The sequence below is a fragment of the Selenomonas sputigena ATCC 35185 genome, assembly GCF_000208405.1.
GTDB lineage: Bacteria > Bacillota > Negativicutes > Selenomonadales > Selenomonadaceae > Selenomonas > Selenomonas sputigena.
Genome location: NC_015437.1, coordinates 974,307 through 1,031,977, shown reverse-complemented (window position 1 = coordinate 1,031,977; position 57,671 = coordinate 974,307). Strand labels below are relative to the sequence as shown.

Genomic DNA, 57,671 nt, shown 5'->3' with positions numbered 1-57,671 from the left:
TGGCAGCGCGTGCCGCCGGCAGGACAAAATCTGGATTGCCCGGTCCGATGCCTGCCACTACGATTCTATGTTCCAATGAAAATCCCTGCCTATCTCTCTTGCTGTATCATCCATGCCCAAGAGCTCCCCCTTGAGCGTCGTCATCGCCGTTCCCACGCGCAGATCTTGGAATACGTACCGCTCGGCGCGAGCCGAAGCACGCGCGCAAAGAATGCCATAGACCCGCTCCAAACCGTATTCGGCAAAAAGCGGCAAGGCCTCTTCCGTCGTCGTCGCCGCAAGGATGCGGCGCACCGCTTCCTGCGGCAGACCCTCCGCCGCTGCGTAGGCAGCGAGCGCTTCCAAGCGACCGTCCGCTATGCGGTTGTGCGTGTAGAATACACCTGCCGCAACCTTCGAGAGCTTGCCGATATGACCGAAGAGCAGCACGCGCTTGAGCTTTCTTTCCGCTGCACGCTCCAACATGAAACCGATGAAGTTGCTCGTCTGCACGACAGCCTCGCGCGGCAGGCCGAAGCGCACCGCCGCATTTTCGCCCATCTTGCCCGGCACGAAGATCTGCGTATCGAAGCCTGCTGCAAGAGCCACATCCATCTGCGGCACGAGAGAGTTTTTGAAGCCTTCCTCCGACATAGGGCGCAGGACGCCCGTCGTGCCGATGACGGAAATGCCGCCGACGATGCCAAGGATCGGATTCAGCGTGCGTTTTGCAAGTTCCTCACCTGCGGGAATCGAAATCGTGACGTCCGCACTGCCGTCCTTGCCGAGGATTTCCTCGATGACGTTGCGAATCAGCTGGCGAGGCCCCGGATTGATCGACGGCTCGCCCGGCGGCACGGAAAGCCCTGGCTTCGTGACCGTGCCGATGCCGCGCCCCGCATGGAAATGAACACCGCTCCCCTCAGGGCGAACGACGACTTCCGTAAAGACGGAAACGCCATTCGTGATGTCTGGATCATCTCCTGAGAACTTCACGACCTCGGCGCGCGCTCCCGACGACGTGCGGATGACTTCTTGAATCGGAATGTGAAGCGGCGTGCCGTCGAGAGCCATGATCGTCACTTTCTCGCAATACTCTCCGTCAAGAAAAAGAAGCGCCGCCTTCGTCCCAGCCGCCGCACAGGCTCCTGTCGTGTAGCCGCTTCGCATCTCCTTCGCCATCGCACTCACTCCTCCACACTACAATGCTTTTATTGTACAGGGAAACTTCGAGAAGTCAAGCCCAAAAGGCACAGACCGTCCCCATAAAATCTAAGCCCCGGCACACAAGAAGTGCAGCCGGGGCTTGAGGAAGCACAGATATTTCCCATACTTCTTTGATGCTTTTCCTATTGCAATATCCCCAGCTCGCGCAGCCGCTTGAAATCAATCGTTGTCTTGCGGTACGGATGACGAGCGAGATACTGCTGCCGCTCAGGCTCCGCTGGATGGAAGCTTACGAGAGGCGCAGCTTTTGCATAGCAGTGACGCGTCAACTTCTTGTTATGATTCGGGTCGTTGACCGTCACGTTCGCTTCCGTCGCGGCAGGAGGTCTGCCGCGATTCACGATGAAATTCATGTGATATTCGACGAGCGGCGCATCCTCTGCATCGACGTAGTATACGCCACTTTGGTACATCGGCCCTTTCGCCGCCCCCTGTCCATCCTTTTCATAGGGATTGACGACGGCGAAGAGGATGTCCAAAAGCTGCGATATATCTGTCTTCTTCGGGTTGTAGGCGATTTCCAGTCCCATGACAGCCTTGATCCAACCGCTTTTCACTGCATCATACGACGGCTCCTCACTCTGTGCATCAATATAGCCGGTACGCGTCGCGACGACGCCGGGCACATGATCGAAAACCGCCTGCAGCTCGTAGAAGCTGCCGCCAGAGACATATAGCCGTTTCGTATACAAGGATCATCCCTCCTCATGGGGATGCAGAAGATCGACATGGCGATCCGAAGCACGATGGATGTCGAAGACATGGATAAGCTCCGCCACACCCTGCGAGGGGGACACCGTCCCCTTGAGCACGGCATCGCGCACTTCCGGCATACGCCCCAGAATCACAGGATCATCAAAGAAGAGGTTGTGCAGGTGCTCGTCGATCATGCTGTTCATCCAATCGAGCAGCTGACTTTCACGACGCTTCCGGAAAGCGCCATTCTCCTTCGTCGTGCTCTCAAAGATGCGAATGACATCCCAAAGCTCTTTCAATCCCGTCTTTTCCAAGGCAGAAACGAGGTAGGCATGCGTCTGCCAGCCTGGCGTCGCGGGACGAATGTACTCGATCATACGCTCGTACTCGCCGCGTGCGACCTGAGCTTTCGTACGATTGTCTCCGTCTGCCTTGTTGATGACGATGGCGTCCGCCAGTTCCATGATGCCCTTCTTGATGCCTTGCAGCTCATCTCCTGCCCCCGTCAGAACGACGAGCAGGAAGAAGTCGACCATCGAGCGAACCGTCGTTTCCGACTGTCCGACGCCGACGGTTTCGATGAGGATGACATCATAGCCGGCCGCCTCGCAAAGAAGCATTGTCTCACGACTTTTCCTCGCGACACCGCCCAAAGTGCCTCCGGCAGGCGACGGGCGAATGAATGCCTCTTCCCTGCGCGAAAGCGTGCCCATGCGCGTTTTGTCTCCAAGAATCGAGCCTTTCGTCACCGAGCTTGTCGGATCGACCGTCAGGACTGCGACGCGATGCCCCATGTCGCAGAGCATGTTGCCAAAAGCCTCGATCATCGTGCTCTTTCCCGCTCCCGGGACGCCTGTGATGCCGATGCGCAGAGCCTTCCCCGTATGGGGAAGGAGATCCTGCAGCACCCTCTGCGCCTTCGGGAAATGACGCGGACTGTTGCTTTCAATGAGCGTGATGGCGCGCGAGAGGATCATGCGATCCCCCGCGGCCACGCCTTTCACATAGTCTTCCACATCAAGAATCATGCGATTCCTTCGGAAACCTGTCTTTCCAAGATCCGGGTTGATGTTGCCGACCGTCAGATCCTTGATGCCGTCAATGCCGCTCATGACGCTCGTGGCAAAATTCTTGTCCGCGTTCTCCGGCACCCAGTCCGGCTTCGTGTTCGTGTATTTCGCCATGGTCGTTACCCCGCAGCCATTTCTTCCTTTGCACGTCCAATCAAGAGTTTCAGGAGTTTGACGCCCGCCTCGGGGATGTTCGTTCCCGGAGCGAAGATAGCGACCGCGCCGCTCTTGTAGAGGTGGTCATAGTCCTGCACGGGGATGACGCCGCCGATGCAGACCATGATGTCCTCGCGCCCAAGCTTCTTGAGTTCTTCCACAAGAGCCGGCAGAAGCGTGTTGTGACCGGCAGCCAGCGAGCTGAAGCCGACCATGTGAACGTCGTTATCGACGGCATCCTGCGCCGTCTCATCCGGCGTCTGGAACAGAGGTCCGACATCGACGTCCCAACCCATGTCAGCGAAGGAGGAGGCGATGACCTTCTGTCCGCGATCGTGACCGTCCTGACCCATCTTGGCGACAAAGATACGCGGCCGGCGACCCGTGAGCTTTTCAAAATCATCGGCAAGCGCACGCGCCTTGTCCAGCTCCGTCTTATCCGTAAACTCCGAAGAGTAGACGCCCGAAATCGTATGAATGACGGCCTGATAGCGACCCGAAACCTTTTCCACGGCATCCGAAATCTCGCCGAGCGAGCAGCGCACGCGCGCCGCTTCGACCGCGCATTCCAAGAGATTGCCGTTGTCGCGCGTCTCGGCGGCCTTCGTGATGGCTTCCAAGGCGGCGCGCACGTCGTCCTCGTTGCGGTTTGCACGCAGTTTTTCGAGGCGCTCGACCTGAGCCTGACGCACAGCGGTGTTGTCGATCGCGAGGATTTCCAGCGGATCTTCCTTCTCCAAGCGGTACTTGTTCAAGCCGACAATCGTCTCGTTGCCCGAATCGATTCTCGCCTGACGACGTGCTGCAGCCTCCTCGATGCGCATCTTCGGCAGACCCGTCGGAATCGCCTTCGCCATGCCGCCGAGGGATTCGACTTCCTGAATATGGGCCCAAGAGCGGCGAATGATCTCGTTCGTGAGGGCTTCGACGTAGTAGGAGCCGCCCCACGGGTCGATGATCTTGCAGACGCTCGTCTCATCCTGAATGTAGAGCTGCGTATTGCGTGCGATGCGAGCCGAGAAGTCCGTCGGCAGAGCGATGGCCTCGTCGAGAGCGTTCGTGTGCAGCGACTGCGTGTGCCCGAGAGCCGCGCCCATCGCTTCCATCGCCGTGCGCGCGATGTTGTTGAACGGATCCTGCGCCGTAAGCGACCAGCCCGAAGTCTGCGAATGCGTGCGAAGCGCCATGGATTTGGGATTTTCCGCGCCGAACGACTTGACGATCTTCGCCCAGAGGACGCGCGCCGCACGCATCTTGGCGATTTCCATGAAGTAGTTCTTGCCGATTGCCCAGAAGAACGACAGGCGCTTTGCGAAGGCGTCGATCGGAAGTCCCGCCTTGATGCCCGTACGGATGTATTCGAGACCGTCGGCAAGCGTGTAGCCAAGCTCGATGTCTGCCGTCGCGCCAGCCTCCTGCATGTGGTAGCCCGAAATGGAAATGCTGTTGAACTTCGGCATATATTTCGTCGTGTACTCGAAGATATCGCCGATGATGCGCATCGACATATCCGGCGGATAGATGTACGTGTTGCGCACCATGAATTCCTTGAGGATGTCGTTCTGAATCGTACCCGCCATGATCTTCTTGTCAACGCCCTGCTCGACGCCCGACTGGATGAAGAAGGCGAGAATCGGCAAAACGGCGCCGTTCATCGTCATGGAAACCGACATCTGGTCGAGCGGAATGCCCGAGAAGAGGATGTTCATGTCGAGCATTGAGCAAACCGAGACGCCCGCCTTGCCGACGTCACCGATGACGCGCGGATTGTCGGCGTCGTAGCCGCGATGCGTCGGCAGATCGAAGGCGATGGAAAGACCCTTCTGACCGGCCGCAAGGTTTCTGCGGTAGAAGGCGTTCGATTCCTCCGCCGTCGAGAAACCTGCGTACTGACGCACCGTCCACGGACGGAAAACGTACATCGTCGAGTACGGTCCTCTGAGGCACGGCGGGATGCCGCTCGCAAACTCCAAGTGGTTCATATGATCGTATTCATCGTGATTGTAGAAAGGCTTGATGGGAATCTTCTCCATCGTGCTCTCCATCAGCGAGTCATAGCTCATGCCCGTCGAAGCTTCCAAGCGTTTGCGCCAATCCGCCTCTTTATGAGCAGGCGCACCCTCAAGGTTGATTTTCGTGAAATCAGGGTTCTGTGCCATCACTGAATCATTCCTTTCTTCTTCTGCAGCATCTGCAGTGTCTTGTAGCAGTTGGCACGCACGGAAATGAAGTCATCCACGCCCGCTTCGCGATAAATTGGCTCCAAATCCTTCGGCGCAGCGCCCGCGAGGAAGATCGTAGCCGCAGGCAATGCCGCGCGCAGTTTCGGCGCGAGCTCGGGCACAATTTCCGGATACGTCGGATCGGTCGAGCAGATGACGACAGCGTCAGCACCCGATTCCTTCGCAGCGGCAGCCGCCTCATCCGTCGTCTTGAAGCCGTCGTTCAACAGCACTTCAAAGGCACCGACCTGCAGGAAGCTCGTCGAGAAATCCGCGCGCGCCTTGTGCTGAGGAATGGGTCCCATGTTCGCAAGGAACACTTTGACATTATCACCGTTGTGGCTTGCGCGGTACTCCTCCGTGATGCGGCGCAGCGCTTCGTAGCGCTCACTCCAGCGGTGCGCTTCAATTGCCGTGATCTTCTCGGCTGCCTCGCCCGTCTGCAAGGCCTCGCGAAGCTCCGCAATCGTCGCACCGGCCTTCGCTGCCTTGACAGCCGCTTCCGCTTTCTCACCCTTGCCCGCATTCTTCAATGCTGCAAGGCATTCCTTCTTGAACGCTTCGTCCACATCAGCGAGATAGGCTTCGACATCCTTCTTGCGCTTTTCCAGAAGTTCCGCCACATCCTCTGTGCGCGGATCAAGAAGCTGCTCTGTCATATTCGGATACATGTTATTTCCGACGATGCGATCCTTGCGCAGTTCGAGACTCTTGAACCGCGCTTCGAGCGTCTTACCGACTTCCTCCTGCACGTAGCCCGCTTCGAGAGCCTTGACGATACCGCCCTTGCCCTCGATCGTCTGGAATTCTGCCCAAATCTTTTCCTGAATTTCTTTCGTCAGCGTCTCGACTGCCCAAGAGCCGCCCGCCGGATCGATCGGCTGCATGAGGCCGAATTCTTCCTGCAGCATGATCTGCACATTGCGCGCGATGCGGCGCGAGAACTCATCACCTTTGCGAATCGGCTCATCGAACGGAGCGTTCTCAAAGGAGTCAAGTCCGCCGACGACACCTGAGAAGATCTCCGTCGTGTTGCGCAACATGTTGACGTAAGGATCGTAAACCGTCTTGAAAAACAATGCGGGACGTGCATGTACGTGGATGCGCTGCGCCTCTTCTCCGCCGCCGAACGCCTTGACGATCTGCGCCCAAATCGGGCGAACCGCACGAAGCTTCGCAATCTGCAGGAAGAAGTTCGCGCCCATCGAGAAGCCGAACATCATCTGCCCTGCCGCCTCGTCGACCGTAAGCCCGCGTTCCATGAGGGCACGCAGGTAAGCGACACCGACGGCGAGCGTCGAGGCAACTTCCTGCACGTCGTTGGCGCCGCCGCGCGAAACGGCATCGCTGCGCACCATGATCGTCTTGAGATTCGGCGCATACTGCTTCGCCCAGAGAGCAGCCTCCGCCATTTCATCGTAGAGCTGGGGCAGCGAAGCGTAGTTCTCGCCGCGCTGAATCAACTCGCCCAAGGGATCTGCTCCCACGAAGCCGCCGAGCTTCGCGAGATCACCGCCGTCAGACTTGACGGACGCAGCGACGAGAGACAGCATCGGCAGGGACGACGCGCCCGCATAGATATAGAGCGGATGCTGGTCGAGCTTCAAACCGTTGAGCGTCGTGTGCATATCCTCGACCGTCGTAATATTGCAGCCTTCATCACCGATTTTTTCAGCGTCCTTGGCATCCTTGTTGAGGAGCGTCGCCGAATCGAGGCGGATGTTGTAGATCGTCGATCCCTTCTCCACTTCACGGTGCAAGAGTTCGTTGTTTTCCTCGGGCAGCGTCTCATCGCACGACTGCGCGATGCCCCAGGGCTGTTCGATATAGCCGTTCGGACGCACACCGCGCAGGAAGTTGTCCATGCCAGGGAAGTCCGTCCTCGGCAGGATCTCGTCCGTCATCTTGTGCGTATACATCGGCTCGAAGGTGATGCCCTCGTACGTTTTCGTGAACATCTTTTTCTCGAAGGGCGCCCCCTTCAAGAGTTCGACGCATGCCTCTTTCCACTCGTCATACGTCGGCGGTTCAAATTCGTCGAGCGGCACATCGGGGAAACTCGTTTGCTGTTCGGCCTTCTTCAAGATGGCCTGCAGGTCAAGATTCTCGTCCTGACCCTTTGTCTCATTGCTCATATTTCCACAGCCTCCCTTGAAATAATACGGAATACAACAAAAAGCCGCCCTGCAGTCGAGGGCGGCTTCGTCATTTTCGTGAACAGGCTTGCAGGAAATCTCTTCTGCACATCATGTCCGTGCAAAGTGCATTTTCCAATAAAAAATCCGGTGCAAATCTGCGCCGGAGAGCCTGCCGTGAAATGACAAAATCCCCTACCCATCGCTCGCAGGTACCAGCGCAAATCGCGCTGACGGTGATGTCAAAACAGGCAGTTCTCCTGGCTCAGATTCATCGTCCAATCATGCCTTCCCAGAGATTTCTCCAGTGGCCTTTTATGAAGGACTCCTCTTACAGTGGCGGGACCGCTCCGGCTTCTACCGAATTCCCTATTAAGTCTTGCGACACCTGTCTCCAACAATATGTTGTTTTCATCTTTATATTAACTCTGTTTATTGGGGATTGTCAATACTCCCGAAGTCTTTTACAATAAAAATATGGTTTGATTCTGCATAGATTTTCTACGATTCTTCAAAATTGCACAAGGAGACACCGCATGATCAAAGTTCATGGATCCGTCATCATCGAGCAGGGCGTGACCTTCGCCATCGTCGTCGTCAAACCCCACGTCACGCAGTACACGGCTCGCGCCGTATCGTTCCGCAATGAGATCGCCCCCTTCTTCCGCAACATGCCCATCATCCTGATGTCGCAGGACAAGGACGGCAATCCGCGCTACTATGGCAGAAAGGACATCGTCGATTTTCTAAAGACGGTCAAGGTCGAGCAGATTCCCTGGAAGACGTACCATATTTATTGAGAAACGTAATTGCCGCCAAAAAGCGCCCGCGAAAGCGCTTTTTGGCGGCAAGCCATCAGATCATATTCTTGATATAGGCATCATAAAGCGCCTTGAGTTCCTCGATCTTGTCATACATCTCCACCTGCAGACCCGATGCCACGGCGTAATCGCCTTCGTTCAAAGCCTTGATGAGAAGCGTGAACAGAGATTTTTCGTCGATGCTGTCCTTCGCGAGATACGAGCGAATGCCGTTGATCTTGTTCCAGTTGTAGGAGTCCTGATCCGTCACGAAGGTCGCCTGCACTTCCTTTGCCTTGCGCACGATGTCGCGATTCTCAGGAATGATGCGGCTGATGAGTTCCGTCTTCCAGCGCAGGAGAGCGCCCGCCTTGAATGCCTCGATGATCTGCGGACGCAGAGCGCCGCCCACCGTGATGGCGGCAACCTTCTCGGGATGATTCTCAAACCCCTGCATATTTTCCCAAACCGTCGCCGGCGGCGCGCCGAAGAGGCGGTTTCTTTCCTTTTCGGTGTAATCCTCGAAGACATCGACCTCGCTGCGATAAGCGCGATCCTTTTCAAGATAGAAGCCTTCCTGCCCCGCTTCCTTGGAAAGTTCTGCCAGAAGTTCCTCCGTCGTATGGTGAATCGAGGTCTTCACACCGTCAAGCACTGCAGAATAGACCGCAGCCAAAACAAGGTATATATTGGAATACGGATTGCAGGCGCGCAGTTCGAAGCGCGTCGCATAGGGATTCGCCAAATCGCGGATCAATCCTGCAAGTATGGTGCGGTTGCGCGACGGAATTTCCGGCGTATAGCCGAGCGACGTGACGATGCAGACGGGCGCTTCAAAGCCGGGCTTCAAGCGGTTGAGCGAATCGTTCGTCGCCGACACGAAGGGATTGATGACCTCATAATTCTTCAAGAGCCCCATGATCGCGCCATAACCGACGGCACTCAGGTAGTCCTTCGTCATATCCTGTGGCGTGAAGAGATTGTGCACCTTGCCGTCTTCCATGACGGCGGCGATGCAGAAATGCGTATGCTCGCCGTTGCCCGCAAGGCCGATCATCGGCTTCGCCTTGAAGTTCACCTCAAGGCCGTTCTCACGGAAGACCTCGCGCACCATCGTGCGCACGATCAGTTCATTGTCCGCCGCCTGCAGGGCGTCAGAAAAGCGCCAGTCGATCTCGATCTGCTCGCACACATGCGTCATCTTGCCCGACTCGTCAATCTGCGCCTTGAGACCGCCGACCTCCTTGTGCCCCATCTCAACCTGCAGTCCGTAGCGATCGAGCAGCATGACCGCCTGCTCCAACGCCGTGCGTACAGCGCCGTGCGTACGCTGCCAATACTGCTCCTGCATGACCTGAGAAGCCGAAAGTTCCTCCACATTCGTCTCTTCAAGAGGCGTCTTGACCCAGAACTCCAGCTCGGTCGCCGAAGTGAACTGGAAATCGACAATCTTCGAACCGTCGATGTGCTCAAGACCCGAAACGTGCGGATGCTCCTTGAACATCTGCAAGAGTTCCTTTTTCAAGTAGACCAGCGTATCCTTCAAGATGGCACGCGAATCGACGCGCTTGCCGTCATGGATGAGGAAGGACGGGATGCGCAGCGTGCCGATGGGCTTGCCCGTTTCCTCATCGAAATGCTCAAGATTGTAATCGATGAACCAGTTCGCTTCCGGATCGATCGGCATGTCGACCTTCGCGTTGTTCAAGATGGCAATGCCCGTCAGCACGACCGAAGAACCGTCCGTCTGTACTGCCGTACCATTGTAGAAATCATCCATATCCTTGAGGAAGATGCGCATCGGTATCTTTTCATCGGTATCATTGCCTGCGAGATCGATGCCGACGAGAGAAACAAACTTTATCTCCGGATGCGCCTCCAAGAGACGAACAATTTCTTTCTTCGAGGAATTTGCTGGAATCACATACAACAAGTCTTCCATTTCAACCATCCTTTTCCTTTCGTGGGCAGACATTTCATTCGCTGCAACGACAGCGGCACAAAAAAACCGCACAGCAAAGCTTTCCCGTACATGCGCGGAAAACAAAGCTATACGGCAACGCTGCCAACATACTTATCCATGCGACTATCATAGCACCTCCTTCTCTTTCTGTCCAGCAAAATTCTGCCAAAAGCAGGAACTTTTTCCGCCGGCGTGGTATAATCGCTGAAAGACACCTCTCAAGGAAAGGCAGTATCCGCATGGCAAAAAAAGTTTTGCAAACCAGTCGATTCAAAATCTTCGGCATCGTGCAGGGCGTCGGATTTCGCCCCTTCGTCAGCCGCACGGCAAAGGCGCTCGGCATCACGGGAGACGTCTGCAACAAGGGCTCCTATGTAGAAGTTCGCGCCCAAGGCACGAAGGACGCTCTGCAAGATTTTCGCAAGAAACTGGAAAAAGAGCCTCCCGAACGCGCAGTCATACTGAAAATCCTGCAAGACTCTACGGAAAAAGCCCCATTTTTTCACGATTTCCAGATCATCGAAAGCGCCCACGAGAGCGGCGACGTATTTGTTTCACCCGACATCGCCATCTGTCCCAAGTGTCAATCCGAGCTTTTCGATAAAAGCGACCGCCGCTACCTCCATCCGTTCATCAACTGCACATCTTGCGGTCCCAGGCTCACGATTCTCGACGCCATGCCCTACGACCGCGAGCGTACGAGCATGGGAGCGTTCCCCATGTGCCCGGCGTGCCGTTACGAATACACCCATGCCGAGACGCGCCGCTACGACGCGCAGCCCGTATGCTGCAACGACTGCGGACCGCACGTCTATCTCCTTGGCGGTGAAGAGCGCGACCATGCTGCAATCACACGCGCAAGGCATGTGCTGCAGGCGGGCGGCATTGTCGCCGTCAAGGGCATCGGCGGCTTTCACCTCGCTTGTGACGCAAGAAATGAGGCGGCCGTGCAGCGGCTGCGTGAGCACAAAAGCCGCCCGCAGAAGCCCTTCGCCGTCATGCTGCGCGGCCTCGACGCCGTGCGGCGCGAGTGCCGCCTCAGCGACGCACAGGAAGCGCACCTCGACAATCACCAAAAGCCCATCATCCTGCTGGAAAAAAGCGGCAGCGGGAAAATCGCTGCGAGCGTCGCACCCGCAATGCCCTCGCTCGGCGTCATGCTGCCCTACACGCCGCTGCACCTTCTGCTCTTTTCCTTGCCCGACGAACTCGCTGATTTCACAGATTGTCTCGTCATGACGAGCGGCAACCCTTCGGGAGCGCCGATCTGCCGTATGGACGAGGACGCACTCGACGCGCTTTCTTCCATCGCCGACCTCATCCTCTCGCACGACCGCGAGATCCGTCTGCGCGCCGATGACAGCGTTATGGATTTCTACGACGGTGCGCCTTATATGATTCGACGCAGCCGCGGCTACGCGCCGCTTCCCTTGATGCTCTCTGCCGATTTCCAAGACTCGGTTCTCGGCATTGGCGGCGAACTCAAGAACACTTTCTGCCTTGCCAAAAATTCACTCTTCTACCCCTCACCCTATCTCGGCGATATGAGCGATCTGCGCACCCTCCGAGCTCTGCGCCAAACTCTGCCGCGCATGGAGCGTCTGCTTGCCATCACTCCCGCCGCCGTTGCCGCCGACCTTCATCCGCGCTACGAAACGAGCCGCTTCGCCGAAACCTTGGGACTTCCCATCTTCAAGGTGCAGCACCACCACGCGCATGTGCTCTCCGTCATGGCGGAGAACGATCACCTCTCCCCCGTCATCGGCGTGAGTTTCGACGGCACAGGCTACGGTACGGACGGAACGATCTGGGGCGGCGAAATCATGCTCGCTACAACGCGTGATTTTCAAAGGCTCGCCTCCCTTGCGCCCTTCTTCCATGCAGGCGGCGACCTCGCCGCGCGAGAAGGCTGGCGTCTTGCCGTTTCCTTGCTCCATCTTTACTGCGGCAGGGAGGATGCCCTCCTCCACAGCAAAAAACTCGGCCTTGCGACAGAAAAAGAAGCTGCTTCCGTCATCTTCCAACTGGAGAATGGCTTGCATACGACGATTTCGACGAGTGCGGGGCGGCTCTTCGATGCCGTCAGCGCCTTGCTCGGCATCCGCCGCATCTCCACCTATGAGGGAGAAGCCGCCGTATACCTGCAATTCGCGGCTGAAGCCGCCGAAAAGGCTGGAAATTCTGCACAAGCGGACGCGCTGCTCGCACGCTGGAAAGCGGACGGCACGCTCCAAGCGACGCCGGCAGAAAGCGCCATTACGATTACGGACGGTCGCTTCCTGCTGACCTCAAACGATTTATTCTGCCATCTGCTGCAATATCGCCTGCAAAATGTGTCAAGCGACCTCCTAGCACTCGCTTTTCATCGCGGACTTGCCGCCGCCATCCGCGACGCTTGCAAAAACGCGCGTGAAATGACAGGCTGCAGCACAGCGGCACTGACAGGCGGCGTATTTCAAAACACCCTGTTGCTGCGCCTGACACAAAACGCATTGAAAAAAGACGGGTTTCATGTCCTGCATCACAGCATCATCCCACCGAATGACGGCGGCATCGCCGTCGGACAGGCGCTCTTCGCCATGCAGTGCCTGAAGGACAAATAGAGCAGTCACGAATAGAAAGGAACTTTTCATGGGACTTAACGACACACCCTCGGGCGAACGCCTGCACATCGGCTTTTTCGGCCGCCGCAATGCCGGGAAATCCAGCCTCATCAATGCCATCACGGGACAGGAAGTCGCCGTCGTCTCTCCCGAAAAGGGTACGACGACCGACCCTGTGGCGAAAGCGATGGAACTTCTTCCACTCGGCCCCGTCCTCCTCATTGACACGCCGGGCTTTGACGACACGGGCGACCTGGGCGAACTCAGAGTCAAGAGGACGCGCCGCATCCTGAACAAGACGGATATCGCCGTCCTCGTCCTCGACGCCGCTGAAGGCATGACAGCGGTCGACGAAGAGCTGATGCAGATTTTTCGCGAGAAGGACATCCCCCATCTCATCGTCTGCAACAAATGCGAGGACGAAAAGCCTCCTTCCTCTGCCGGCAATGAAAGAATCTTCCATGTCAGCGCCCTGAAAAAACTCGGCATAAACGAGCTGAAAGAACGCTTGAGCCAGATTATGCCGCAAGAAAAACCCCGCGCTTTCGTGCGCGACCTGCTTTCTCCGCACGCTCTCGTCTTGCTCATCACGCCCATGGACAAGGCGGCGCCGAAAGGCCGGCTCATCCTGCCGCAGCAGCAAGCGATTCGGGATATCTTGGAAGCAAGATCCCTTCCTCTCGTCTGTCAGGAGACGGAGATTTCCGCTGCACTTGACAGCCTAAAGAACGCGCCCGATCTCGTTATCTGCGACAGCCAGATCTTCAAAAAAGCGGCTTCTTTCATACCCGAGTCCATCCCTCTGACCTCCTTCTCCATCCTTATGGCGCGTTACAAAGGCTTTCTTTCTGAGGCCGTAAACGGCATCGCCGCTCTCCCTCGCCTCGCGGACGGCGATACCGTACTCATTTCCGAAGGCTGCACGCATCACCGTCAATGCAACGACATCGGCACGGTCAAGATTCCGCATTGGCTCACCGAGCACACAAAGAAGAAGCTGCTTTTTGAAACCTCAAGCGGCCAGACCTTCCCCGAGGATCTGCAGAAGTATCAGCTCATCATCCATTGCGGCGGCTGTATGCTCAATCAGCGCGAGATGCTCTACCGCATGAAATGCGCTAAAGATCAGGGCGTGCCCATGACGAACTACGGCACGCTCATCGCTCACCTGCACGGTATCCTGCAGCGCAGTTTGGGACTTTTCCCGCATCTTGCAAAAAGATTATAGGTTAGGACTTTTCTATTAACTTTTGAAAAAGATATGCTTTTTCTTTATTTCCCTTATAATTTACCTAATATTTTTGCAGGGATTTCTCTTTTTATCTAGAAAGAATAGCAGAAAAGCATTTTCAGGAGAAGGCTTATCCGTCCTTTGACCTAAGTACAACTACAAGGGGCAAAACAGAGTACGAAGCCATACCCCAACTTTGAGGAGGAATATTTCATGGCTCTGCCAGAAACCATCAAGACAAATGAAGACATCATCAACGCCTTCAAGGCCGTGCTCCCCTATCTGAACGAAGTGGTGGAAGCCGATATCGCCTCCGTTCTCTCGGACGGCACAACGTGCATTGCCTTTGTACCCGCCAAGAGTTTTTCCATCCCGCTGAACGTAGGCGACTCCATGCTCGAACATCTGGCAATTCAAGAAGCAATGCGTACCAAGCGTCCATCGATCGTCGAAATGCCCGCCTCCGTTGCCGGCGTCGCGCTTCGCACTGCCGGAGCGCCGATCTTCGGCATAAACGGCGAGGCGATCGGCGTCGTCGCTGCCGGCTTCCGTCCGAGCGCCACGGAAACCGTGCTTGAGAACATCGAGCGCATATCGTCCGCCGTACAGACGATTCACGCTTCCGTTCAGCAGGTCGCAGAAAGTGCCAACGAACTTGCAAAATCCGGACAGGAATCCGTTTCCCAAGCCGCCATCCTGCAGGAACGCAATGCGGAAACGATCAAGGTCATCGACTTTATCAACGGCATCGCCCAGCAGACGAACCTCCTCGGCCTCAATGCCGCCATCGAAGCGGCGCGTGCAGGCGAGCAGGGAAAAGGCTTCGCCGTCGTTGCTGAAGAGGTACGAAAGATGGCAGAGCAGTCGCGCACGGCCACGGAGAAGATTCAGGCGACTCTTTCCGAAATGAACAAGGCTGTCATGGAAATCTCCAAATCCATCGAATCGACCGGCGCCATCAGCGAGGAGCAGGCCGCCTCAACCGAAGAAATCACGGCGAGCCTTGCAGGAGCGCGCGACATCATCGAAGATCTCAAGCGCTTCGTCAACGAACTGAAATAAACTACACGCACAGACATCCGCCTCGTGGACATTGTGCGCCGCTTTTAATGAAAGAATCCCCGTTTCATGCAAGAAACGACTGATATGGAGGAGGAACATCCCTATGGCACTGCCGGAAAATATCCAGACGAACGAACAGCTTATCGACGCCTTCAAACTCGTACTGCCCTATCTGAATCCCATCCTGCCGGACGATACGCGGCTCGTCATATCGTCGCCCGAAGCCATCCTCGACGTCGCACCTGCAAAACACTTGCAGATCAAGAGCGCTCCTGGAGACTCGGTGCGCAACATCGCCGTCGTACAGCAGGCGTTCAACGAGCGCCGCACGACATCTTCGGCGCTTGATTCCAGCGTATACGGCGTACCGATTCATGTCACGGCAGCGCCCGTTACTGGGCCGAACGGCGATGTTCCCATCGTCATTTCTTCCAGCTACGAAATCAGTGATACGTTGAACAAGATTGCCGAAAACATCGACCGCATCGCCAATGCAACGGAAACCGTATATCAGTCCATCGAACAAGTCGCCAACAGCGCAAGCGAGCTTGCCCGCACGGGGCAGGAATCCGTTTCGCAGGCAGGCACGCTGCAGGAGCGAAACGCAGAGACCATCAAGGTCATCGACTTCATCAACGAAATCGCCCAGCAAACGAATCTCTTGGGCCTCAATGCCGCCATCGAGGCCGCGCGCGCCGGCGAGCAAGGCAGAGGCTTCGCCGTCGTCGCTGAAGAGGTCAGAAAACTTGCTGAGCAGTCCCGTACAGCCACAGAGAAAATTCAAGAAACCCTTTCCGAGATGAATAAATCCGTCGCAGAAATCTCCAAATCCATCGAATCAACGGGCGCGATCAGCGAAGAACAGGCTGCTTCCACGCAGGAAATCACAGCCAACCTCTCGCGCGTGCGTGACATCATCACAGAACTGCAGAACTTTGTCAACGGGCTGCAGAAATAAGTCAACAATAAAAGAGCCGCACAATGCCAAATACAAGAAGCATTGTGCGGCTCTTTTTTATTTAAGGAGAACAAGTTCAAACAGGAAAACGACAACACAGCAGGCAGCGGAAACTTGAAAAAGGCTCGCGCCCACCCAAGCGAGCGAAATGCCGGCCAAAAGAGCCGCCACGCCTGCTGCCGGCATCTGTGTAGCGTCGACAATGGCAGGAAAGGTCATGACGGCCAAGGTCACATAAGGCACATAATAGAGAAAAGAGCGCAGGAAACGGCTCTTGATCGGGCGGCGCAGAAGCGTCAGCGGCACGAGGCGGATGGCGAGTGTCACGGCAGTCATGACGAGGATGTAAAGGAAAACGTCATGCTTCATCCATCATTTCCCCTTCCTCCGTCTCCCGCAAAGGAAAGAGACATGCCGCTGCACTTGAAAGAAGCACCGTAAGAACGATCGTCCGCGACGATGCGGAAAGCTCCGAAACAAAAGGCAGGCTCGCCGCCAAGAAGCTCATGACGAAACTGATGAATACAAGCGCCAAAACAATCTTGTTCTCTTTCCCTGGTGGAATGATGATGGCGATGAACATGCCGTAGAGCGCCACGCTCAATGCGCTGAGCAAGGACGGCGGCAAGATGTCGCCCGCCACAATGCCGAGTGACGTCCCCAAAGCCCAAACGGGTACGGCGAGCGACATCGCACCGTAATTGTAAGCGGGCCGCAGGAAACCTTGACGCGAAATCGATATGCCGAAGATCTCATCCGTAATGCCGAAGCCTACTCCTAAGCGGTGATAAAAAGGCGTCGCAGGTGAAAACTTCTGGCTGAGTACGCAGCTCATAAGCATGTAGCGCGCATTCGCCACGAGCGTGATCGCCGCCATCTCCCAATACGGAGCGTCTGCAGCGATGACGGTGAATGCCGCATACTCTCCAGCCGAAGCCAGATTAAATAAGCTAACAACAAAGCCGTCAACAGCATCAAGACCTGCATTATGCGCCGTTATGCCGAGCGTAAAGCTCACGACGAGGTATCCGAGCGCAATCGGAGTGCCGTCGCGCATGCCTTCGCGGAAAAGCTGCCGATTCGTTTTCTCGCCGATAGGCGCTCCCATCATTTCGCCGACACTTTGCTCATGAACTTCTCGCGGTTCACGAGAACGCGTTCATGAAGCCCCTCACCGATCTCCCCCGCCTCGTCAAAGGCCTTGACGGCAAATGTAACCTGACGTCCATCAAAGTTCTTGACCTCCGCTTCGGCGTGCACACTGCGTCCCAGAGCCGTCGCCGCCTTATGACGGATATTGAGCGAAATGCCCACCGAAGTCCAATCGGACGGTACAAGTTCGTCGACGAGTTCCGCCGCCGCCTGCTCCATCAGAGCCGTCATCGCAGGTGTGGCGAATACGGGCAAAGATCCGCTCTTCATCTCGATGGCGGTGTTCTCCTCCGTCACTTTTGCTGCAGCTTCGCGCTTCATACCTACTTCAATCTTCGTTTCCACCATGGTGAATTCCCCCTATAAAAATTTCCACAACATCCTAAGAATCAGCTGACCCTCATAACTCATAGAGCATCTTTGCACGCTCGATATAGTTCGGATCGCTGCTGCTGCTCAGCCACTCAATCGCGCCTTTCTGCCCGCTTTCCCGCAGAGCATCGGCTTCCAACAGGCGACGCTTGAGTTCGCGAGCCGTACCCGCCGCACCGTCAAAAATCTGCACGGCCTGACCCACGACATCTTGAATCGCATCGCGCACAAAGGGAAAATGCGTGCAGCCAAGGACGACGCAGTCGATAGGCTTCTGTGATACGCTCAAAAACCGCTCTTCCAGATACTCGTGCAGCGCTGCCGAACGAATCTCACCGCGCTCGACGAATTCCACGATCTCAGGACACGGCAGCTTGACGATCTCTCCTGCATCTTTGAATCGCTCCATGAGACGTGCAAACTTCTTCTGCCTGAGCGTCGCATGCGTCGCCATGACGACGACGCGCGGCTTTTCACCGCTCAAGATTGCAGGCTTCAATGCCGGCTCCATGCCGATGATCGGTATCTGTCTGTATCTTCGGCGCAAAGGGGCGCAGGCGGCACTCGTCGCCGTATTGCAGGCAAGCACGACGGCTTTGACCCCCTCTGCCGCCATGCGGTCGATCTGCGCCGTCGTCAAGGCGCGAATCTCTCGCTCCGTTCGCTCGCCATAAGGCGCATGGGCAGCATCGCCAAAATAAATGAAATCCTCCTTCGGCAAAAGGGAAACCAGCTCGCGCAGCACGCTGATGCCGCCGAGTCCTGAATCAAAAACACCGATGGGCTGCTCCTTTTTCACGTCGTCCAATGCACCTTTCCCATACGCAAGAATCCGCCTCTTACATATTCTAATGAGTTTGCCGCGAAAAATCAACCGCAAGCATTGTTTCCTTTACAAGACGGAAGAAAAAATATATAGTAACCTTTGGGGACAGCAGATCTGGGAGACTTCATTATATCAGCGCTCCCTATATCAGCGCCCCCTAAAAAGCACATCACACAAAAATCCCTGCAGGAGGTTTCTTTCTCTATGGCAAAACAACATCTCGCCGCCATCGAATATATCCGCGGCATTTCCATGCTCGGCGTCATCGGCATCCATGTCGGCTCACAATACTTGATGAATCCCGCATCCAACGCACATCTGACGGCGCTCTTCGAGATTGCCACACGCTTCAGCGTGCCCATCTTCTTCTTCATTTCCGCTTTCGGCATCTTTTACAATATGGATTTGGACAAGCCCTTCAGCTATCGCCGCTTCCTGCAAAAGCGCTCGCGTGCCGTCGTCCTGCCGTATCTCGTCTGGTCTCTCTTCTACCTCCTGCATGACGGCTGGCTTTATGGCATCGGCTTTCCAGCGCCGCTCTCGCTCGCGTCCATCATTTTCTTCGGCAATGCCAAGTACCAGCTTTACTTCCTCGTAATCCTCATTTGGTTCTACCTCCTCATGCCGCTTTGGATTTCCATAGTAAAGCATATCAACGGCAAAGGGCTTCTGCTCCTCTTTGCACTTCAGGTCGCCTTCAACTACTTTTCGAGTTTCAATGTCCCCTTCAATACCATGGTTTACGGCATGGAAAATCCCGTGCTCAAGAGTTTCCTGCTCTATCGCCTCAATTATTGGGTGCTCCACTACGTCTTCATCTTCATCATCGGCGGCTACCTCGCCGTGCATTTCGACGCGTTCAAGGCATTCATGCACAACGAGCGAAAGAGCATCTGTCTCTTCTTCGCGGTGTCCCTCATCGGACTGCTCAGCTATTATTACTTTCTGCTCTCCTTCCGCAATTACACGCAGATGGACGCCATCAACACGGCGCATCAGCTTTGTCCGCTCGGTATCGTCTACACCCTGGCTGCGTCCCTCTTCTTCTTCACGATTTTCACCGAGCAGCGATATCCGCAGATACTCAACTCCCTCTTTTCTCTCCTAGGCAGGCACTCGTACTTCGCCTACCTTGTCCACCCTTTCTTCATCGGCTACATGATGCTTGCGCTCGAAGGGCGCGGCATCATCATGACAGCACCCAAGGCAATCGCCTTTTATCTCGCAACTGTCGTCCTTTCCATCGCGGCGGCTGCAATCACCCGCTCCATCGGAGAACGATTCCCCATGCTGAACATGCTCACCTTAGGGAAGCGCTGATAAATTCAGCCACCCATCTTCGCACATCTGCACTGTCCTCTCGTCGTCGACAAATCCTCGACGTAGCACCGCTACGCCTGCGGTTTGTCTCCTCGATAGATCAGCGCATCTGTGCAAATCTGGGCGACCTCATTTTATCAGCGCTTCCTTAGGCATTGCCGCTTCAAAGAAAAAATAAGCATTCGAGGAAACTCGCCGAGCGTTATTGCTCAGCGAGTTTTTTCAATGTCTGGGAAAGAATTTCTACCAACGGCGCTACGGTTGGCAGTTCAAGGCTTTCCTTAGGGCTGTGAATGTCGTGCGTCGTCACGCCGACGGAAACGAACTTCATCTGCGGATTCTTACGATAGAACCAACCGCACTCCAGCCCCGCATGAATTGTCTCGACTTTCATCGGCTTGCCCATGCGCTGCTCAAAAACCTCCGCGATGAGTTTCGCGAGCGGATTGTCCCTGTCTTCGTCCCAACTCGGCGCAATCGTGCCGATATGAAGCGCAAAGCCCGTAAGTTCTGCCAAATCCTTCGCCATGCGGCAAAATTCAAAGAGCTTTCCCTCCACACTGGAACGCGGATAAAAGTCGATGTCGATGTCCGCACCCTCCATACGCACGACGCCGAGATTCGCAGAAGTTTCCACCATGCCCGGTGTGACGGCGGACATCTGGTAGATGCCCGTATGGAAAAGGCGCAGGATGCGCAGCAGGTTTGCTGCATCCTCTGGCGCGAAAATCTTCTCTGTATGCGGCGCTTCTGCAAGTGACAACTTAAGCGACGGCTCTGTCACGCTGTACGTCCGGCGAAATTTCTCTTCTTCCTGCCGCAAGACTTCGCGCAGGGCTTCCTCCGTCGCCTCCGTCACGACGACTGCCTCCGCCTCCGACGCGATCGCATTCTTCGCCTTGCCGCCCGTAAGCGTCGCAAGTGAGAAATCCACGCCTGCCTCCTGCAGTCCTGCCAGCGCCAAGGATAATAGGCGCAGTGCATTGGCGCGTCCTTCGCCTATTTCCTCGCCCGAGTGCCCGCCTTTTAGTCCTTCGACGGCAATCTGCCACGCTTTTCCCTTCGCAGCAGCAACAAACTTCATCGTGCGCGAAAAGGTCAGATCGACCCCGCCCGCACTGCCGACACAAAGCTCATCGAGATTCTCCGAATCGCAGTTGATCAGATATTGTGCATCCTTCAGATACTTCTCCTCCAAGTGGATGGCCCCCGTCATGCCGCGTTCTTCGTCAACGGTGAAGATTGCGCGCACGGGTCCATTCTCCTTCACATGGCGCAAGATGTGCAGGATGATGGCGACGCCGATGCCGTCATCCGCCCCGAGGCTCGTCCCTTCCGCATGCAGGACATCGCCCCCTTCCACAAGTCGGATGGCGTCGTGCAGCGGATCATAAGCGACACCTGGCGCAGCGACACAGACCATATCCATGTGTCCTTGGAGAATGACGCGCGGGGCATGCTCTCTGCCTGGCGCAGCGGCAAGATCAGCGATGATGTTGTTCCTCTCATCCTGCACGGCCTCAAGCCCCATTTCGCGCAAATGTGCGAGGAGATAGTCGCTGACCGCCTTCTCGTGTCCCGAGGGGCGAGGAATCGCGGCGAGGGCACGAAACTCTTTCATGACGCTTTCTAAAATATCGCTCTTTTTCATAAATCGCTCCTTCTTTCCATAGAAAAGGCAGGGCAATCAAGCCTGACTGCCCTGCCCAAGGAAGCATCCATCCCCTGCATCCGCAAGGAAAGCCTCCTGACATCTCATATTCAATCTTGCAAGGGAATCGGCTCGGCCTCGTAGACGTTCACGCCATCCGGCGCATAGAGCACCATGGCGGTGGAAACGCGCTTGACTTCACCGTTCATAATGTAGCACACACCATTGATGAAATCGCAGAGACGACGCTGCTCCTCAAGCTCGACGCGCTCATAATTCACGAGCACCGCCCTGCCGGCCTTCAAATCATCGGCGATTTCCTGAACCTGATCGAAACTGCGCGGCACATAGATCTTCACGTTGAGCGAAGGAATCTGCGTCGTATGAACCGTCAGCTTCGGACGCTCCTGCTGAACCGTCACGCGCGTGCGCGGCGCATGCACCGCCGTCGTATGACGCGGGCGGCGCAGCTCCGATGCGGATGGATACATCGGCGGCTCTGCCGACGCATAGGAAATCGATGCACCGTTGGAAACCTTGCGTTCCTCATAAGAGTCAGCGCTCGTCATACGTTCCTCTTCTTGCTCCTCTTTCCTTGCAGACTCTGTTTTGACGACTTCTTCTTCCTCCACGGGCATGAGGAAGTCCGTCACCCTTTTCAAAAAATCCACCGCACTCCGCCTCCAGCGTAATAATTCCATGATAGCGACAAAATAAACCGAACAAACGATTGGAAACCTCTTAATGAATCATGCTTATTATGTTCGCTCTTTCTTTCGGAAATCCTCTAAAAAAGTTAAGTCTCTGGAAAAAGTTTTCCCGATGGGCGCATAAGATAGATACTCCCATCGAAAAGTCCTGCCATCACTGTTACTTTCGTGCATTTTTATTCGCACGTCCGCGAGCTGTACGATCGAGTATCGCCTTGCGCAAGCGGATATTTTCCGGCGTGACCTCGACAAGTTCGTCCTCGTTGATGTACTCAAGCGCCTGCTCAAGACTCAAGATGCGCGGCGGCACGAGACGGATTGCCTCATCGGAAGAAGACGTGCGCATGTTGGAAACATTCTTCTTCTTGCACGGATTGATGTCGATGTCGAGTTCGCGCGAATTTTCGCCGACGATCATGCCTTCGTAGACCTGCTGACCCGGCGAAATGAACATCGTGCCGCGATCCTGCAGCGTGTAGATGCCGTAGCCCGTCGTCTCACCCTGCTCGAACGCCACGAGCGAGCCGCGCGTGCGCCCGGGAATGTCTCCCTTGAAAGGGACGTAGCCGCAGAACACATGGTTCATGATGCCGTTGCCCTTCGTATTCGTCAAAAGTTCCGAGCGGAAACCGATGAGTCCGCGTGCAGGAATGACGAACTCCATGCGCATGTAGCCCGAAACCTCCGTCATATTGGAAAGCTCCGCCTTGCGCGTGCCCAGAGACTCCATGACCGCACCCATATACTCCTGGGGAACTTCGATCGTCAAGTTTTCCATCGGCTCGCACTTCTGCCCGTTGATCGTCTTGTAGACAACCTCGGGCTTGCCGACTTGAAGTTCATAGCCCTCGCGGCGCATCGTTTCAATGAGGATGGAAAGATGCAGTTCGCCGCGTCCCGACACCTTGAAGACATCGGCGGAATCTGTCTCCTCAACGCGCAGGCTGACATTCGTCTCCACTTCCTTGAAGAGACGGTCGCGCAGATGGCGCGAGGTCACAAACTGCCCTTCCCTGCCGGCAAAGGGGCTCGTATTGACGCCGAAGGTCATGGAAAGCGTCGGCTCGTCGATATTGATCGTCGGCAGAGCTTCGGGATTTTCCGCATCCGCCACCGTATAGCCGATACTGACATCGCCAAGACCCGTCAGGGCAACGATATCGCCCATCTGTGCCTCAGGCACCTCGACACGCTTCAACCCCTGATAGACAAAGATCTTGCCGACGCGCGCCTTCGACTCATGGTCGCCGCTCAGGAGAGCAACACTCTGGTTCGTTTTCACACCGCCGCGGATGATTCGGCCGACGGCAACCTTGCCGACATACTCATCGGCTTCGAGCGTCGTAACCATCATCTGCAGCGCACCATCTGCATCACCCGAAGGGGCAGGAATGTCCTTGATGATGGTTTCCAGCAAGGGGACGAGGTTGTCACTCTCGTCTTCCATGTTGTACTTCGCAATACCTTCGCGCGCCGTTGCGTAGATGCAAGGGAAGTCCAGCTGCTCATCGTCCGCATCAAGCTCCATGAAAAGCTCAAGAACTTCATCATAAACATCATCGACACGCTGATCAGGGCGATCGATCTTGTTGATGACGACGATGGGCTTAAGTTTCTGCTCAAGCGCCTTCCTTAAGACATACTTCGTCTGAGGCATCGGACCCTCGAAGGCGTCAACAAGCAGCAGCACGCCATCCACCATGTTGAGCACACGCTGCACCTCGCCGCCGAAATCCGCATGACCCGGCGTGTCGACGATGTTGATCTTCACGTCATTGTAGAGGATCGAGGTATTCTTGGAAAGAATCGTAATACCGCGCTCGCGCTCCAAATCCCCGGAATCCATGACGCGCTCTGCCACCTGCTCGTTCGAGCGGAAAACATGGCTCTGCCGCAGCATGGCGTCAACCAGCGTCGTCTTTCCATGGTCGACGTGGGCGATGATCGCGATATTCCTCAACTTTTCATTTACACTCATTTTTGTCCGATGTCCTCCTAAATATGTTTCACCTATAGCAGTACAATTTTATTATAGTTGTCCTGCAATGTCAAATCATTTTCCATGCCGAAAATACGTTTGCTTTCTGCATCCTGCAGCGATTCATTCCGCATTCAGCCCGAAGAGGGCGCGCGCGAAATCCTTGGCGATGAACGGGCGCAGATCGTCGACTCCCTCGCCGACGCCAATCCATTTCACCGGCATGGAAAGCTCCGATTTCAGGCCGATGATGACACCGCCCTTCGCCGTTCCGTCGAGCTTCGTCAGAACGATGCCCGTGATTGCCGCCGCTTTTTGGAAAAGATCTGCCTGACTGATCGCATTCTGCCCCGTCGTCGCATCGAGGACGAGCAGCGTCTCATGCGGCGCCTCAGCAATCTCGCGCTGGATCACGCGGTTGATCTTCTTCAGCTCTTCCATCAGGTTCGATTTCGTATGCAGACGCCCCGCCGTATCAATGATCAAGACGTCGATGCTGCGCGCCCTCGCCGCCTTGACCGCATCGAAGGCGACGGCGGCAGGATCGGAGCCTTCCTCGTGGCGAATGACAGGAACACCCGTGCGATCGCCCCAAATCTGCAGCTGATCGATGGCGGCAGCGCGGAAGGTGTCGGCGGCAGCGAGCATGACGGACTTGCCTTGCTCCTTATAGTAGGCGGCGAGCTTGCCGATCGTCGTCGTCTTGCCGACGCCGTTGACGCCGATGACGAGGAGCACCGTAGGCCCTGCGGAAGCGATCCGCGTTTCGTCCGAACCTGTTGAGAGGATTTCGGAAATCTTCTCAGCGAGGAAGGGCTTCAAATCTTCCGGCGTATTGATGTCTTTCTTCTTGATGCCCTTTCGCACATCTGCCATGAGTCTTTCCGTCGTCTTCACGCCGACATCGGACATGATCAGAGTTTCCTCCAACTCATCGAGCAGATCGTCATCGATATCCGCATAGCCGATGATGAGTTTTTCAATCTTGTTCGTAAAGGTCTCGCGGGTCTTGGCAAGCCCCTTTTTCAATCGGTCAAAAAATCCCATAATACCTCCAATTTATCAACGTGCTCCCTCAAATCGCTTCGTCGAGGCGCACGGAAAGAACGCGCGACACGCCCGCATCCTCGATGGTGATGCCGTACATGAAATCAGCTGCTTCCATCGTCCCTTTTCGGTGCGTGACGACGATGAACTGCGTATTTTCAGCAAATTCGCCAAGGAACTTGCCGAAACGAGCGACATTCGCCTCATCGAGTGGCGCATCGATCTCATCGAGCACGGAAAACGGCGCGGGACGGTAGCGCAAAAAGGAAAAGAGCAATGCGATGACCGTCAGGGCACGCTCACCACCCGAGAGCACGGAGAGATTCTGGCGCTTCTTCGTCGGCAGCTGCACCTCGATTTCCACACCGGCATGGAGCACATCCTTCTCATCGGTCAGAAAAAGCTCCGCCTTGCCGCCGCCGAAGAGGCGCACGAAGATGTCGGCAAAATAGCCGCGAATCTCTTCGAACGCCGCCTTGAACTGGCGCGTCATCGTCACGTCCATCTCATGAATCATCGCCATGAGATTTTCGCGCGCTGCTTCGAGATCCGCCGCCTGCTTGCCCATGAACTCATGGCGCTCCACAAGCTCTTCATGCTCGCGTATGGCGTTGGGATTGACGGGGCCGAGTTCCGCGAGCGCACGGGAGATGTCCTGCATCTTCTTCTTAAGCTCCGTGCCCGTCAGATCGAGCGCCTCTTCCGCTGCCGTTTCCCATGTATGCCCATACTGCTCCAAAAGCTCCGCCTGCACCTGCTCAATCTTCACATGCACCTCGGCGGCAGCAATTTCCATTTGATGCAGCTTGCCCTGCATCTCTGAGAGTCGCTGTCCTACTGCCCTCGCCGCCTTGTCATTCTCTTGGTTTTCCGCATGACGTTCGAGCTTTTCCTGATACTGCTTGTCGTAGGCGGCTTTTCCCTCGGCATGCTTTTCCTGCCAGGCGGCAACCCGCGCGGCGATTTCCTCGCGCTTCGTGCCGCCGTTGCTCTGTTCTTCATCCAGCGCAATTTCTTCCTCGCGCGTTTTTTCCGCCTGCTCCTTCGCTCTCGTCTCTTCCTTCTCTTTTAGGAGCGCCTGCTCACGCGCACGGATTTTCTCCTGCTCAAGGACGGCGCGCTTTAGCTCCCGCTCGTTAATATACTTGCTGAGGTCATCAGCATCCTGCTCAAGATCGTCGAGCTCTTCCTCGCTCTCCTTTGTCTCCCGCTCCATCTTCTCGTACAGGCGGCGCGCGGCCTTCGCCTGCTGCACGGCGTCATTCTTCTTCGCCTGCGCCTTGGAAAAGGTCATTTCAGCCTCTTCTGCAAGCTTCTTGAGCGTCTCTCTCGCCTTTTCCTTCTCTTTTCTCGCCTCGGCGATGCGTTCATCCTTGACGCGCAGTTCCGCTGCATACACATCCTTTTGCTGCAAAGAGCGGGCAACAAATTCCAGCGCCTCGGCCATTTCCCTCGCCGCCTTGTCAAAAAACGTGCGTGCTTTCAAAAGCGTAGCAAGCGTTTCTTCCGCGTCCCGCACGCTCTTTTCCAAGCGCTCGATCTCACCGCCGCGATTGAGAAAGCTCGTCTCCTGCCCTTGCCTGCCGCCGCCCGAAAGCGAGCCGCCGGGATTAAGCAATTCACCGTCAAGCGTCACGATGCGCAGCCGCCACCCCATCTTCTTCTCGATGGCAAGGCCGTGATCGAGCGTATCGACGACGAGCGTGCGGGCCAGCAGAAAGTCCACGACTTTCCGGTACTTCGCATCCGCACCGACCAGCTCATTGGCAAAGCCTATGGCGCCCACTTCCCTCTTCGCCGCCTCATCCTGCGAGCGGCGCACAACGAGCGTCGAAAGCGGTAGGAACGTCACGCGTCCCAAACGTGCGCGTTTCAGAAAGGCGATGGCGGCCTTCGCCGTATCCGTATCCTCCGTCACGATGTTCTGCAGACTGCTGCCCAAGGCGACATCGACGGCTCGGATGTACTCATGCGGCACGGAAACAAGCTCGGCGACAGCGCCCGCGACGCCCTTCTGCCAAGGTTCTTTCGCCTGCAGTACAGCCTTCGGCGCGCGCGCGAAGCCTTCGTACGACGCCTGCATGTTGCGCAGGAACTTGAGCTTGTTCTCATCTGCGTGCAGCTCTTCTTTCGTACGATTCTCCGCATGAAGCAGCGTGCGGAGCTTCTCGTCCAAATGCTCCTTCTCTTGCGTCTTCTTCGTGCGTTCTTCTTCGAGCGTCCTGCGCTCTTCTTCGAGCCTGCGTCGCTCTTCGCCGATTGCCTTCGCTTCAGTCGTCAGAGCGTCAACTGCCGCTGTCGCTCTTTCCAGCTCATCGGCACGTTCCGTGCCGCTCGTCGAATACCGTTCCAACTCATGCTCAATGAGCAGAAGCTCATTTTCCCGCGCGAGCATGTCGCGCTGCGCTGCATCCTTCTTGTCCGCGAGCGTGCGATGCTTCTCCTTGACCTCGCGCAGCTTCTCGCCCAGAGCCTTGAGCGAGCCGCGATCCTTCGCTATGGCGGCATCGATCGCCGCATGTTTTTCAAGAAGCTCCTTTTCGACAGCAAAGAGCCGCTGCTTCTCAGCAGCAGCTTCTCCGGCAGTGCTCTCAAAATCCGCACGCTGTTGGAGAAGACGCGCCTTCAAGGCGTCATGCTGATGTGCTCGCTCCTCCAAGATGGCGATTTCGCTGTTTGCCTGCTCGATCTGCGTCCTCAGCGCGTTGTTCTTCTCCGCCTGCTCCTGCAGTTTTTCTTCCAGAACGAGGATCGCCTGATCGAGTTCTTCCTTCTTCACATCCAGCAAGCGCACCTGCGTCTCGGCAGCCAGAGCCTCATCGCGCATCGCCTCGATCTTGCCCGCGCTGTCTGCACGCTCCTTCTTGAGCTGACCCTCACGCTGGAAAAGTTCCGTCAAGGCGCAGCGCCTGTAAACCGTCTGCAGATCATCGTGGCGGCGCGTCTTCTCTGCGCTCTCGGCAAGAGGTTCGAGCTGCCCTTCGATCTCCTGCATGATGTCGCTGACGCGCACGAGATTCCCCTGCATGTCTTCAAGCTTCCGCATCGACTCGCGCTTGCGGTTTCGGTACTTCGTGATGCCCGCCGTTTCTTCAAAATAAAGGCGACGCTCCTCAGGCTTGCTGTTCAGGATCTCATCGATGCGGTTCTGACCAATGACGCTCATGCCATCGCGCCCGAGTCCCGTATCGGCGAAAAGGTTGCTGATATCCTTCAGGCGACAGCGCGACTTATTGATGAAGAACTCGCTCTCGCCCGAGCGGAAAAGACGACGCGTCACGACGACTTCGCGGTAATCAACGGGCATATCCCCTTCATTTTCAAAGAAGAGGGAGACCTCTGCAACGCCCATGGCACGCCGCGTCGCACTGCCCGTAAAGATGATGTCCTCGGCCTTCGAACCGCGCAGGGCGCGCACATTCTGCTCGCCGAGCACCCAGCGCACCGCATCTGTAACGTTGCTCTTGCCGCTGCCGTTCGGCCCGACAATCGCCGTAACGCCCGCATGGAACTCGATCTCGATTTTATCGGCAAACGATTTGAAGCCGTAGGCTTCGAGGCGTTTCAACTGCAAAACTTTTTCACCAGCCCATATTTCTTACATCGCCTCACTGGCGAAAACGTTCCCTGAACTCATCCGTCGTCGTGTACTCCTCCATGAAGGAAACGACCTTGCGTCCCGTCTCGCTCAGGCGCTTCTGCGGACTCCAGAAAAGATTGACCTGGATTTCCATCTCCGGTACAAGGGGACGACGTGCAAAGATCGTCTCGCTGCGCGTCACAAAATCCGGCAAAATCGATATGCCGAGGCTGTTCGCGACGAGCTGCTTGATCGTCTTGAGCTGCGACGTACAAAGCAAAATCTCGGGCGTAAAACCGTTTTCCACGCAGCTGCGATAAACCGTATCGTATTGATACGTATTCGGCTGCTGCATGATGAACTTCTCACGACGGAGATCAGCGACAGCCACATGCTCGCGCGCCGTCAGCGGGTGATCGAGCGGCAGACACAGCTCCATCTTATCCTTGAGCACAGCCATCTCATTGCGGTGCGTCTTAACTGTAGGCGCAAGAACGACGCCGAAGTCGAGCAGCCCTTCCTCCACCTTCGCCCTGACCTCGACGGAATCGACGTATTCGCAAACATCGAGATTGATGTCGGGATGCGCCGCCGTAAACTTCGTAAAAAAGTCCGGAAAAAGATACGCCTCAAGCATCGGCGGCAGACCGAAGTGAACCGTCCTCTTCGCATCGGGGCGGAAGCGCAGCATATCCTGCTCCGCACGTTCGACCGCCTGCATGATCTCCTCCGCATGAAGCAGAAACGCCCTTCCCTCCATCGTCAAAGACACACGCTTCTGCCGACGATCGACGAGCATCAGGCCAATCTCGGACTCCAACGATTTGATCGCCTTCGTGACAGACGGCTGGGAAACGTGGAGAGCCTCCGCCGTGCGCGTGAAGTTTTCGAGATGGGCGAGCGTGCAAAAATATTCCAATTGTCGAATTTCCAAGCTATTCCCTCCTCCAGTTCTCACTAGGTATTATACCATAACTGTGAGGAATCTTATAGAGAAAATTCCATAGGAAACGACATATCGTCATTAAAATCCTGACACGACATTTACCGCACGAGCGAAACAGGCGACAGCACCTGCGCTCCTTGACTATTGGTAAAAATGTCGGCGCGCACGCCGAAGACCTCAGCAAGCATCGCGACGTTCAGCACATCGTGCGGCGTTCCCGTGCTGAAAATCTGCCGATCCTTGATGACGGCGATCTCGTCCGCATACTGCAAAGCATGGTTGATGTCATGCAGCACCATGATGACGGTCATCGCATGCTCTCGATTGAGCCGCTTGATGATTTCCATGACTTCAAGCTGATGCGCAATGTCGAGGTATGTCGTCGGCTCATCGAGCAGCAGGTATTCGGGCTGGCGAGCCAACGCCATGGCGATCCAGGCGCGCTGACGCTCGCCGCCCGAAAGCGACATGACCTGACGGGTGCGCATCGCTTCCATCCGTGTCTCGGCCAGCGCCTGTGCGACAGCCTCGCGATCTTCCTTCGAGCGGCCGATCGTGCGCCAGCTGCGGTACGGATAGCGGCCATAGTCGACGAGCGCCTCCACCGTGAGATCAGGCGGAGCAGCAAGTCCCTGCGGCAGGATGGCGAGGCGCTTCGCCAACGATTTTCGAGGGATGGCATGGATGTCTGTGCCGTCCAACAGCACCTCACCCTCGTACTTGGGATTCAAGGCGGCAAGCACGCGCAGAAGCGTCGATTTTCCCGCGCCGTTCGGGCCGATGATCGCCGTGCGCTTGCCGACGGGAAATTCGACGTTCAGATCGTGCAGGATCGTTTTTCCTGCGAGCGACACCGAAAGATGGCGAACCGTCACAGACATCAAAGTTCCCTCCTCAACAGAAACAAGAAGAACGGCGCACCAAGAACAGCCATGAGGATGCCGACGGGCAGTTCGACAGGCGCAAACGCCGTGCGTGCGAACGTATCGCTCAAAGTCACGACAGCCGCGCCCAAGAGCGCGGACGCGGGCAGAAGGAAGCGATAGTCCGAGCCGACCAGGAGCCGAGCCGCATGAGGCACGATGAGTCCGACAAAGCCCAAGAGTCCGACGACGGCGACGGCGCTCGCTGCCAGAAGAGCCGCGATCGCCGTGAGCAAAAGGCGCGTGACCTCGACGCGAAGGCCGAGACTCCGCGCGATCTCATCACCCAGGAGCAAGATATTGAGCTTGCGCGAGAAGGCGAGGGCGAGCACGAGACCGACAATCGTATACGGGAAGATCATGTCGACCTGCGGCCAGCTGCGCGCCGACAGACCGCCGACCATCCACATCAAGGCGCCGTGCACGCGGTCGCTGTAAAAGATCATCAGGGCGGAGATGCCCGCGCCGAGAAAAGCCGAGACGGCGACGCCCGCCAGGATGATGCGGATCGGGCGGATGCCATTCTTCCATGCGAGCAGATAGATGGCGACAGCGGCCGCCATCGCGCCGAGGAAGGCGGCAGGCGTCACAAGAGCCTCGTGCCCGGGGAAGACGAGCATGACGAAGATGCCCGCAAGTCCCGCCCCCGACGAGATGCCGATGATGTGCGGGTCGGCGAGGGGATTCTTCATGATAGCCTGCAAAATAGCGCCTGAAAGCGATAAATGGACGCCGACGAGCGCCGCCACGATCGTGCGCGGCAGACGGATATTCATGAGGATCTGCGCGTGTATGCCCTCGGCGCCCTCTGTGAGCGCCTGTCCTATTTCCGCTGCGGGAATTTCGACCGATCCCTTCATGATGCTCAAGACGAAGCCGATGCACGCCAAAGCGGCGAATACCGCCACGATGGATATTCGCCGCCTGAAAGCGCTGAATCTTGTTTCTGCAGCCTCCGCACCGCTCATGGGAACACCTCAGGATAGATGAGCTTCGCCATCATCTCGAAGGCTTCAGGATAGTGCAGTCCGGGACTCAGAAGGAAGAGGTCCTGCGGCAAGTAATAGAGTTTTCCCTGCTGGATTGCAGGAATGCTCTGCCACGCGGGACTTTCAGCGATCGTCTTTTCCATATTCTTCTTGATCTCGTCCATCTTGCCCATGCTCGTGACAAAAATAATGTCTGGATTCTGCTCGACGAGAGTCTCCATGCTGTATGGCGCAGCATCAGGATTCTTCTCCAGCGGCGTCATACCGCTCGCCACGTTCTCCCAGCCGAGCATCTTGACGATGGAGCCTGCAATGCTGCCGTCAAGCTGCACGCTCAAGCCCTGTGACGTGCTGTGCAGGATGGCGACACGCTTCTTCTCCTTTGGCACGCGTGCAAGGACGCCCTGAATCTTCTCGTCCATCTCCTTGACAAGCGTCTCGCCCTTCTCCTTTTCTCCTGTGACCTGCGCAAAAATCTTGACCTCGCGCTTCACGTCCTCGTAGCTTTTCATGTCGATGACGATGGACGGAATCCCATTTGCCTCAAGCGTCGACAGAAGTTTTTCGTTCATGCCCTTATTGACGATGACGAGATCGGGCTGACAAGCGAGCACCTTCTCCACATCGATCTGATAGACCTCGCCAACGCTTGCCTTGTCCTTGGCATAATCGGGCATCTTCGTCTTGGAATCCGGCCGGCCAACGACATCGCCGCCCACGGCATGAAGCGGCTCAAGGAACGATGCCGACAGCACGACGATGCGCTCGGGCTTCTTTCCAATTGCGACCTCGCGCCCCATATCGTCCTTGATTACGGCAAAATTTGCGCCCTGCTCCGTCTTCGCCGCTTCCTTCGCGCCGCAGCCGGCAAGAAGTGCAAGCATCACGACCAAAAGGGAAAGAGCGCATGCCCTATAAAAATTTCCGCACATGTTCAAGACCTCCTTCAAGCATTGCGCCGCGTCAGAATCGTCGACAGGTAATTGACCTTCTTATCCTTCTGCGCCTCGATGTCATCGATGCGTTCCTCATCGGGCAGGCCGCAGCGGCTCACCATCACGGCATCCTTCGCCAAGCCGCTTTCGCTGAGCATATCAGCGATCTCGGGGAAGTTCTTGTATACCTTCATCAGGACGGCATTGTCCGTCACAGGCAGGATCTTGGCAATCTTCTCGGGCGAAGCCGTCGCCGGGATGATGGAAAGAATATCGTTGCCCTCGACGATCGGATAGCCGAGCTTGCTGCCGATGGCGCAGAACGCCGGAATCCCCGGAATCGTCTCGATCGTCACCGCCTCATGCTCAAGCAGACGATAGACATAGATGTAAGTGCTGTAAAACATCGGATCCCCCAAGGTCAGGAACGCCACATTCTTTCCCGCCTCCAAGATTGCGAGAATCTCTGCCTTGTTCTCCTCCCATGCTTTCGTGGACTCAGCGAAATTCGCAACCATCGGAAAGACCTGATAGACGATCTCGATATCCTTCTTCAAGTAAGGACGCGCGATGGAAAGCGCAACGCTGCCGTCCTTCTTCTCCGTCTTGGGCGCGATGAGCACATCCGCCTTCTCCATCGCACGAATTGCCTTGACCGTCAAAAGCTCCGGGTCACCCGGTCCCACGCCAATGCCGAAAAATGTTCCCTTCATACCGTACCTCCTATTGCTTCTACAAAAAAAGAACCGTCCGAACGGGTACGACTGCACCGGTTTCGAACGGTTTCTATTCGCCTCCAAGGGCAATTTCCCTTCCGCCATTATATACATTCCGCAAAAATATAGCAAGTGTATTCATCTACATTCTCAGCCACCTACAGCAAGCGGGAGCCTGCGCTTTGCATATATTTCACCGTACTGTCGCACGTCCTTCGGGCCAGTAAAGACCGATGCCTCGACTCCCCTAAAGACCGTCAAACTCAAATGCGTTTTCATAATGATTCACCGTATAGGATCCACCCATAACGAGAACCTCAAGGACATCAAAACGGCAAAATCGCTCTCCTATGGCGCGTTTCTGCATATACAAAAGTGCCGTGCGAAAAATACGCCTTTGCTTCGTATATCCTACCGCCTGCGCAGGTGCACCGAAACGCGTCGGACGGCGTGTCTTGACCTCGATAAAAAGCAGCGCGCCTCTATCCTCGGCGATGATGTCGATCTCGCCTGTCTTAGCGCGAAACTGCCGCTCCAATATGCGGCAGCCGCGTTTCTCCAGATACTGCGCCGCCAGATCTTCGCCTCGATCGCCAAAACTCTTCGTCGTCATCTCGGCAGCTCCGGCTTTTGATGGCGCTTGTCTATGCGATAGACATAAGCGAGCACCTCCGCCACTGCGCGGTAAAGCTCCGGCGGGATCTCGCGATCGAGTTCCAGCGCCATCAACATATTGACGAGCGATTTATTCTGATAGACGGGAATTGCATTTTTCTGTGCCGCTGCGAGGATGTTTTCCGCAACAAAGCCGCGCCCTTTCGCCACGACTTTCGGAGCATGCTGCTTTTCCGGCGCATAACGCAAGGCCACAGCTCTCTGATCAGCGACATTCTCGTGCTCATCCAACGGCAAATCCTTATTTTCACTGTTCATATTTATCATTCTTTACTACCCGCTACACTGACCTTGAGATCGGAAAGTTCCAATGTCATCGTACGAAACGATTCTCTGAATTCGGGAATATACGCCTTGAAATCCTCTACGGCAGACGGCTCCGAAAAAAGTACGCGCATGTTGAGACTCTTCGCGTCGTACACTTGACAGGTAAGCTCCACTGCACCGATGTGGTCTGTAAGCACACATAGTCTAAGCCACGTTTCTTTGTGCATGCGTCCGTCCTCAGGCGAATACTTCTCCTCATTGTAGACATTGGCATAAGCAGGGAAACTCTGTTTTTCTCCTTCGCCCATGTATAAGGGCATCATGAAGTTCAGCGAGCGGTGCGTATTGCCCTTGCCATCCGTCTGGAAAAGGCTTCCTCCCTCCATGGATCGCTTCATCGAGGCGGCAAACTCCGCAACATCCTTACCCGCGCGCTTGAGCTGCTGCTCCTTCATATCCTTCACTGCCGTCATGTCACAAAGCTGCATGAAAGCCCAGAGGCGCGGCAGATCACCGAGATTTTTCTGTGCAGCAGCCTGATTGACGGCCGCGGGAACATTATTCTGACTGAGGCGCAGAAGAAGCTGCAGCTGTTTCGCCTCCTTGTCCGGCAAGAGCTTTTGTCCGTTGTTGACAAAATCGCGCAACAAGGCGGCATCCTTCTCCGTAAGCGGCATATTCTTCAGCATGAATGCCGCCGTATCTTTCAGACTCTGCATGAGCTGCGGTGTATTCTGCATCACGGGCATCTGTCGCGTAGCAGACTTCGCCTCGCCCTGCTGCATACTTGCAGACGCATTGTTCAGACTCTGCCCCTGCTGCAGGGTCTTTTCCTGCGCTGTATTCTGTGGACTTCCGTCCCTTCTCGTCATCTGCGAATTCGCACTTTGCCCATCTTGACGCGATCCTGCAAATTCAGATGAGCTGCCATCTTGCGGCACATTGCGCATCATCTGCTCGCTTGGCTGTCCCTTGCCCTCAGCACCACCGCCCTGAGCCGAACCTTTCTGCTGCACTCCGTTTTGCTCCTGCGGCACGCCCGCCTGACCCTTGCCTTCGGCAGCAGCGCCCTGACTAGATCCTTTCTGCTGCTGTGTTGCTTCCGAAGCGCCATCCTCAGCATTCGGCAGCAATCCCGCTTCCGCCCCCTTGCCGCTCTGCTGTGCTGCGGCATCACTGTGCACGGACTGCTGTAAAGCAGATTTTCCCTGCGCCGCATCGCTTTCCGGCATACTTTGCGGGAAATTCCCCTGCGTTGCTTCTTGTTGTGCGGTACGCGGATTGTCACCCGCAGGTCTCGGCATCTGCCCCGCCGCTTCCTGCTGCACCGCCTTCGCTCCGCCTTCACCTGCATCACGCATCGGCAAATTCGCATCGGCCTCAGCGTCCGCGCCGTCTTCGGCCATCATCTGCCCTGGCATGGTCGGCAATGCGCCCTCCTCTCCGGGACGCGGCATAAAATATTGCACAAGTGACTTCAAAAAGTCAAAGGAACTCGCCTCGCCGGCGCCCTCCTGTGGCTGCACCTGCACCAGGAGCGTCAACGCCTGCTGCAAGGCCGCGGGCAGATCCTCCAACGCCTTGGTGTCGAGCAGCTGGAAGGATAATTTATTCAGCAGCGCCGGTTCCAAGGAGCTTCCGCCCTCCTGCGCCGTCAAAAGCGACTTCAAATTCCGCAGCAACGTCTGCATGCTCTCACTGAAACCACTGACCTCGACGCCTTTTTCCGCGAGTGTACCAAGCTGCGTGAGCATACGCGAGAGCGTACCCAACTGCTCCAACGAAAACCGCTGGCTCTCCGTCGTGCTGCCAAGACCCTCTTCCAGTGTCGCACTCAACGAAAAAGAGCTTTCCATGACATTGCGAATCACCTTCTGCAAGTGATCCGGCAAAACTTCCACCGAGTCTTCCTGACCCTGGGAAATCTTCCCGAGCACAGAAGACAAATCTGCAATGGAATTTCGTATGGAGACATTCGTTTCCTTTGTAAAAGGAGAAGACGATGCGCCGTCTCCCCGCCGCGTTACGGCATCCGCCGATCCTGTCGTCTGAGGCCGCTGTACGCGCTGCAAAGACCCCGCAGCATTAGCGGCATTTGCTTCCATTGCCATGAAACGAATCCTCCGTGCAATTCTTCTAAATCAATACGCTGACGCCATCGAACGAATCGGTTCGAACGATCTTCTATGGATGGGACAAGGACCATACTTTTGCAAAGCTTCCAGATGCTCTGCTGTCCCATAGCCTTTATGCTTCTTGAATCCATACTGCGGGTATTCTTCGTCATACTTCAGCATCAAGCGATCCCTCGTAACTTTTGCCATAATAGAAGCCGCTGCGATTGACGCTGACTTCGCATCCCCATGTACGATTGAAAAAGACGTCATGGGGAGCTTCAGCGGCACGGCATCAAGCAAGACGTGCTGCGGCTGCGGCCGCAGGCTCGCAACGACTTCGCACATCCCCTGCTTCGTCGCTTGATAGATATTTTTTTCATCGATGATTTTCTCTGAAATACTCACGATTTCCACTGCAACGGCACCTTCCGTGATAGCAGAGAAAAGTTTCTCGCGCATGGCTGCCGACAATTTCTTCGAATCATTCAAGTGCGGCAGAAAAAATCCCAAGGGCAAGATGACTGCAGCGACCACCACAGGTCCCGCCAAAGGACCACGACCAGCTTCATCGACGCCCGCCACGAGCGTACAGCCCTTCTCACGCGCCAGAAATTCATAATGGTACAGCGCTTCGACACGAGCGCGTTCCTGCTCCTCCCGCTCCCAACGATGCACCAATCTCTGCACCCCCGCACGGGAATCCGACAGACATCGCGCCTGCAGTTCTTCCGTCCACTTCCCTGCACGATAAAGGCACTCCAATTCTCTTATCGTCATTTCTTCCTTATCCATTAACCGTCATCCACTTCCTCCGCTGCCTCCGTCGGCGGTACATCCAAGCTAATCTTGCCAAACTTTCCCATGCGAAATTCCGCCAAAAGGATGTGCTGCACCTTCTCGAAATCAATGCGCCCACCTTTCAAAAGGCACCCGCGCTTGCGCCCGATTGCATCCATAAGTCCCTCCGTCGTCTCAGGCAGCGCTTCCTTGAATTTAAACCGCTCCTGCAATCGTTCCTGATGATCGCGCCGCAGAGTCGCAAGGAGCAGATGTGCCACACTCTCCAAGTCGTAGATCTCGTCGTTGACCGCGCCGGTAAACGCCAGCTTAAGCCCCACCCTAGGGTCTTCGAACTTCGGCCAAAGGATTCCCGGCGTGTCGAGGAGATCGACATCCGCTCCGATGCGAATCCACTGCTTCGCACGCGTAACACCGGGTTTATCCGCCGTCTTTGCTTTCGCTGCGCCTGCCAGACGATTGATCAGAGATGACTTTCCGACGTTCGGTATACCAAGAATCATCACGCGTGCCTTGCGTGCGGCAACCCCCTTCGACACCAGTCTTTCCGTACGATACTTTGCCTCCCTCTCTATAAGCGTCAAAAGCTCCTTCATGCCCTTCCCCGATACAGAATCGAGCGCCACCGCCGGAATCTTCTTCGCACGAAAATGCTCCAGCCAGCGTCTCGTCATATTCTCATCCGCCAGATCCCTCTTGTTGAGCGCCACAACGCGCGGCTTATCGCCGATGATTTCCCGCAACATGGGATTCGAGCTCGCCGCTGGAATCCGAGCGTCAAGAAGCTCGACGACAACATCGACAAGTTTCAGATTCTCCTCCACCAATTCCCGCGCCTTCTTCATATGGCCCGGATACCATTGGATGATGGGCAGATCGTTTTTTCTGTCATTTTCCGTCATGATGTATATTCCTTTCAAGCCTTGATTCTACTGGATTCTTACAGTATGTGCCTAAGTATAAAACAAAGAAATCGCAATTTATCGTTATCCATACTATACCATATTTTAGCGTAAAAACCCATAAACGGGAGACAAACGGGAGACGAGAACGTAAAACGGGAGACAGAAAAACAGACCCGAAGCCGAAGCCTCGGGACTGTATCCATCGTATATTTACGCCTTGTCCATCGGCAGCGTCTTGGTCAGAACCATCTTGACCACCCACAACAATCATCGCGCATCGACCTCCTTCCAGACGATCCGCGCCGTCGCCGCCCCTGTCGTCTCATAGCTGCGCTGCCATCCGTATAAAAAATGACGGCCAGTCGCCGCCTTGACGACTTCGCATAGTATTTCCATCGTAGCGAAAGACGCCGCTCTTATAGTCCAAGCGATTGGAGTTCTTCGTGTAGCTTGCCGAAATATCTTCTTCCCACTGCGGCGCGAAGCGAAACACTTCTGCGCCAAGATACTGCGCCGGCAGTCCGAAGGCAAAACGTGAAGCGCCCTCCATCGGCTCGTCATGCATCATATCCCATGCCTCAGGGAAATCCGGCGCACGTTTTTCGGCACGGCGACAAGAGCATCCGCATCCTCATGGATGCTGCACGGATAGGTGCCGTCGGCAAGAAGACGACCTCGGCGAGCAGCCATTGGCGCAATTCTTCCACCGCACGATTTTCCTACACTTCCGGTTTGCCGTGCGGCTCATTCGGAATGGGCGCGTCGCTTTCGGACACTTGACACGCCGCAAGCTAGTCCTGCAAGCGCGTGAAAAAAATATGGAAGGTTTCTGTCAGATACTTTTCTACCTCTCCCCAAAGAAGGTCGATGCTCCACGCCTTGCGTGCGCTCAGCTCGCGTGAAGCGACGAGGAACGCCGACGCATAAGAAGAAATAGACGAAGGCGTGGCTTTCCAGCACATCGACCGCCACAGCGAGCGACTGCCACGTTCTCGCAATTCTCGTCGTTTCGCTGCCGTCCGCATGGACTGTCGTGAGCACCCCCGTGCGCACATTCGCCATCGGTTGCGGCGCTCTGCCGAGGCTCTTACTCATACCACAAAACCGCCCATAGATTTTTGTGTCGCGCATGTCGGCATCGCCATCGCCCCTTTCTTCTTCGACGGATAAAATATTCTCGCAATAGTAAAAGCCCCCTTGAACTATATGCGCATAGTGCATATAATATAGAGGAAGGAGTGAACACGATGAGATTCAAGGAACTTGACAAATTGCTGAAGAAGAACGGGTGGCAGCCTGTTCGCTCGAAAGGTTCACACCAGCACTACCGAAAGGAAGGCGTCGCCAAAACCTTGACAACTCCGAATCACCCCGGAGACATCAACCCCTTCATTGTGAAAAGTGTCTTGAAAGAGGCTGGAATCCAATTATGACACCCGTCTCCGAAAGGAGGAACATCTTATGAACCTCGTTTATCCTGCTATATTTTACCCCGATCCCGATTCATCTTCTTTTGCTGTTACAGTGCCCGATCTTCCCGGATGCATCTCCGGCGGCAACTCCCTTTCCGATGCCATCGCTATGGGCGAGGATGCCGCCTCGGGTTGGATTCTCGGCGAGCTTGAGGACGGCAACGAAGTGCCGCCGGCAAGCAGCATCGCAGACATCCGCCCCGACCCCGAGATCGGCGAGGGCTTCGTCAGTCTGCTCTCGCTCGACATGGACGCATACGCTGCGAAATACGGCAGCAAGTCCGTTCGTAAGAATCTCACGATCCCCGCATGGCTCAACACCTTTGCCGAAGCCGAGCAGCTCAACGTATCCAAAGTCCTGCAGGACGCGCTCACCGCGCTCTATGAGAAGAAAGCCGCCGTCTGAGCGCCGCGCAGCATATCCCAAGCGATATGCTGCTTTTCTTTTGCCCTGTTACTGCTGAATGCTGAACCCGTTCATGCCGTACACCGTACAGTCCGCGCCGCCTTGTATACGGGAACACCTGATGCAACGCACCCGACTTCGGGTAGCTGATCTCGTAGAGCTGTCCCGCGCGATTCCCGCGCTTACCCAGAGCACGGACGGGCTGCGCAAAGGAGCCGCGTCAATGTCGGCACGCAAAAACGTCGCCGCGCATGTCGTCATGGAAAAGAGCTGCACGCTCTCCGATTCAATCGCCGTAGCTTCAAAAGTTGCCGATGACGTGAACATGTTGTAGCTGTTGCGGCTGCCGGAGAAAATCAAGCGTATGTGCCTAAGTATAAGATACACGCACAAACGTCCACTTTGTGGACATTGTGCGCCGCCCTTACAGAAACCTAGCCAATCAGTCTGCGCCCTTCGGGCTTGACTTCTTGGGGTTTCACGCTAAAACAAAGAACTCGTAACAAAAAGAGACCGCTGCATGCGTCTCAGCGACTCATGCGGCAGCCTCTTCTCACTTTTTCGCGATATACGGCAGCTCGCCCTCGTGTGTCATGCCGAGTTCTTCGCGTGCCGTCTTCTCGATGTAGACGGGATCGTCGAGCTTTGCCTTGAGATCCTTAAGCTCTGCGTTCTCCCGCTGCGCTGTTTCCAGACGTTGCTGCGCCGCCGCACAGTCGCGGTCAAGCTCGTTCAGGTGAATCTGCTGATCGATCATCGTGTAGGAGAAGTACCCGAGCACGCAAAGGATGACGACGACGAACCAGTCGAGCCGGTGTCCCCTGCGCTTGCTTTCCGTTGCCATCTCCATCACGACCTTCCGTGCGCATCGATGCGCTTCTCCTGCCCGTACAGCTGCACGGAGCATCTTCCTCCTGCGATTGGGGCAACTACTTCTCCGCCCACTGAAAATATTCCGTCGTCGCTATGCGCCGAAATATGGAATCGCAGCTCGCACAGCGAAAGTGCGAAGAGACGTTCTCCATATCCGCCTTGCCGTCCACGAGATGAACTGGCTGCCATTCGACAAGGTCGAGCTGCCCGCCGCAGCGAGGACACGGCGCGTGCCCCTCGGCGTCAGCGCGCAGGATCGTCGGCGCGAGATCGCCGACCGCCTTGATCTTCGGCATGTCGAACACATCGTAATAGCCCGAATTCAGAAGCTCGCGGTAAAACACCCTGCAGTTGTCGCATTCATAGCGCGGTTTCACGCCTTCCAAATCCGCCTTGCCACCCCGGATCATGACCGTGCCGCCCTCAACCGTGCGAAGTGGCCTGCCGCACTGCGGACAGCGAAACGCGCCGTTCGCGTCCTTTTCCAATTTCGATACTGCCACAAAAACCACCCTCGCCCGAAATCGTAAAAAACATATTCGTCAACCGACGCTTGCGCCTGCCGCCTGCAGAAAGCGGGCGATCTCCTGCGCCGCTGCGGGGCGGCTCGCGAGACGCGCCGCCTCTCGCATGGAGGCGAGACGCGGGGCGTCTCCCAGCAGCCCCATGACGAGAGCCGCCAGATTTTCGCCCTTGCCGAGCCAGACCGCCGTGCCGCGCTCGCTTGCAATCATCGCATTCTCAAGCTCCGGCCCCGGAATCGGCTCGTGCAGAATCAGCGGCACGCCCATCGCCCACGCCTCGCTGATGGTCAGTGCGCCGGGCTTCGATATGAGAAGCGCGGCGGCCGCCATGAGTTCGGGTACAGCATCGGTATATCCCCAGGCGCGAACCGCATGGTGCGAGCGCACGGCATGTTCCTTGACCCAAGCGAGAAGACGCTCGTTCTTCCCTGCGACGACGAGGATCTGCAGCTTTTCCGCGACATCCTCAATCTTCTCCAGAGAATGAGCCACATCGCCGAGTCCGAGACCGCCGCCCATGACGAGGATCGTCGGAAGCGACTCGCTGAGTCCGAGCCTTTCACAAATCGCCGCACGGTCAAAACCTGCCGGGGAAAGCGGCAGGATCGGAATGCCCGTCGCATGAACCGCCGTCGCCGCACAGCCTTCCTTGACGAGGCTGCGCCGCATCCTCTCCGTCGCGACGAAGAAGGCGTCGACACCCGGATAGAACCACATGCGGTGCACGCTGTAGTCCGTAAGAACCGTGGCGAAAAAGAAATCTTCCTCGCCGCTCTCCTTGAGGCACGACGCCGCACCCTCGGGAAACGGATGCGTGCAGATCACCGTGTCCGCTGCATGACGGCGCACAAGACTGCGCATGTTGCGCTTCGTCAAGGAAGCGATGAGCTTCTGCACGGGCGAAGCGCCCTGCCTGTGCCCCGTGAAGCGATAGAGCAGCTGGTAAAGGTTCGGCATGAAGTGCAGCATCTTCAGGTAGACCGCCTTCATGAACCAAGTGACCCACGCCGTATCGCGCTTCGTGAAGTCGACGACCGCCACATGCGCCTCCGGCTCCGCCCGCAAAAGAGCCGCTGCCAAGGCTTCCGCTGCCTTCATGTGCCCCGAGCCGATCGACGCCGCTACGATCAGATAGCTGCGAGCCGCCATGACCGACCTTCCCTCACTCTTGAAAATGAAATAATCAAACAATTCTCCTTTGTCATGCCCTCTATTTTAGCACAAGCAAGGAGCAGATACAACGAAACAGACGTTCGCTGCTGCCTGCCTCCTCAAGCCGTAAGGCCGCCGTCTACGCTCCACGCCGCGCCCGTCACGAAGGAAGCGGCATCGGAGGCCAGAAAAAAAATAATATCGGCGACTTCTTCCGCCCGCGCGATACGACCGAGCGGATAGACGCCCGACATCTGCCGCAGAGCCTCTTCACGGTCAGGAGCATCCTGCAGCTGCGCCTCCGTCATCGGCGTTGCGACGTCTCCGGGGCACACGCAGTTCACGCGCACGCCGAAAGGCGCAAGCTCCAAGGCGAGGGATTTCGTGAAGAGCGTCACGGCGCCCTTCGATGCGCAGTAGGCCGTGCACAGAAAATTGCCGTGAATTCCCGCATCCGACGAAAGATTAACGATGCTGCCGCGACTCGCCTTCAAGGGCGCAAGCGCCGCCTGCGTCGTAAAAAAAGCGCCCTTGACGTTCGTGTCCATGACGTCCTCGAATTCCTCTTCTGTCAAATCCTCCAGCGCGCGTTCCAAATAAATCCCCGCCGAGTTCACGAGAACATCGAGGCGCGAAAAGCGTTCGCACACCGCGCCCACGAGCCGCCTCGCCTCATCGGCGCGGCGCAGGTCGGCAGCGAAGAATGCGGCGCGCCCATCGAGCGCCAATTCACCCAACGAGGCGAGCGCCGCCTCGCCACGCGCGGCCGATCGCCCCGCCAGTGCGACCGTGCTGCCCGCCTGCAGGAAAAGACGCGCCGCTGCAAGACCGATGCCCGACGTGCCGCCCGTAAGAAGAACAACGCGATTCATGCGAACCACCTCTCGAAAACTGTAAAACGCTACGAAAAAAGGCTGGGTAAAAACCCAGCCCTCGGAGAGCCACCGTGCTCACTTGTTGTTGACAGCGTCCTTCAAAGCCTTGCCCGCCTTGAAAACAGGATTCCTCGAAGCGGCAATCTTGATTTCCTTGCCCGTCTGCGGATTGCGGCCGGTACGGGCAGCGCGATCCTTGACCTCGAACGTGCCGAAGCCGATGAGCTGAACCTTGTCGCCCTCGACAAGAGCCTCTTCGATGCTCTCGATGATCGCGCCCAGAGCCTGCTCGGCAACCTTCTTCGACAGACCTGCTTTTTCCGCTACGTTAGCCACTAATTCCGTTTTGTTCACGTTTGTAGCCTCCTTTTGAATTTGTTACGCTACCTTTATTCGCTGTAGTTGCCTAGAATCCTCTTTCTCACCGCGAAAAAAGTGCAAAAAAACTTGAAAAACCGCCTTTCGCAGGCTTTTTTAATCATCCTGGAAGCTATCGCAAGGGATGAAAAGGCTCGTCAGATGATCTATGTCCGTCTGCCTGTCGATTTCATAGAGCGGCATCGGGCGCACGGATTCATCGGGCAGCGCAATGTTGTGCAGATAGATGACTTCCCTCTCGTCCTTCATTCGCTCCATCAAGGCGAGTTTCAACTCGGAAGCGATCTCGCGGCTGTAGACCTGCGTGAAGAGCACCCCCGTCGAAAAACGAAAGGTCATGCCCGCCGCATCCGATGCGTCGAGGATCGTAAGACCTTCGACGGGATCGATGCCGAGACTGCCGTAGAGCGTCTCTATGAAGCTCATGCCCGGCAGAATAGAAAGCTCCAAGCCTTCCTTCGCACACAAATCACGCAGAAAAATGACCGTGCGCTCCGCCACAAAGGGGCTGCCGGGCACGGCGTAGACGATCTCCTCGCCTGCGCGCGCCCTCGCGGCGAGATCTTCCGCAATCGCATGGTAAAGCTCCTCAAAACTTTGCGCCTTCTCATACCAGGAATCGTAGCTCGTGAAAGGAACGCCGCGCCGCTTAAGTTCCGCCACGGACGGATGAACCGCCGTGCGCAGCAGAAGGCTTCGCCCGCTCGTCATCGCCTCCATGCTTTCGAGCGTGATGAGTCCGAAGCGGCCGGGGCCGAGTCCCACGACCGTGATACTTCCCGCATCTTTCATCTGCGCCCGCCTCCTTTCCCATTTGCCTGAACTTTTTTCGCTGCCGCTCCCCTCGCCGAGAAAGCGTCCTGCTCGCCCTTCAGCAGCATCAGAAGGCGCGTGATGAAGTTCGCGATGTTCTTCTTGTACTGCGCGGCCAGACGTATGCGAAGCATCTGCTGCGGCGGCGGCAGCATCTTGGCGTTCCTGCCGAAGAGGCCGAGGAGCTTCAACAGCCCGTCGGGATCGAGCATCGGTTTCTCGACAAAAGAGATTTCCAAGAACATCGGCTTTTCCACGACGGAACGTATGCCAAGTTCTCGCGCGTAATTGCGTATGCGTGCGACTTCCAGCAGACGCAGCACGACGGGCGTCGGCTCGCCGAAGCGATCGATCAATTCGTCGAGCAGTTCCTGAATCTCCGCATTCTTACGAATCGCTGCAATGCGCTGGTAAATCTCGATCTTGTGCATGGGATCGTTGATGTATTCGCCGTCGAGGTAGGCTTCCGCCTCGATGTCGACAACAGGTTCAAGCTTCTCTTCAGGCGGCTTTCCCGTGCGCCTCTCCTCGATCGCCTCGTCAAGAAGCTTCGAGTACATCTCGAAGCCGACGCTCGCGATGTGACCGTGCTGCTCTGCACCAAGGAGGTTCCCCGCGCCGCGAATCTCAAGGTCGCGCATGGCGATCTTGAAACCTGCGCCCAGCTCGGCAAACTCCTTCATCGCTTGCAGACGCTTTTCCGCCATCTCGGACAAGACCTTGTCGGCCTGATAGACGAAATAGGCAAACGCCATGTGATTCGACCGGCCGACGCGGCCGCGCATCTGATAGAGCTGCGACAAACCGAAACGATCGGCGTTGTATACGATGATCGTGTTCGCGTTCGCCACGTCGAGACCGTTTTCCACAATGCTCGTCGCAAGCAGGATGTCGTAGCGCCCCTCGTAGAAATCGACCATGACGCGCTCCAAAAGCTCTTCCGCCATCTGCCCGTGCCCCGTCTGAATCCGCGCCTCAGGCACGAGCTCTTCGAGCCGTCGGCGCATGATGTCGATGCTCTCGACGCGGTTGTAGACGAAGTAAACCTGCCCGCCACGTCGAAGTTCGCGGCGAATGGCATTCTTCAAGACAGCGCCGTTGTCCTCGATGACGTAGCTCTGCACGGGGAAGCGCTCGGCGGGCGGCGTCTCGATGATGCTCATGTCGCGCGCTCCGACGAGCGACATGTGAAGCGTCCGCGGAATCGGCGTCGCCGAAAGCGTCAGCACGTCTACGCCCGCCGCGAGTTTCTTGATCTTCTCCTTCTGCTTGACGCCGAAGCGCTGCTCCTCGTCGACGATCAGAAGCCCGAGGTCGGAAAAATGCACGCGCTTCTGATTCAGGATAGCGTGCGTGCCGATGAGCACGTCGACCTTGTTCGCCTCCAGACGCTCGATCGTCGCCTTCTGCTCCTTCGCCGAGCGAAAGCGGCAGATGACGTCGACGCTCACGCCGAAATCGGCGAAGCGTGCGGAAAACGTCTGGAAGTGCTGCTGTGCAAGCACGGTCGTCGGCACGAGCACGGCGACCTGCTTATGATCCATGACCGCCTTGTAGGCGGCGCGGATCGCCACCTCCGTCTTGCCGAAGCCGACATCGCCGCAGAGCAGGCGATCCATCGGCTCGGGCTTTTCCATATCCGCCTTGATCTCCTCAATGGCGCGGCGCTGGTCGGGCGTCTCCTCATAAGGGAAGGCGTCCTCGAACTCCCGCTGCCACGGCGTATCGGGGGAAAATGCGAAGCCCTTCGCCGCGCGGCGCTTCGCGTAGAGCGCGATGAGTTCGTCGGCGATGTCCTCGACGGATGCGCGCGCGCGCGCCTTCGCCTTGACCCACTCCGTGCCGCCCATGCGGTGCAAACGCGGCGTCTCGCCCTCCGAGCCGATGTATTTCTGCAGGAGTCCCACCTGATCGGTCGGCACAAAGAGCTTGTCGTCGCCGCCGTACTTGATGTGCAGATAGTCTTTCTTGATGCCGCCCACATCGAGCGTTTCGACACCCAGATACTTGCCGACGCCATGATTCACGTGGACGACGTAATCGCCGACGTTGATCTCGCGGAAGTGTGCAATGCGCTCTTCCTTCGAGGCTTTCTGCGCGAGTTTCTTCTTCTGCCTGCCGAAGATGTCCTTTTCGGACACGACGATGAGCCGCGCCCCGGGCAATTCGAAGCCGTTCGAGAGCGTGCCCACCACGATGTTCAGATAAGCGTCGCTCAAAGGCTCGTCTCCCGCTGCAACGGCAGATGGTATGCGAGACTTCGCGAAAAGCTCGCGCAGGGAAGCAGCCTTCTCCGCCTCACCGACGAGAAGGACGACGTGCTGCTTGTTGGAAAGCCAGTTTCGCGCCTCATTCTTCAAAAGATCCATCTGCCGTTGGAAGGGCGCGACTGCCTGCACAGCCAGGCTCACGAGACTGTCCGGCTCCGCGCCGTGGATCTTCTGCAGCATGAGGGCTGCGAAGAAGGTCGCATTGCCTTCAGCGCCCGCCACAAGTTCTTCCCATGAGAAAAGTTTCGACCTCAGCTCGGGCGTCTCCTTGACGAGTTTTTGTGCACTTTCACGCGTGCGCAAAGGTTCGTCGAAAATGACGGCACCCTCACCCTCCAAGTAGGAGAGGAATGTCGCAGCCTCGCCGGATTCCTCGGGGGTAGCGACGGGCAGCACCACCGCCGACGGCACATTGCGCACGGAGCGCCGCGTCGCTGGATCAAACTCTCGCAAAGAGTCGATCTCATCGTCGAAGAATTCCAGACGAAGCGGCAAGGACGCATTGAGCGGATAGATATCGACGATACCGCCGCGCGCGCTGAACTGCCCGAGTCCATCGACCTCGCCCGCTGCCTCGTAGCCAAGCTCGACGAGACGCGAAAGAAGCGTCTCGCGCGAGAGCGTCGCACCGACTTCAAGGCGCAGGCTCATGCGCTCGAAATCTCGGCGCGATACTCCCTTCTGTACGGCGGCGGCGGCGTGAGCGAGCACGATGACAGGATTCTTCTTGAGCAGCCTGCCGAGTACGCCCATGCGCAGAGCCGTGCGTTCCATGCCCTTCGCCGTCGCTTCCACCGCCATCATGTCGACCTCGGGCAGTTCCATGAGTTCGCGCGTCGGCAGAAGAGCCGTCAGATCAGCGCGCCACGCCTCGATCGCCTCGCGGCTGTGCGTGACGATGACCACGGGCTTCTCTGCGGTGTTGCAGGCGGCAGCGAAGAGCGCGTGCTTCTGCGAGCCGCTGAGACCGTAGACGAGCGTCTTGCCCGCGCGGCGCGAAAAGGCCTCGACAATCTTTCGAGCCGAGCCATCCTGCATCATTTGTTCAAAAAGTGCTTTCATGATTCCACCATTCGGCAAAGCGCGAAAAGGAGCTTGGCGAAGCGCCAGCCCCTCTGCGCAGTGCGCCGGAAGGAGTACTCCCAACGCACTTGCAAACGCTTTTATTGTTCAAAAAAGTCATTTGACGACGATGTTGACGAGCTTCTTCGGCACGCAGATGACCTTGACGACCGTCTTTCCCGCCGTGAGTTCGACGACCTTCGGCTGCGCGAGCGCCAGCTTCTCCATCTCCTGCGGCTCCATATCCGCCGGCACCGTCAGCTTGTCGCGCACCTTGCCGTTGATCTGCAGGACGATCTCGACCTCGTCCTCGACGATAGCCGCACGGTCAAACTTCGGCCACCTTGCATCGTGCACGCTTCCCTTGCCCTCCATGCGGCTCCAAAGCTCCTCCGTGATGTGCGGCGCGAACGGCGCGAGCATCTTCACGAGCGCAAAGGAAATCTCGCGCACGAGTCCCGGATGAACCGTCTTTTCCTGGAACGCGTAGAAAGCGTTGACGAGTTCCATGACGGCACTGATCGCCGTGTTGAACATGAAGCGCTCGCCGACGTCTTCCGTGACCTTCTTGATCGTCTGGTGCAGCGTGCGGCGCAGCGACTTCTCCTCAGCCGTCAGCGTCGAGTGATCGTAGTCGTCAATGCCCTCTCGGATCGCATCCTCGAAATGCGCGACGATGCGCCAGACGCGGTTCAAAAAGCGAAATGCTCCCTCGACGCCCTGGTCGCTCCACTCCAAGTCACGCTCGACGGGCGCGGCGAAGAGAATGAAGAGACGCGCCGTATCAGCGCCATACTTTTGGATGATCTCCTCGGGCGAGACGACGTTGCCCTTCGACTTCGACATCTTCGCGCCGTCCTTGATGACCATGCCCTGCGTCAGGAGATTTTGGAACGGCTCGTCGAAGTCCAGGAGCTTCTCGTCGCGCAGCACCTTCGTGAAGAAGCGCGAATAGAGAAGGTGCAAAATCGCATGTTCGATGCCGCCGATATACTGGTCGACAGGCGCCCAGTAGTTCACCTTGTCCGCTGCAAACGGCTTGTGCGTGTTGTGCGGATCTGTGTAGCGCATGTAGTACCACGACGAGCAGATAAAAGTGTCCATCGTGTCCGTCTCGCGCCTTGCAGGACCGCCGCACTGCGGGCATGTGCAGTGCACGAAGGATTCGCTCTGCGCCAAAGGGGAAACGGTGCCCTGCTCGAAATTCACATCCTCGGGCAGCTTGACGGGCAATTCCTCTTCGGGAACGAGCTGCTCGCCGCATTTGTCGCAGTAGATGACGGGAATCGGCGCACCCCAATAGCGCTGGCGCGAGATGAGCCAATCGCGCAGACGATAGTTGACCTTGCGCCTGCCAAAGCCCTCCTTGACCGCCTTTTCGACAATCGCCGCAAGCGCCTCGTGCATCTCCATGCCGTCGAACTCCGCCGAATTCACGAGGATGCCGTCCTTCGCCGTGTAGGCTTCCGTCATTTCTTCAAGCTTTAGCTCACGATCCTTCGGGCGCAGCGTGACGATGATCGGCAGGTCGTACTTCTTCGCAAACATCCAGTCGCGCTGATCCTCCGACGGCACGCCCATGACGGCGCCCGTGCCGTACTCGGCGAGCACGTAGTTCGTGACCCAAAGCTCGACCTTCCTGCCGTTGAAGGGATTGACGGCGTAAAGCCCCGTAAACATGCCCTCTTTTTCCGACTCGCCCGACGTGCGCTCAAGCTCCGACTGCGCCTTGACCTTGTCGGCGAAGGCGCGAAGCTCCTCCGCCTTCGGATTATCCGCGAGAATCTTCTCCATCAGAGGGTGCTCCGCCGCGAGCGCCACGAAGGTCACGCCGTACGCCGTATCGGCACGCGTCGTGTAGACGGCGATCTTCTCGCCGAGCGCGGGCACGTCGATGTCGAATTCCAAGCCCTCGGAGCGGCCGATCCAATTTTCCTGCATCGTCTTGACGCGCTCGGGCCAGCCCTTGAGCTTGTCGAGGTCGGCGAGAAGTTCGTCCGCATAGTCCGTGATCTTCAAAAACCACTGTGAGAGATCCTTCTTGTGCACCTCGGAGTCGCAGCGCCAGCATTTGCCGTCGATGACCTGCTCATTCGCGAGCACCGTGCCGCATGTATCGCACCAGTTGACCGACGCTTCCTTCTTGTAGGCAAGCCCCTTCTTGTAGAAAAGCTCAAAGAGCCACTGCGTCCAGCGATAGTACTCGGGACGACAGGTCACAGCCTCACGGCTCCAATCGTAGGAAAGCCCCATGCTCATCTGCTGGCGCTTCATGTTCTCGATGTTGGAATACGTCCAGTCGGCGGGCTTCACACCGTGCTTGATCGCGGCATTCTCCGCCGGCATGCCGAAAGCGTCAAAGCCCATCGGGTGCAGCACATTGCAGCCCTGCATCTTCTTGAAACGGGCGATGACGTCGCCGATCGAATAATTTCGCACATGCCCCATGTGCAGATTGCCCGACGGGTAAGGGAACATCTCCAGCACATAATATTCAGGCTGCGTGCGATCGATCTCCGTCTTGTAGACGTCGTCCTTCTGCCACTTCTCCTGCCACTTTTTTTCGATTTCCTGCGGAGCATATCTCTCCATACAACAAAGTCCTCCTAGAGAAAGAGGGGCGTGCGGGTCTCCCCGTGCGCCCCAAAAAACTTACGGTTTACAGATACCTGAGCCAGACGTAGACGCTCGAAATCGCAATCGAGAGCGTCATCATCGGCAGCGCGATCTTCATGAAGCTGATGAAGGAGATCGGCTTGCCGCGCTGCGCCGCCATCGAAGCGACGACGACGTTCGCCGAAGCGCCGATCAAGGTGCCGTTGCCGCCGAGGCAGGCGCCCAAGGCGAGAGACCACCATACGGGATCGAGGTTCGTCATGCCCATCTGCCCCATGTCCTGAATCAGCGGAATGAGCGTCGCGACGAACGGGATGTTGTCGATGAACGCCGAAGCGTAAGCACTCATCCAAAGAATGAGCATCGAGGTCGCCGTGAGATCGCCGTTCGTGATCTTGATCGCCTCTTCTGCGAGCATCTTGATGACGCCCGTCTCAACGAGTGCGCCGACGAGGATGAAAAGACCGGCGAAGAAGAAGATAGCGAGCCATTCGACCTTCGACAAGACCTTCGCGATCATCGCCTCCTTCTGCGGGAAGCTGATGAGGAGCAGGAGGCCTGCGCCCGTCATGGCGGCGGTCGCCGTGTCGAGGTGGAGCTGGCCGTGCAGCACGAAGAGGCTGATCGTGATAGCGAGCGCGAACAGGCACTTCTTCAAGAGGCGCGGCTCGACGATCTGACTCTTCTCATCGAGCTGCATGACCTTCTCGCGCAGCTCGTCCGTCGTGTGGAGCTTCTTGCCGTAAATCACGATCAAAAGCGCGATCGTCACGATGAAGATCAGGATGCAGATCGCCGAGAGATTCGTGATGAAGTCCATGAACTGCAGGCCGACGGCGCTGCCGATCATGATGTTCGGCGGATCGCCGATCAAGGTCGCCGTGCCGCCGATGTTCGACGACAGGATCTGCGCGATGAGGAACGGCTTGACATCGACGTTGAGCTGCTTCGTGATGCTGAACGTGATCGGCACCGTCAGAAGCACCGTCGTCACGTTGTCAAGAAGCGCCGAGCAGACGGCCGTGAGGAGCGAGAGGGCGACGAGCAGGGAGATCGGCTTCGCCTTGACCTTCTTCGCCGCCCAGATCGCAAGGTAGTTGAAGAGTCCGGTCTCACTCGTGATGTTCACGATGACCATCATGCCCATGAGGAGTCCGAGGGTGTTGAAGTCAATGTGATGAATCGCGGTCTCCTGGTTGATGATTCCGAGGAGGATCATCAGCATGGCGCCACAAATACCAATGATGGTGCGGTGAATCTTCTCTGAAATAATCAGCGCGTAAGCCGCGACGAAGATCACGATAGCAACAATTGTGCTTGTTTCCACTGGTTACACTTCTTTCTTCATAAATTTTTAATAATAAATCTCAAAACACCTTTCATCTTGGAGCCCGCCCGCGAAGAAGCCGCCTCACCTCCCTTTCGTCTCTTTCGGCGCGAGCATGATCGTCGTGCCCTCGCGCTTGATGTCTATGCGATAATTCTTGATGCCCTCGGCGAAGAGATCGAGTTTCAGCTGCAGAAGCTCCTTGCCAAGCCGATCGAGAAGTTCAGGCGTGAGTGCCGCTCGCGAAAGATCCGCTTCCTTTTCGCGCACAGCGCGGCGGCGCTTTTCCTCCTCGTGCGCTTCATGCGCGAGGAAGCAGTCTTCCAGCGTCGCCTCTTCCTCGAAGCCTTGGATCATCGCCTTGTCAGAAAGCCCCTTCGGTATCTTGCCCATGTCAACCCTTGACCTTTCCCCACGAATCCTTGAGTCCGACGACGCGGTTGAACACGAGCCTGTCGGGACGCGTATCCTTGTCCACGACGAAATAGCCCGTGCGCAGGAACTGATAGTGCGTGCCTTCCGCCGTGCGTGCAAGACTCGGCTCGACCTTCGCCCCCTCGATGACTTCGAGAGAATGCGGATTCAAGGACGCGATGAAGTCTGCCGTCGTCTCCTCATTGTCCGTCTTCAAAAGGTAGTCGTAGAGGCGCACTTCGGCATCGAGCGCATCGTTTGCCGATACCCAGTGCAGCGTGCCCTTGACCTTGCGGTTCGCCGCACTGCCGCCCGACTTCGACTCGGGATCATAGGTGCAGCGAAGCTCTGTGATCTCGCCCTTTTCATCCTTGACGACTTCCTCGCACTTGATAATGTAGGCGTGCTTCAAGCGCACCTCGCCGCCCGGGCGCAGACGGAAGAACTTCTTCGGCGGCTCTTCCATGAAATCCTCGCGCTCGATGTAAAGTTCACGCGAGAACGGCACATAGCGCTTGCCGCCGCGCGTCGGATGGTTCTCTGCCAAAAGTTCCTCCGACTTGTCCTCGGGATAATTCGTCAGCACGACCTTCAAAGGATGCAGCACCGCCATGACGCGTGCAGCGTGCTCATTGAGGTCTTCTCTCACACAGTGCTCAAGCATTGCCACGTCGACCGTGCTGTTCGACTTCGCGACGCCGATGCGCTCGCAGAAGTCGCGGATCGAAGCCGGCGTATAGCCGCGCCGCCGAAGCCCCGAGATCGTCGGCATCCTCGGATCGTCCCAGCCGCGCACATGCCCCTCCTCGACGAGCTGGCGCAGCTTGCGCTTGCTCGTGATCGTATTCGTGACGTTGAGCCGCGCGAACTCGATCTGGCGCGGGCGCGTGTTCTTGTCGAAGCCCAAAACTTCCAGAAGCCAATCATAGAACGGACGATGATCCTCAAACTCCAAGGTGCACAGCGAATGCGTGATGTTTTCGATAGCGTCCGACAGAGGATGCGCGAAGTCGTACATCGGATAGATGCACCAAGCATCCCCCGTGCGATGATGCACGGCATGCGCAATGCGATAGATGACGGGATCGCGCATCGTGATGTTCGGCGACGCCATGTCGATTTTGGCTCGCAGTACGCGGCTGCCGTCGGGGAACTCGCCCGCCTTCATGCGCTCAAAAAGCGCGAGGTTTTCCGCGACGCTGCGACTGCGGCAGGGACTCTCCTTGCCCGGCTCCGTCAGAGTGCCGCGATAGGCGCGGATCTCCTCCGCCGTGAGGTCATCGACGTAGGCAAGCCCCTGCTCGATCAGGGCGCACGCATACTCGTAGAGCTTTTCAAAGTAATCCGACGCATAGTAGCGGCGATCGCCCCAGGAAAAGCCCAGCCACTTGATGTCCTCCTGGATCGAGTCGACGTACTCCGTATCCTCCTTCGTCGGATTCGTATCGTCAAAGCGCAGGTTGCAAAGCCCCGCATATTTCTCCGCCGTGCCGAAGTTCAAGCAGATCGACTTCGCATGACCGATGTGCAGATAGCCGTTCGGTTCGGGCGGAAAGCGCGTATGTATGCCCTCGGGATGCTTGCCGCTCTTCAAATCTTCGTCGATGATGTTATAAATGAAATTCGATGATATCGCTTCTGCCATATTTGCAGCTCCTTCTGGCGCATCCGATCGACGCCCCGCCGTCTGCGCCGGAAATTTGAGGAAGCGCTGATACATTCAGCATTTCCTCAAGAAAAAAATTTAACGCCTCTTTATTCGAGGCGCAAAGCGGAAAATCCTTCTGCTCGCTGAATTTTCCTGAAAAAACATTCGATTGAGACTTCTGGCGAAGATTCTCCCGCAGACACAACTCTCCTGCGGCTCCCTGCAATGCCGTCAGCACTTCCCGCGCTGCAGAACCTCCGCCGGCGCCGCATCCTCCTCAGCGCACTTCTTCTCCACATAGGCGTGCAGCCGTTCGATGCCGAGCGCTATGCGCGAATCCTCAGGCAAGTGCGCGATGATGTCCTCGATGTAGCCGCGCTCTTTGACGCGCTGCAGCGTCCAGCTGAAATTCACGTCGTAGACCCACATGAGGCGCACGAGCTTGCGGTCGTCCATCGTGCGAATCTTCGTGTAGTCCACTTGATCGCCCGCGATGAACTTTTCGAGGAAATCGGGACTGACGCCCGTACCGTCGGGCGGCGCGAGAAACGGGCGCAGCACGCGGAAGATATCAAGCTTGTCGGCATCGCGCAAGAGGCGCGCAAAGAAAAGCTGCCGCGCATCTTCCGTCGGCGCGATGACCTTCTTGTTGTGGTTCAGAATAGAGAAGCGCACGAGAGCCTCGTCCTCGGGCACAAGACGCGAAAGGAACGGCAGCTCGTCGAGCACCTTGAGTCCCAGAGCCGCATGATCCTCCGATACGGCGTCGTTGAACGTGCGGTAAAGCGTAAATTGGCGAAAGCGTCCCACATCGTGAAAGAGTCCCATGATTTCCGCCAAATGCACATCATGCGCAGAGAGCCGCAGATGTTTGGCAAGCTCTACGGCGATCGAGGTCACACGGCCGGTATGTACCTCCTTCATGCGAATCGCCTGCTGAACCTCCTCGTCCTCCGTATAGAAGGAACGCATGTAATCCGCCATCCAAGCATGCATCTCACGCAGTAGTTTCTCCAAAAGTGTCGCCTCCGCTTGTGTGCTTCAATTCTCTCTGCTTCTTCGCTAAGACAGCGAATATTTTCAGTTGTTCGTCCGTTAGCTCAGGGCACTCCTCATCAAAGGCAATCGGCTGTTTTGCAGCAGCACGCACCTCTTCCAACACCTCTTTCGATGGATTCTGCCCCGGATATACGATCATGCTATGTATCGCCATAATATAGCCTCGCTCTTCCAGTATGAAAACACTTTACCATGAAGCCACAAGAGGTCAAGCCGAAGGCGCAGACCGATTGGCTAGACTTCTGTAAGGGCGGCGTACTTTTGTCCACAAAGTGAACGTTTGTGCGTGTATTTTATACAGTATAACACAGCGCCTTCCGAACAACAATTTCCTCACGCGCCTTTTTTCTTCTTGCCCGGCAGCGAGCCTTCCAGCTCGATGATCATGTCGCGCAGTTCTGCGGCGCGCTCGAATTCCAAAGCGCGTGAAGCCGTCTGCATCTGGGCGAGCAGCGTGCGGATCAGAGACTCCTTCTGCTTCTTCGTGAGCTTCTTTTTCTTTCCGTCGAAATCTTCGCCGTAGGAGGCGCGGCTCTCGGCGACGAGCGTCGTTTCGATCAGCGGCACGACGGGCTTGACGATGGTCTTCGGCGTGACGCCATGCTCCTTGTTGTACGCCTGCTGCACTGTGCGGCGGCGCTCCGTCTCGTCCATGGCGCGCTTCATCGAGTCCGTGATGCGGTCGGCGTAGAGGATGACCCTGCCGCCCGCATTTCGCGCCGCACGCCCGATCGTCTGTATGAGCGACGTGTCGGAGCGCAGGAAGCCCTCCTTGTCAGCGTCGAGAATCGCCACGAGCGACACCTCGGGCATGTCGAGTCCCTCGCGCAGCAGGTTGATTCCGACGAGCACATCGAACTTTCCCGCACGCAGATCGTGAATGATCTCGGCTCGCTCGAACGTCGCAATATCCGAATGCAGGTAGCGCACGCGCACCTGCATGTCCTTCAGGTAGTCCGTGAGGTTCTCCGCCATCTTCTTCGTCAGCGTCGTCACGAGCACGCGCTCGTCCTTCTTCGCACGAATGCGGACCTCCGACAAAAGATCGTCCATCTGCCCCGCCAAAGGCCGCACCTCGACGATGGGATCGAGCAGCCCCGTCGGGCGGATAATCTGCTCGACAACCTGCTGCGCCTTTTCCAGCTCATATTTCGCAGGCGTCGCCGAAATGTAGATGATCTGATTGATGCGCTGCTCGAACTCCTCGAAAGAAAGCGGACGATTGTCAAAAGCGGACGGCAGACGAAAGCCGTTTTCTACAAGCGAAATCTTGCGCGAGCGGTCGCCGTTGAGCATCGCCTTGAGCTGCGGCATCGTCACATGGCTCTCGTCCATGACGATGAGGAAATCGTCGGGGAAATAATCGAGCAGCGTATACGGCGCCGCCCCCGCCGGTCGATGCGTGAGATGACGCGAATAATTCTCGATGCCCGAGCAGTAGCCCATCTCCTGCATCATTTCAAGGTCGTAGTTCGTGCGCTGCTCAATGCGCTGCGCCTCGATGAGCTTGCCCTCTTCCTTGAAGTGCGCGACCTGCGCGATCTTCTCCTCGTCGATCGCCGCCATGGCGATTTCCATGTCCTCCTTCTTCGTCACATAGTGCGAAGCAGGAAAAACCATAGAATGCGTGCGCTCGCCGTAGATCTCTCCGGTCAAGACGTCGAACTCAAGAATGCGCTCAACCTCGTCGCCAAAAAGCTCGATGCGCACGGCGCGGTTATTCCAGCCCGCAGGAAACACTTCTATGACGTCGCCGCGCACACGAAAGCGGCCGCGCTCAAAGGCGATGTCGTTGCGCTCGTACTGAATGGCGACGAGCTTGCGCAAGATGTCCTCACGCACGACCGTCTGTCCCTTGTGCAGCGACAGAACCATCTCGTGATAGCTCTCCGGCGAGCCGAGACCGTAGATGCACGAAACGCTCGCGACGATGATGCAGTCGCGCCGCTCGAAGAGCGAGCACGTCGCCGAGTGGCGCAATTCATCAATCTCGTCGTTGATCGACGCATCCTTTTCGATGTAAGTGTCCGTCGAAGGAATATACGCCTCGGGCTGGTAGTAGTCATAATAGCTGACAAAATAGCCGACATAATTCTTCGGGAAGAACGCCTTGAACTCACTCGCCAGCTGCGCCGCCAGCGTCTTGTTGTGCGCGATGACAAGCGTCGGCTTCTGCACGCGCTCGATCGTCTTGGCGATCGTGTACGTCTTGCCCGTGCCCGTAGCGCCGAGGAGCACCTGCGCCTCCTGCCCATTCTCGATGCCCGCCGCCAGATCCTGAATCGCACGCGGCTGATCCCCCATCGGCTCAAAAGGCGCCGAAACCTCAAACGGTATCTCCTTGTCAAACTCCATCGTATTGAGCTTAGGCAAAATCGCCATGCGTGCGCCTCCCCTGTGCAATCTATTTCAACTGTCCATCATATCCAAAAGCTGTTTTGGTGTAACGATATATGGCCTTTCAGGAAAATGCTTCATGTTTCCAGTAACGAGATATGCTCCATCCAAACGCTTTTCCATGACGACTTTATAAAAAGGTATATCTTTCATATCGGGCAAAATAATATCAATCGGCCTTGCCTGCACCAAGATGCCGAATCGTTCCATAAAAGACAGCAAATACTCTATCTTCTGCGGAGAAAATCCAAACTTCTTGCGTTCTAAAACCTCTCGATATTCTTTCATGATTACATCGCTGTACAACGGAACGATTTCTCCTGTAATCATCCTGCCAACAACCTGCACAGTAGCAGCGTCATCTTTAGAAGACAGC

The 57,671-nt window shown here is 56.7% G+C and carries 53 protein-coding genes and 1 riboswitch (2 of these 54 cut by a window edge); of the genes, 8 read left to right on the top strand and 45 right to left on the bottom strand.

Features of this window, described 5'->3' with window-relative positions; all coding sequences use genetic code 11:
• The 6 genes from cbiE to SELSP_RS04605 form a co-directional block, all read right to left on the bottom strand.
• Nucleotides 1-58 carry the 5' end (the start) of a precorrin-6y C5,15-methyltransferase (decarboxylating) subunit CbiE gene (gene cbiE / locus SELSP_RS04630; protein WP_006193058.1) on the bottom strand. The gene continues 551 nt to the left of window position 1, outside the view, so the window shows 58 of its 609 coding nt (coding positions 1-58); the start codon lies at nt 56-58; its stop codon lies off the left edge, out of view.
• The gene (gene cbiD, locus SELSP_RS04625; RefSeq protein ID WP_006193057.1) at nt 58-1,161 is read right to left on the bottom strand and encodes a cobalt-precorrin-5B (C(1))-methyltransferase CbiD; all 1,104 of its coding nucleotides are present in this window, start codon (nt 1,159-1,161) and stop codon (nt 58-60) included. The genes cbiE and cbiD overlap by 1 nt, the downstream gene beginning before the upstream one ends.
• Nucleotides 1,162-1,328: 167 nt before the next feature.
• Nucleotides 1,329-1,898: a peptide-methionine (S)-S-oxide reductase gene (locus SELSP_RS04620; RefSeq protein WP_006193053.1), complete on the bottom strand. Its 570-nt coding sequence runs from the start codon at nt 1,896-1,898 to the stop codon at nt 1,329-1,331.
• 3 nt (nt 1,899-1,901) lie between these two features.
• Nucleotides 1,902-3,086, bottom strand: a complete 1,185-nt coding sequence (meaB, locus tag SELSP_RS04615; RefSeq protein ID WP_006193052.1) for a methylmalonyl Co-A mutase-associated GTPase MeaB — start codon at nt 3,084-3,086, stop codon at nt 1,902-1,904.
• 5 nt (nt 3,087-3,091) lie between these two features.
• Nucleotides 3,092-5,287 carry a methylmalonyl-CoA mutase gene (scpA, locus tag SELSP_RS04610; protein ID WP_006193051.1) on the bottom strand — a complete coding sequence of 732 codons (2,196 nt, stop codon included), beginning with the start codon at nt 5,285-5,287 and terminating at the stop codon, nt 3,092-3,094.
• Nucleotides 5,287-7,485 (bottom strand): methylmalonyl-CoA mutase family protein, encoded by a 2,199-nt coding sequence (locus SELSP_RS04605; RefSeq protein WP_006193050.1) that lies wholly within the window; start codon nt 7,483-7,485, stop codon nt 5,287-5,289. The genes scpA and SELSP_RS04605 overlap by 1 nt, the downstream gene beginning before the upstream one ends.
• A 233-nt stretch (nt 7,486-7,718) precedes the next feature.
• A riboswitch (cobalamin riboswitch) is annotated at nt 7,719-7,892 on the bottom strand.
• Between the two features lie 129 nt (nt 7,893-8,021).
• Between SELSP_RS04605 and SELSP_RS04600 the strand changes: the two genes are divergently transcribed.
• Nucleotides 8,022-8,285, top strand: coding sequence for a hypothetical protein (locus SELSP_RS04600; protein ID WP_006193048.1), 264 nt, complete (start codon nt 8,022-8,024; stop codon nt 8,283-8,285).
• 55 nt (nt 8,286-8,340) lie between these two features.
• On the opposite strand, the gene SELSP_RS04595 is transcribed toward SELSP_RS04600, so the two are convergent.
• The gene (locus SELSP_RS04595) at nt 8,341-10,227 is read right to left on the bottom strand and encodes a type I glutamate--ammonia ligase (protein ID WP_013740725.1); all 1,887 of its coding nucleotides are present in this window, start codon (nt 10,225-10,227) and stop codon (nt 8,341-8,343) included.
• A gap of 260 nt (nt 10,228-10,487) precedes the next feature.
• Between SELSP_RS04595 and hypF the strand changes: the two genes are divergently transcribed.
• From hypF to SELSP_RS04575, 4 genes are all read left to right on the top strand, one after another.
• Nucleotides 10,488-12,851 (top strand): carbamoyltransferase HypF, encoded by a 2,364-nt coding sequence (gene hypF / locus SELSP_RS04590; protein ID WP_006193044.1) that lies wholly within the window; start codon nt 10,488-10,490, stop codon nt 12,849-12,851.
• 28 nt (nt 12,852-12,879) lie between these two features.
• Nucleotides 12,880-14,079: a [FeFe] hydrogenase H-cluster maturation GTPase HydF gene (hydF, locus tag SELSP_RS04585; RefSeq protein WP_006193043.1), complete on the top strand. Its 1,200-nt coding sequence runs from the start codon at nt 12,880-12,882 to the stop codon at nt 14,077-14,079.
• Nucleotides 14,080-14,295: 216 nt separating this feature from the next.
• A complete protein-coding gene (locus tag SELSP_RS12550) occupies nt 14,296-15,144 on the top strand; it encodes a methyl-accepting chemotaxis protein (protein ID WP_006193040.1) in 849 nt (282 codons plus the stop codon).
• Between the two features lie 103 nt (nt 15,145-15,247).
• Nucleotides 15,248-16,102: a methyl-accepting chemotaxis protein gene (locus SELSP_RS04575; protein WP_006193039.1), complete on the top strand. Its 855-nt coding sequence runs from the start codon at nt 15,248-15,250 to the stop codon at nt 16,100-16,102.
• A gap of 57 nt (nt 16,103-16,159) precedes the next feature.
• Here SELSP_RS04575 and SELSP_RS04570 read toward each other — a convergent pair whose 3' ends face one another.
• From SELSP_RS04570 to murI, 4 genes are read right to left on the bottom strand one after another with little or no spacing between them, the layout of a single operon-like run.
• Nucleotides 16,160-16,471: an AzlD domain-containing protein gene (locus SELSP_RS04570; protein WP_006193038.1), complete on the bottom strand. Its 312-nt coding sequence runs from the start codon at nt 16,469-16,471 to the stop codon at nt 16,160-16,162.
• Nucleotides 16,461-17,213, bottom strand: a complete 753-nt coding sequence (locus SELSP_RS04565; RefSeq protein WP_006193037.1) for an AzlC family ABC transporter permease — start codon at nt 17,211-17,213, stop codon at nt 16,461-16,463. The genes SELSP_RS04570 and SELSP_RS04565 overlap by 11 nt, the downstream gene beginning before the upstream one ends.
• Nucleotides 17,210-17,602 (bottom strand): thioesterase family protein, encoded by a 393-nt coding sequence (locus SELSP_RS04560; RefSeq protein ID WP_006193036.1) that lies wholly within the window; start codon nt 17,600-17,602, stop codon nt 17,210-17,212. Before SELSP_RS04560 ends, SELSP_RS04565 begins: the two co-directional genes overlap by 4 nt.
• A 52-nt stretch (nt 17,603-17,654) precedes the next feature.
• Entirely contained in the window at nt 17,655-18,425 is a 771-nt protein-coding gene (gene murI, locus SELSP_RS04555; protein WP_232362375.1) for a glutamate racemase, read from the bottom strand.
• Nucleotides 18,426-18,656: 231 nt separating this feature from the next.
• Between murI and SELSP_RS04550 the strand changes: the two genes are divergently transcribed.
• Entirely contained in the window at nt 18,657-19,772 is a 1,116-nt protein-coding gene (locus SELSP_RS04550; protein WP_006193034.1) for an acyltransferase, read from the top strand.
• A gap of 202 nt (nt 19,773-19,974) precedes the next feature.
• Here SELSP_RS04550 and pepD read toward each other — a convergent pair whose 3' ends face one another.
• The 18 genes from pepD to SELSP_RS12170 form a co-directional block, all read right to left on the bottom strand.
• Nucleotides 19,975-21,423 carry a beta-Ala-His dipeptidase gene (pepD, locus tag SELSP_RS04545; protein ID WP_006193033.1) on the bottom strand — a complete coding sequence of 483 codons (1,449 nt, stop codon included), beginning with the start codon at nt 21,421-21,423 and terminating at the stop codon, nt 19,975-19,977.
• A 110-nt stretch (nt 21,424-21,533) separates the two neighbouring features.
• The gene (locus SELSP_RS04540; RefSeq protein ID WP_013740722.1) at nt 21,534-22,094 is read right to left on the bottom strand and encodes a cell division protein SepF; all 561 of its coding nucleotides are present in this window, start codon (nt 22,092-22,094) and stop codon (nt 21,534-21,536) included.
• A 199-nt stretch (nt 22,095-22,293) separates the two neighbouring features.
• Nucleotides 22,294-24,111 (bottom strand): translational GTPase TypA, encoded by a 1,818-nt coding sequence (gene typA, locus SELSP_RS04535; protein WP_006193030.1) that lies wholly within the window; start codon nt 24,109-24,111, stop codon nt 22,294-22,296.
• A 123-nt stretch (nt 24,112-24,234) separates the two neighbouring features.
• Nucleotides 24,235-25,158, bottom strand: a complete 924-nt coding sequence (ftsY, locus tag SELSP_RS04530; protein WP_006193029.1) for a signal recognition particle-docking protein FtsY — start codon at nt 25,156-25,158, stop codon at nt 24,235-24,237.
• A 28-nt stretch (nt 25,159-25,186) separates the two neighbouring features.
• Entirely contained in the window at nt 25,187-28,732 is a 3,546-nt protein-coding gene (gene smc / locus SELSP_RS04525) for a chromosome segregation protein SMC (RefSeq protein WP_006193028.1), read from the bottom strand.
• A 34-nt stretch (nt 28,733-28,766) separates the two neighbouring features.
• A complete protein-coding gene (locus tag SELSP_RS04520; protein ID WP_013740721.1) occupies nt 28,767-29,672 on the bottom strand; it encodes a LysR family transcriptional regulator in 906 nt (301 codons plus the stop codon).
• A 110-nt stretch (nt 29,673-29,782) separates the two neighbouring features.
• On the bottom strand, nt 29,783-30,565 hold the full coding sequence (locus tag SELSP_RS04515; RefSeq protein WP_006193025.1) for an ABC transporter ATP-binding protein: 783 nt from the start codon (nt 30,563-30,565) through the stop codon (nt 29,783-29,785).
• On the bottom strand, nt 30,565-31,575 hold the full coding sequence (locus SELSP_RS04510; RefSeq protein ID WP_006193024.1) for a FecCD family ABC transporter permease: 1,011 nt from the start codon (nt 31,573-31,575) through the stop codon (nt 30,565-30,567). Before SELSP_RS04510 ends, SELSP_RS04515 begins: the two co-directional genes overlap by 1 nt.
• Nucleotides 31,572-32,528: an ABC transporter substrate-binding protein gene (locus tag SELSP_RS04505; protein ID WP_013740720.1), complete on the bottom strand. Its 957-nt coding sequence runs from the start codon at nt 32,526-32,528 to the stop codon at nt 31,572-31,574. The genes SELSP_RS04510 and SELSP_RS04505 overlap by 4 nt, the downstream gene beginning before the upstream one ends.
• Nucleotides 32,529-32,542: 14 nt before the next feature.
• Complete coding sequence (gene cobI, locus SELSP_RS04500) at nt 32,543-33,244, bottom strand: precorrin-2 C(20)-methyltransferase (RefSeq protein WP_006193022.1); 702 nt, start codon at nt 33,242-33,244, stop codon at nt 32,543-32,545.
• A 250-nt stretch (nt 33,245-33,494) separates the two neighbouring features.
• Nucleotides 33,495-33,860: a YraN family protein gene (locus SELSP_RS04495; protein WP_006193021.1), complete on the bottom strand. Its 366-nt coding sequence runs from the start codon at nt 33,858-33,860 to the stop codon at nt 33,495-33,497.
• Nucleotides 33,857-34,180: an EscU/YscU/HrcU family type III secretion system export apparatus switch protein gene (locus tag SELSP_RS04490; protein WP_407635833.1), complete on the bottom strand. Its 324-nt coding sequence runs from the start codon at nt 34,178-34,180 to the stop codon at nt 33,857-33,859. The genes SELSP_RS04495 and SELSP_RS04490 overlap by 4 nt, the downstream gene beginning before the upstream one ends.
• Before the next feature lie 5 nt (nt 34,181-34,185).
• Nucleotides 34,186-36,300 (bottom strand): mediator complex subunit 15 domain-containing protein, encoded by a 2,115-nt coding sequence (locus SELSP_RS04485; protein ID WP_013740719.1) that lies wholly within the window; start codon nt 36,298-36,300, stop codon nt 34,186-34,188.
• A 30-nt stretch (nt 36,301-36,330) separates the two neighbouring features.
• Nucleotides 36,331-37,098 carry a ribonuclease HII gene (locus SELSP_RS04480; RefSeq protein WP_006193017.1) on the bottom strand — a complete coding sequence of 256 codons (768 nt, stop codon included), beginning with the start codon at nt 37,096-37,098 and terminating at the stop codon, nt 36,331-36,333.
• A complete protein-coding gene (gene ylqF, locus SELSP_RS04475) occupies nt 37,098-38,006 on the bottom strand; it encodes a ribosome biogenesis GTPase YlqF (protein WP_006193016.1) in 909 nt (302 codons plus the stop codon). Before ylqF ends, SELSP_RS04480 begins: the two co-directional genes overlap by 1 nt.
• A 325-nt stretch (nt 38,007-38,331) precedes the next feature.
• Nucleotides 38,332-38,577 carry a hypothetical protein gene (locus SELSP_RS04470; protein WP_013740718.1) on the bottom strand — a complete coding sequence of 82 codons (246 nt, stop codon included), beginning with the start codon at nt 38,575-38,577 and terminating at the stop codon, nt 38,332-38,334.
• Nucleotides 38,574-38,699 (bottom strand): hypothetical protein, encoded by a 126-nt coding sequence (locus tag SELSP_RS12545; RefSeq protein WP_006193014.1) that lies wholly within the window; start codon nt 38,697-38,699, stop codon nt 38,574-38,576. Before SELSP_RS12545 ends, SELSP_RS04470 begins: the two co-directional genes overlap by 4 nt.
• A 101-nt stretch (nt 38,700-38,800) precedes the next feature.
• A complete protein-coding gene (locus SELSP_RS12170) occupies nt 38,801-39,034 on the bottom strand; it encodes a hypothetical protein (protein ID WP_155815092.1) in 234 nt (77 codons plus the stop codon).
• A 222-nt stretch (nt 39,035-39,256) separates the two neighbouring features.
• On the opposite strand from SELSP_RS12170, the gene SELSP_RS04460 reads away from it, so the two are divergent.
• Nucleotides 39,257-39,442 carry a type II toxin-antitoxin system HicA family toxin gene (locus SELSP_RS04460; protein WP_006193011.1) on the top strand — a complete coding sequence of 62 codons (186 nt, stop codon included), beginning with the start codon at nt 39,257-39,259 and terminating at the stop codon, nt 39,440-39,442.
• Nucleotides 39,443-39,470: 28 nt separating this feature from the next.
• Nucleotides 39,471-39,887 (top strand): type II toxin-antitoxin system HicB family antitoxin, encoded by a 417-nt coding sequence (locus tag SELSP_RS04455; RefSeq protein ID WP_006193010.1) that lies wholly within the window; start codon nt 39,471-39,473, stop codon nt 39,885-39,887.
• Between the two features lie 553 nt (nt 39,888-40,440).
• Here SELSP_RS04455 and SELSP_RS04450 read toward each other — a convergent pair.
• From SELSP_RS04450 to SELSP_RS04380, 16 genes are all read right to left on the bottom strand, one after another.
• On the bottom strand, nt 40,441-40,731 hold the full coding sequence (locus SELSP_RS04450; RefSeq protein ID WP_232362361.1) for an FtsB family cell division protein: 291 nt from the start codon (nt 40,729-40,731) through the stop codon (nt 40,441-40,443).
• 85 nt (nt 40,732-40,816) lie between these two features.
• Nucleotides 40,817-41,263: a hypothetical protein gene (locus SELSP_RS04445; RefSeq protein WP_013740717.1), complete on the bottom strand. Its 447-nt coding sequence runs from the start codon at nt 41,261-41,263 to the stop codon at nt 40,817-40,819.
• Nucleotides 41,264-41,302: 39 nt separating this feature from the next.
• Entirely contained in the window at nt 41,303-42,433 is a 1,131-nt protein-coding gene (locus tag SELSP_RS04440; protein ID WP_013740716.1) for an MGDG synthase family glycosyltransferase, read from the bottom strand.
• A gap of 122 nt (nt 42,434-42,555) precedes the next feature.
• On the bottom strand, nt 42,556-43,308 hold the full coding sequence (locus SELSP_RS04435; protein WP_006193005.1) for an SDR family NAD(P)-dependent oxidoreductase: 753 nt from the start codon (nt 43,306-43,308) through the stop codon (nt 42,556-42,558).
• A gap of 78 nt (nt 43,309-43,386) precedes the next feature.
• Nucleotides 43,387-43,665, bottom strand: a complete 279-nt coding sequence (locus SELSP_RS04430; protein WP_006193004.1) for an HU family DNA-binding protein — start codon at nt 43,663-43,665, stop codon at nt 43,387-43,389.
• Nucleotides 43,666-43,785: 120 nt separating this feature from the next.
• Nucleotides 43,786-44,481 carry an SAM-dependent methyltransferase gene (locus SELSP_RS04425; RefSeq protein ID WP_006193003.1) on the bottom strand — a complete coding sequence of 232 codons (696 nt, stop codon included), beginning with the start codon at nt 44,479-44,481 and terminating at the stop codon, nt 43,786-43,788.
• A complete protein-coding gene (gene mfd, locus SELSP_RS04420) occupies nt 44,478-47,834 on the bottom strand; it encodes a transcription-repair coupling factor (protein ID WP_006193002.1) in 3,357 nt (1,118 codons plus the stop codon). Before mfd ends, SELSP_RS04425 begins: the two co-directional genes overlap by 4 nt.
• Nucleotides 47,835-47,951: 117 nt before the next feature.
• Nucleotides 47,952-50,426, bottom strand: a complete 2,475-nt coding sequence (leuS, locus tag SELSP_RS04415) for a leucine--tRNA ligase (RefSeq protein WP_006193001.1) — start codon at nt 50,424-50,426, stop codon at nt 47,952-47,954.
• 67 nt (nt 50,427-50,493) lie between these two features.
• On the bottom strand, nt 50,494-51,777 hold the full coding sequence (locus SELSP_RS04410) for an ArsB/NhaD family transporter (protein ID WP_006193000.1): 1,284 nt from the start codon (nt 51,775-51,777) through the stop codon (nt 50,494-50,496).
• Nucleotides 51,778-51,861: 84 nt separating this feature from the next.
• Nucleotides 51,862-52,170, bottom strand: coding sequence for a hypothetical protein (locus SELSP_RS04405; RefSeq protein WP_006192999.1), 309 nt, complete (start codon nt 52,168-52,170; stop codon nt 51,862-51,864).
• Between the two features lies 1 nt (nt 52,171).
• A complete protein-coding gene (locus tag SELSP_RS04400) occupies nt 52,172-53,836 on the bottom strand; it encodes a glutamine--tRNA ligase/YqeY domain fusion protein (protein ID WP_013740715.1) in 1,665 nt (554 codons plus the stop codon).
• Nucleotides 53,802-54,077: a hypothetical protein gene (locus SELSP_RS12165; RefSeq protein ID WP_155813685.1), complete on the bottom strand. Its 276-nt coding sequence runs from the start codon at nt 54,075-54,077 to the stop codon at nt 53,802-53,804. Before SELSP_RS12165 ends, SELSP_RS04400 begins: the two co-directional genes overlap by 35 nt.
• On the bottom strand, nt 54,071-54,856 hold the full coding sequence (locus SELSP_RS04395; protein ID WP_013740714.1) for an HD domain-containing protein: 786 nt from the start codon (nt 54,854-54,856) through the stop codon (nt 54,071-54,073). The genes SELSP_RS12165 and SELSP_RS04395 overlap by 7 nt, the downstream gene beginning before the upstream one ends.
• The gene (locus SELSP_RS04390; protein ID WP_232362360.1) at nt 54,837-55,037 is read right to left on the bottom strand and encodes a hypothetical protein; all 201 of its coding nucleotides are present in this window, start codon (nt 55,035-55,037) and stop codon (nt 54,837-54,839) included. Before SELSP_RS04390 ends, SELSP_RS04395 begins: the two co-directional genes overlap by 20 nt.
• Before the next feature lie 194 nt (nt 55,038-55,231).
• Nucleotides 55,232-57,280, bottom strand: coding sequence for an excinuclease ABC subunit UvrB (gene uvrB / locus SELSP_RS04385; protein ID WP_006192995.1), 2,049 nt, complete (start codon nt 57,278-57,280; stop codon nt 55,232-55,234).
• Between the two features lie 27 nt (nt 57,281-57,307).
• Nucleotides 57,308-57,671 carry the 3' portion of a putative toxin-antitoxin system toxin component, PIN family gene (locus SELSP_RS04380; protein ID WP_232362359.1) on the bottom strand. It continues 32 nt past the right edge of the window, so only the last 364 of its 396 coding nucleotides appear in the window; its start codon lies beyond the right edge, outside the window — the gene reads right to left on this strand; the stop codon is at nt 57,308-57,310.

Excerpts from the sequence above, each read along its gene's own strand:
- cbiD (WP_006193057.1), bottom strand. The coding sequence starts at position 1,161 with ATGGCGAAGGAGATGCGAAGCGGCTACACGACAGGAGCCTGTGCGGCG.
- meaB (WP_006193052.1), bottom strand. The coding sequence starts at position 3,086 with ATGGCGAAATACACGAACACGAAGCCGGACTGGGTGCCGGAGAACGCG.
- scpA (WP_006193051.1), bottom strand. The coding sequence starts at position 5,287 with ATGGCACAGAACCCTGATTTCACGAAAATCAACCTTGAGGGTGCGCCT.
- SELSP_RS04605 (WP_006193050.1), bottom strand. The coding sequence starts at position 7,485 with ATGAGCAATGAGACAAAGGGTCAGGACGAGAATCTTGACCTGCAGGCC.
- SELSP_RS04600 (WP_006193048.1), top strand. The coding sequence starts at position 8,022 with ATGATCAAAGTTCATGGATCCGTCATCATCGAGCAGGGCGTGACCTTC.
- SELSP_RS04595 (WP_013740725.1), bottom strand. The coding sequence starts at position 10,227 with ATGGAAGACTTGTTGTATGTGATTCCAGCAAATTCCTCGAAGAAAGAA.
- hypF (WP_006193044.1), top strand. The coding sequence starts at position 10,488 with ATGGCAAAAAAAGTTTTGCAAACCAGTCGATTCAAAATCTTCGGCATC.
- hydF (WP_006193043.1), top strand. The coding sequence starts at position 12,880 with ATGGGACTTAACGACACACCCTCGGGCGAACGCCTGCACATCGGCTTT.
- SELSP_RS12550 (WP_006193040.1), top strand. The coding sequence starts at position 14,296 with ATGGCTCTGCCAGAAACCATCAAGACAAATGAAGACATCATCAACGCC.
- SELSP_RS04575 (WP_006193039.1), top strand. The coding sequence starts at position 15,248 with ATGGCACTGCCGGAAAATATCCAGACGAACGAACAGCTTATCGACGCC.
- SELSP_RS04570 (WP_006193038.1), bottom strand. The coding sequence starts at position 16,471 with ATGAAGCATGACGTTTTCCTTTACATCCTCGTCATGACTGCCGTGACA.
- SELSP_RS04565 (WP_006193037.1), bottom strand. The coding sequence starts at position 17,213 with ATGATGGGAGCGCCTATCGGCGAGAAAACGAATCGGCAGCTTTTCCGC.
- SELSP_RS04560 (WP_006193036.1), bottom strand. The coding sequence starts at position 17,602 with ATGGTGGAAACGAAGATTGAAGTAGGTATGAAGCGCGAAGCTGCAGCA.
- SELSP_RS04550 (WP_006193034.1), top strand. The coding sequence starts at position 18,657 with ATGGCAAAACAACATCTCGCCGCCATCGAATATATCCGCGGCATTTCC.
- pepD (WP_006193033.1), bottom strand. The coding sequence starts at position 21,423 with ATGAAAAAGAGCGATATTTTAGAAAGCGTCATGAAAGAGTTTCGTGCC.
- typA (WP_006193030.1), bottom strand. The coding sequence starts at position 24,111 with ATGAGTGTAAATGAAAAGTTGAGGAATATCGCGATCATCGCCCACGTC.
- ftsY (WP_006193029.1), bottom strand. The coding sequence starts at position 25,158 with ATGGGATTTTTTGACCGATTGAAAAAGGGGCTTGCCAAGACCCGCGAG.
- SELSP_RS04515 (WP_006193025.1), bottom strand. The coding sequence starts at position 30,565 with ATGTCTGTGACGGTTCGCCATCTTTCGGTGTCGCTCGCAGGAAAAACG.
- SELSP_RS04510 (WP_006193024.1), bottom strand. The coding sequence starts at position 31,575 with ATGAGCGGTGCGGAGGCTGCAGAAACAAGATTCAGCGCTTTCAGGCGG.
- SELSP_RS04505 (WP_013740720.1), bottom strand. The coding sequence starts at position 32,528 with ATGTGCGGAAATTTTTATAGGGCATGCGCTCTTTCCCTTTTGGTCGTG.
- cobI (WP_006193022.1), bottom strand. The coding sequence starts at position 33,244 with ATGAAGGGAACATTTTTCGGCATTGGCGTGGGACCGGGTGACCCGGAG.
- SELSP_RS04495 (WP_006193021.1), bottom strand. The coding sequence starts at position 33,860 with ATGACGACGAAGAGTTTTGGCGATCGAGGCGAAGATCTGGCGGCGCAG.
- SELSP_RS04490 (WP_407635833.1), bottom strand. The coding sequence starts at position 34,180 with ATGAACAGTGAAAATAAGGATTTGCCGTTGGATGAGCACGAGAATGTC.
- SELSP_RS04485 (WP_013740719.1), bottom strand. The coding sequence starts at position 36,300 with ATGGCAATGGAAGCAAATGCCGCTAATGCTGCGGGGTCTTTGCAGCGC.
- SELSP_RS04480 (WP_006193017.1), bottom strand. The coding sequence starts at position 37,098 with ATGGATAAGGAAGAAATGACGATAAGAGAATTGGAGTGCCTTTATCGT.
- ylqF (WP_006193016.1), bottom strand. The coding sequence starts at position 38,006 with ATGACGGAAAATGACAGAAAAAACGATCTGCCCATCATCCAATGGTAT.
- SELSP_RS04470 (WP_013740718.1), bottom strand. The coding sequence starts at position 38,577 with ATGATGCATGACGAGCCGATGGAGGGCGCTTCACGTTTTGCCTTCGGA.
- SELSP_RS12545 (WP_006193014.1), bottom strand. The coding sequence starts at position 38,699 with ATGGCTGCTCGCCGAGGTCGTCTTCTTGCCGACGGCACCTATCCGTGC.
- SELSP_RS12170 (WP_155815092.1), bottom strand. The coding sequence starts at position 39,034 with ATGCGGACGGCAGCGAAACGACGAGAATTGCGAGAACGTGGCAGTCGC.
- SELSP_RS04460 (WP_006193011.1), top strand. The coding sequence starts at position 39,257 with ATGAGATTCAAGGAACTTGACAAATTGCTGAAGAAGAACGGGTGGCAG.
- SELSP_RS04455 (WP_006193010.1), top strand. The coding sequence starts at position 39,471 with ATGAACCTCGTTTATCCTGCTATATTTTACCCCGATCCCGATTCATCT.
- SELSP_RS04450 (WP_232362361.1), bottom strand. The coding sequence starts at position 40,731 with ATGGCAACGGAAAGCAAGCGCAGGGGACACCGGCTCGACTGGTTCGTC.
- SELSP_RS04440 (WP_013740716.1), bottom strand. The coding sequence starts at position 42,433 with ATGGCGGCTCGCAGCTATCTGATCGTAGCGGCGTCGATCGGCTCGGGG.
- SELSP_RS04435 (WP_006193005.1), bottom strand. The coding sequence starts at position 43,308 with ATGAATCGCGTTGTTCTTCTTACGGGCGGCACGTCGGGCATCGGTCTT.
- SELSP_RS04425 (WP_006193003.1), bottom strand. The coding sequence starts at position 44,481 with ATGAAAGATGCGGGAAGTATCACGGTCGTGGGACTCGGCCCCGGCCGC.
- mfd (WP_006193002.1), bottom strand. The coding sequence starts at position 47,834 with ATGAAAGCACTTTTTGAACAAATGATGCAGGATGGCTCGGCTCGAAAG.
- leuS (WP_006193001.1), bottom strand. The coding sequence starts at position 50,426 with ATGGAGAGATATGCTCCGCAGGAAATCGAAAAAAAGTGGCAGGAGAAG.
- SELSP_RS04405 (WP_006192999.1), bottom strand. The coding sequence starts at position 52,170 with ATGGGCAAGATACCGAAGGGGCTTTCTGACAAGGCGATGATCCAAGGC.
- SELSP_RS04400 (WP_013740715.1), bottom strand. The coding sequence starts at position 53,836 with ATGGCAGAAGCGATATCATCGAATTTCATTTATAACATCATCGACGAA.
- SELSP_RS04390 (WP_232362360.1), bottom strand. The coding sequence starts at position 55,037 with ATGATCGTATATCCGGGGCAGAATCCATCGAAAGAGGTGTTGGAAGAG.
- uvrB (WP_006192995.1), bottom strand. The coding sequence starts at position 57,280 with ATGGCGATTTTGCCTAAGCTCAATACGATGGAGTTTGACAAGGAGATA.